This is a genomic window from Pseudomonas sp. 37 R 15 (assembly GCF_900004865.1).
Taxonomy (GTDB): domain Bacteria; phylum Pseudomonadota; class Gammaproteobacteria; order Pseudomonadales; family Pseudomonadaceae; genus Aquipseudomonas; species Aquipseudomonas fluorescens_AM.
The window spans coordinates 1-57,671 of record NZ_CVTV01000020.1; the positions used below are offsets into that span (position 1 = coordinate 1).

At 60.1% G+C, this 57,671-nt stretch carries 42 protein-coding genes; 35 read left to right on the top strand and 7 right to left on the bottom strand.

Annotated features, from left to right (window positions below):
- Positions 1 to 946: retention module-containing protein (locus tag BFQ04_RS05355; protein WP_065949907.1), on the bottom strand; the 946-nt coding region annotated here is incomplete at its 3' end.
- A gap of 338 nt (positions 947 to 1,284) precedes the next feature.
- Here BFQ04_RS05355 and BFQ04_RS05360 point away from each other — a divergent pair.
- The 8 genes from BFQ04_RS05360 to BFQ04_RS05395 all read left to right on the top strand — a co-directional run bounded on the left by BFQ04_RS05360 (position 1,285) and on the right by BFQ04_RS05395 (position 12,543).
- Positions 1,285 to 2,643 (top strand): TolC family outer membrane protein, encoded by a 1,359-nt coding sequence (locus BFQ04_RS05360; protein ID WP_065949908.1) that lies wholly within the window; start codon positions 1,285 to 1,287, stop codon positions 2,641 to 2,643.
- A gap of 40 nt (positions 2,644 to 2,683) precedes the next feature.
- Positions 2,684 to 4,840 (top strand): type I secretion system permease/ATPase, encoded by a 2,157-nt coding sequence (locus tag BFQ04_RS05365; protein ID WP_065949909.1) that lies wholly within the window; start codon positions 2,684 to 2,686, stop codon positions 4,838 to 4,840.
- Positions 4,830 to 6,194, top strand: a complete 1,365-nt coding sequence (locus BFQ04_RS05370) for an HlyD family type I secretion periplasmic adaptor subunit (RefSeq protein ID WP_065949910.1) — start codon at positions 4,830 to 4,832, stop codon at positions 6,192 to 6,194. The genes BFQ04_RS05365 and BFQ04_RS05370 overlap by 11 nt, the downstream gene beginning before the upstream one ends.
- Positions 6,195 to 6,408: 214 nt before the next feature.
- The gene (locus BFQ04_RS05375; RefSeq protein ID WP_065949911.1) at positions 6,409 to 7,275 is read left to right on the top strand and encodes a TauD/TfdA dioxygenase family protein; all 867 of its coding nucleotides are present in this window, start codon (positions 6,409 to 6,411) and stop codon (positions 7,273 to 7,275) included.
- A gap of 60 nt (positions 7,276 to 7,335) precedes the next feature.
- Complete coding sequence (locus BFQ04_RS05380; protein ID WP_065949912.1) at positions 7,336 to 8,256, top strand: LysR family transcriptional regulator; 921 nt, start codon at positions 7,336 to 7,338, stop codon at positions 8,254 to 8,256.
- 238 nt (positions 8,257 to 8,494) lie between these two features.
- Positions 8,495 to 10,030: an MFS transporter gene (locus BFQ04_RS05385; protein ID WP_065949913.1), complete on the top strand. Its 1,536-nt coding sequence runs from the start codon at positions 8,495 to 8,497 to the stop codon at positions 10,028 to 10,030.
- Positions 10,031 to 10,045: 15 nt separating this feature from the next.
- A complete protein-coding gene (locus BFQ04_RS05390) occupies positions 10,046 to 11,104 on the top strand; it encodes an HlyD family secretion protein (protein ID WP_065949914.1) in 1,059 nt (352 codons plus the stop codon).
- On the top strand, positions 11,101 to 12,543 hold the full coding sequence (locus BFQ04_RS05395) for an efflux transporter outer membrane subunit (RefSeq protein ID WP_065949915.1): 1,443 nt from the start codon (positions 11,101 to 11,103) through the stop codon (positions 12,541 to 12,543). Before BFQ04_RS05390 ends, BFQ04_RS05395 begins: the two co-directional genes overlap by 4 nt.
- 57 nt (positions 12,544 to 12,600) lie before the next feature.
- On the opposite strand, the gene BFQ04_RS05400 is transcribed toward BFQ04_RS05395, so the two are convergent.
- The 4 genes from BFQ04_RS05400 to BFQ04_RS05415 all read right to left on the bottom strand — a co-directional run bounded on the left by BFQ04_RS05400 (position 12,601) and on the right by BFQ04_RS05415 (position 17,153).
- Entirely contained in the window at positions 12,601 to 13,854 is a 1,254-nt protein-coding gene (locus BFQ04_RS05400) for a type II toxin-antitoxin system HipA family toxin (RefSeq protein WP_083217920.1), read from the bottom strand.
- Positions 13,832 to 14,191: a helix-turn-helix domain-containing protein gene (locus BFQ04_RS30300; RefSeq protein ID WP_065949916.1), complete on the bottom strand. Its 360-nt coding sequence runs from the start codon at positions 14,189 to 14,191 to the stop codon at positions 13,832 to 13,834. The genes BFQ04_RS05400 and BFQ04_RS30300 overlap by 23 nt, the downstream gene beginning before the upstream one ends.
- A 98-nt stretch (positions 14,192 to 14,289) precedes the next feature.
- Positions 14,290 to 14,994, bottom strand: a complete 705-nt coding sequence (locus BFQ04_RS05410; RefSeq protein WP_065949917.1) for a DUF3142 domain-containing protein — start codon at positions 14,992 to 14,994, stop codon at positions 14,290 to 14,292.
- Positions 14,991 to 17,153, bottom strand: coding sequence for an outer membrane assembly lipoprotein YfiO (locus BFQ04_RS05415; RefSeq protein ID WP_065949918.1), 2,163 nt, complete (start codon positions 17,151 to 17,153; stop codon positions 14,991 to 14,993). Before BFQ04_RS05415 ends, BFQ04_RS05410 begins: the two co-directional genes overlap by 4 nt.
- Positions 17,154 to 17,344: 191 nt before the next feature.
- Here BFQ04_RS05415 and BFQ04_RS05420 point away from each other — a divergent pair, with 191 nt between their 5' ends.
- From BFQ04_RS05420 to BFQ04_RS05430, 3 genes are all read left to right on the top strand, one after another.
- Positions 17,345 to 18,925, top strand: coding sequence for a glycosyltransferase family 39 protein (locus BFQ04_RS05420; protein WP_065949919.1), 1,581 nt, complete (start codon positions 17,345 to 17,347; stop codon positions 18,923 to 18,925).
- A gap of 31 nt (positions 18,926 to 18,956) precedes the next feature.
- Positions 18,957 to 19,202, top strand: a complete 246-nt coding sequence (locus BFQ04_RS05425; RefSeq protein WP_065949920.1) for a DUF2789 domain-containing protein — start codon at positions 18,957 to 18,959, stop codon at positions 19,200 to 19,202.
- Between the two features lie 97 nt (positions 19,203 to 19,299).
- On the top strand, positions 19,300 to 20,796 hold the full coding sequence (locus BFQ04_RS05430; protein ID WP_065949921.1) for a Fic family protein: 1,497 nt from the start codon (positions 19,300 to 19,302) through the stop codon (positions 20,794 to 20,796).
- 4 nt (positions 20,797 to 20,800) lie between these two features.
- Here the strand turns inward: BFQ04_RS05430 and BFQ04_RS28285 are convergent, their stop codons facing one another.
- Both BFQ04_RS28285 and BFQ04_RS05435 read right to left on the bottom strand, forming a co-directional pair.
- Positions 20,801 to 21,094 carry a type II toxin-antitoxin system RelE/ParE family toxin gene (locus tag BFQ04_RS28285; RefSeq protein WP_083217921.1) on the bottom strand — a complete coding sequence of 98 codons (294 nt, stop codon included), beginning with the start codon at positions 21,092 to 21,094 and terminating at the stop codon, positions 20,801 to 20,803.
- The gene (locus tag BFQ04_RS05435; RefSeq protein WP_032878500.1) at positions 21,091 to 21,369 is read right to left on the bottom strand and encodes an antitoxin; all 279 of its coding nucleotides are present in this window, start codon (positions 21,367 to 21,369) and stop codon (positions 21,091 to 21,093) included. The genes BFQ04_RS28285 and BFQ04_RS05435 overlap by 4 nt, the downstream gene beginning before the upstream one ends.
- Positions 21,370 to 21,748: 379 nt before the next feature.
- On the opposite strand from BFQ04_RS05435, the gene BFQ04_RS05440 reads away from it, so the two are divergent.
- The 24 genes from BFQ04_RS05440 to BFQ04_RS28300 all read left to right on the top strand — a co-directional run bounded on the left by BFQ04_RS05440 (position 21,749) and on the right by BFQ04_RS28300 (position 57,222).
- Entirely contained in the window at positions 21,749 to 22,009 is a 261-nt protein-coding gene (locus tag BFQ04_RS05440) for a hypothetical protein (RefSeq protein ID WP_065949922.1), read from the top strand.
- 260 nt (positions 22,010 to 22,269) lie between these two features.
- Entirely contained in the window at positions 22,270 to 22,689 is a 420-nt protein-coding gene (locus tag BFQ04_RS05445; RefSeq protein ID WP_065949923.1) for a MarR family winged helix-turn-helix transcriptional regulator, read from the top strand.
- Positions 22,686 to 24,764, top strand: coding sequence for an FUSC family protein (locus BFQ04_RS05450; protein ID WP_065949924.1), 2,079 nt, complete (start codon positions 22,686 to 22,688; stop codon positions 24,762 to 24,764). The genes BFQ04_RS05445 and BFQ04_RS05450 overlap by 4 nt, the downstream gene beginning before the upstream one ends.
- Entirely contained in the window at positions 24,761 to 24,970 is a 210-nt protein-coding gene (locus tag BFQ04_RS05455) for a DUF1656 domain-containing protein (protein WP_065876857.1), read from the top strand. The genes BFQ04_RS05450 and BFQ04_RS05455 overlap by 4 nt, the downstream gene beginning before the upstream one ends.
- Positions 24,967 to 25,857: an efflux RND transporter periplasmic adaptor subunit gene (locus BFQ04_RS05460; protein ID WP_065949925.1), complete on the top strand. Its 891-nt coding sequence runs from the start codon at positions 24,967 to 24,969 to the stop codon at positions 25,855 to 25,857. The genes BFQ04_RS05455 and BFQ04_RS05460 overlap by 4 nt, the downstream gene beginning before the upstream one ends.
- Positions 25,854 to 27,296 (top strand): efflux transporter outer membrane subunit, encoded by a 1,443-nt coding sequence (locus BFQ04_RS05465; protein ID WP_065949926.1) that lies wholly within the window; start codon positions 25,854 to 25,856, stop codon positions 27,294 to 27,296. The genes BFQ04_RS05460 and BFQ04_RS05465 overlap by 4 nt, the downstream gene beginning before the upstream one ends.
- 81 nt (positions 27,297 to 27,377) lie before the next feature.
- On the top strand, positions 27,378 to 28,010 hold the full coding sequence (locus tag BFQ04_RS05470; protein WP_065949927.1) for an NADH:ubiquinone oxidoreductase subunit N: 633 nt from the start codon (positions 27,378 to 27,380) through the stop codon (positions 28,008 to 28,010).
- Positions 28,011 to 28,263: 253 nt separating this feature from the next.
- Entirely contained in the window at positions 28,264 to 29,760 is a 1,497-nt protein-coding gene (locus BFQ04_RS05475) for a YdgA family protein (protein WP_065949928.1), read from the top strand.
- A gap of 506 nt (positions 29,761 to 30,266) precedes the next feature.
- Positions 30,267 to 32,747 carry a poly-beta-1,6 N-acetyl-D-glucosamine export porin PgaA gene (pgaA, locus tag BFQ04_RS05480; RefSeq protein WP_065949929.1) on the top strand — a complete coding sequence of 827 codons (2,481 nt, stop codon included), beginning with the start codon at positions 30,267 to 30,269 and terminating at the stop codon, positions 32,745 to 32,747.
- 12 nt (positions 32,748 to 32,759) lie between these two features.
- The gene (gene pgaB, locus BFQ04_RS05485) at positions 32,760 to 34,763 is read left to right on the top strand and encodes a poly-beta-1,6-N-acetyl-D-glucosamine N-deacetylase PgaB (protein WP_065949930.1); all 2,004 of its coding nucleotides are present in this window, start codon (positions 32,760 to 32,762) and stop codon (positions 34,761 to 34,763) included.
- A gap of 2 nt (positions 34,764 to 34,765) precedes the next feature.
- Positions 34,766 to 36,106, top strand: a complete 1,341-nt coding sequence (gene pgaC / locus BFQ04_RS05490) for a poly-beta-1,6-N-acetyl-D-glucosamine synthase (RefSeq protein ID WP_065949931.1) — start codon at positions 34,766 to 34,768, stop codon at positions 36,104 to 36,106.
- 2 nt (positions 36,107 to 36,108) lie between these two features.
- On the top strand, positions 36,109 to 36,591 hold the full coding sequence (pgaD, locus tag BFQ04_RS05495) for a poly-beta-1,6-N-acetyl-D-glucosamine biosynthesis protein PgaD (RefSeq protein ID WP_065949932.1): 483 nt from the start codon (positions 36,109 to 36,111) through the stop codon (positions 36,589 to 36,591).
- Positions 36,592 to 37,153: 562 nt separating this feature from the next.
- Complete coding sequence (locus tag BFQ04_RS05500; RefSeq protein WP_065949933.1) at positions 37,154 to 38,875, top strand: ShlB/FhaC/HecB family hemolysin secretion/activation protein; 1,722 nt, start codon at positions 37,154 to 37,156, stop codon at positions 38,873 to 38,875.
- Positions 38,876 to 38,906: 31 nt separating this feature from the next.
- Entirely contained in the window at positions 38,907 to 49,280 is a 10,374-nt protein-coding gene (locus BFQ04_RS05505; RefSeq protein WP_083217931.1) for a hemagglutinin repeat-containing protein, read from the top strand.
- An 18-nt stretch (positions 49,281 to 49,298) separates the two neighbouring features.
- Positions 49,299 to 50,165 (top strand): hypothetical protein, encoded by an 867-nt coding sequence (locus tag BFQ04_RS05510; protein ID WP_065949935.1) that lies wholly within the window; start codon positions 49,299 to 49,301, stop codon positions 50,163 to 50,165.
- 65 nt (positions 50,166 to 50,230) lie between these two features.
- On the top strand, positions 50,231 to 50,506 hold the full coding sequence (locus tag BFQ04_RS05515; protein WP_065949936.1) for a hypothetical protein: 276 nt from the start codon (positions 50,231 to 50,233) through the stop codon (positions 50,504 to 50,506).
- On the top strand, positions 50,503 to 50,658 hold the full coding sequence (locus tag BFQ04_RS29605) for a hypothetical protein (protein ID WP_175413251.1): 156 nt from the start codon (positions 50,503 to 50,505) through the stop codon (positions 50,656 to 50,658). The genes BFQ04_RS05515 and BFQ04_RS29605 overlap by 4 nt, the downstream gene beginning before the upstream one ends.
- Positions 50,659 to 50,899: 241 nt before the next feature.
- Entirely contained in the window at positions 50,900 to 51,457 is a 558-nt protein-coding gene (locus BFQ04_RS29610) for a hypothetical protein (protein WP_218187753.1), read from the top strand.
- Positions 51,457 to 51,981, top strand: coding sequence for a hypothetical protein (locus tag BFQ04_RS05525; RefSeq protein ID WP_024673397.1), 525 nt, complete (start codon positions 51,457 to 51,459; stop codon positions 51,979 to 51,981). Before BFQ04_RS29610 ends, BFQ04_RS05525 begins: the two co-directional genes overlap by 1 nt.
- A 956-nt stretch (positions 51,982 to 52,937) precedes the next feature.
- Positions 52,938 to 53,294, top strand: a complete 357-nt coding sequence (locus tag BFQ04_RS28290) for a hypothetical protein (protein WP_164420254.1) — start codon at positions 52,938 to 52,940, stop codon at positions 53,292 to 53,294.
- A 413-nt stretch (positions 53,295 to 53,707) separates the two neighbouring features.
- Complete coding sequence (locus BFQ04_RS05530) at positions 53,708 to 53,938, top strand: hypothetical protein (protein ID WP_055002011.1); 231 nt, start codon at positions 53,708 to 53,710, stop codon at positions 53,936 to 53,938.
- 562 nt (positions 53,939 to 54,500) lie between these two features.
- Entirely contained in the window at positions 54,501 to 55,214 is a 714-nt protein-coding gene (locus BFQ04_RS28295; RefSeq protein WP_083217923.1) for a transposase, read from the top strand.
- 497 nt (positions 55,215 to 55,711) lie between these two features.
- Positions 55,712 to 56,386 (top strand): hypothetical protein, encoded by a 675-nt coding sequence (locus BFQ04_RS05535; RefSeq protein WP_065949937.1) that lies wholly within the window; start codon positions 55,712 to 55,714, stop codon positions 56,384 to 56,386.
- A 161-nt stretch (positions 56,387 to 56,547) separates the two neighbouring features.
- Positions 56,548 to 57,222, top strand: a complete 675-nt coding sequence (locus BFQ04_RS28300; RefSeq protein ID WP_083217924.1) for a hypothetical protein — start codon at positions 56,548 to 56,550, stop codon at positions 57,220 to 57,222.
- Positions 57,223 to 57,671: the final 449 nt, after the last annotated feature.

A 57,671-nucleotide genomic window follows, 5' to 3' on the forward strand; every position in this document is an offset into this window, starting at 1 on the left:
TAATCACCGAGCCATTGCTCAAGGTGACGTTTACCGGGGTTTGCGCCGGGTTGGTCAGGGTCGCGGTGTAGGTGATCTGACCGCCTTCGGTCACACTCGAGCCGGCCGTCAAGGTGACGGTGGTGGTGTCGATGGTGTCGGTAATCTGCGTCACGGCCGGGTTAGGGTCGAGGGTCAGTACCAGGTTGTTGCCGCCGGTGGTGCCGGTGACGTTGACGCTGATCTGGCTGGCGTCGAGGTACGGGCTGTCGTTAGGCGCCAGGGGCACGTTGACGGTACCGGTCAGTTGGCCGGACGGGATGGTAATGACCGCGCCGTTGGACAAGGTGACGGTCAAGTCGCTGGTCGAGGCCTGGGTCACGGTGGCGGTGTAAGTCAGTACGCCCCCGGCTTCGGTGATGCTTGGGGTGGCGCTCAGGCTCAGGGTCGAAGGCTGCAGCGCCAGATTGCCGTTGCCTGTTGAACCTTGAGCACCGGTAAAGGTATTCAGCGTTGATGTGCCCTGGCCGATAGGGGCAGTGGGGAAGCCGATGGTCGGATCGACACGCCCGGCGGTCGCGTCCAGCACTACAAAGCTGTGGCCGCCGCCCGCCGCGCCATTACCGGCAGCGGTTGCGCCGGCGGCAGTGGCTTCCAGTTCGGTGGTCGGGTCGGCGCCGGCGGCGATGGCTTGCTGCAGCTCGGCCACCGACGGCGCGGCCTGTTCGGTGGCGGCGGCCAGGTCGGCAGTGGAGTCCGGCATGTCGGCGCTCCACTGGGTGTCGCGACCCAGGTCCAGCGTGCGCCCATCCGCCAGTTCCAGGCTCACTGCGCCCGACAGGCCTGTATCAATCTGGTCGCCCGCGAACAGGCGATCACCCTCAACCAGAACACGGCGTGTCCCTTCCGGAGAAATAACGAACACTTGACCAACAATGCTTTTGACGATGGCAACAACATTGCTCATTAAATATTTCTCCGGCGATCCGTTTCTGATGATTCCATGTGGCCGCTCAAGAGGGAGGGCCAAACAGGAGGGGGCGTAGTCTGAATACTTACTGGCGTCAAATTATTGGCTAGAATTTTTACCTATCTAGTTTATGCCAAACTATTGACCTTATGGTCGCCATCCTAAACAATCGCCCCCGTAATGTCACATTGATATTTATGCGGCGAACCGTCCTACATGTGTGAAGCAGTTCCGCTTTTTGAACTTTCCGACGTACGGTCATTACGCTAGCCATTATCCGACGCGGCGGCGCCAATCGCTGTGATTTGAGACAAGAAGTCCTGGGGAATTTTTTAATGCGTCTGCACCTGTTCAAGGCAATACCGTTCGTTCTCGCCGCCAGCTTTGTACAAGCCCAGACGCTGCCCCAAGCCATGCAGCAGGCACTGGATGTGCATCCTGAAATTCAGGCGGGTGTAAACAGTCGCATCGCCGCCGATTACCAATTGCGTGCGGCGCAGGGTGGGTATCTGCCGCGTGTCGATTTGAATGCCGGCTATGGCCGTGCAGGCACCGACAACGCGTCCACCCGCGCCACCAATGGCACGGGCGGCAACCACTGGGAAACCCTCAATCGCGGCGAGTCCAGCCTGCGCCTGCAGCAAATGATCTTTGACGGTTTCGCCACTTCCAGCGAAGTCGGGCGTCAACAGGCCAACGTCAACTCCCGCGCCTACTCGCTGCTCGGTACGTCCGAGCGCACCGCATTGACCGTTGCCCAGGTCTACCTGGAAGTGCTGACCCGTCGTGAGTTCGTGCGCCTGGCCGAAGACAACCTGCGCAACCACGAACGCATTTACGATCAGATCAAGTTGCGCACCCAGCGCGGCGTCGGTAACGGCGCCGACCAGGACCAGGCCGAAGCGCGTCTGGCCCAGGCCCGCAACAACCTGATCACCGAGCAGACCAACCTGGCGGATGCGCAAACCAACTACCTCAGCGCCGTTGGCCAGATGCCCGACCAGCTTGAGCGCCCAGCGCCGTTCATGGCCATGCTCCCGGCCGACCTGAATGAAGCGCGGCGCCAGATGCTCGACAACAGCCCGGTGCTGCGCTCGGCGGAGTCGGACATCTCCGCCGCCGAGCAGCAATACGCGGCCGCCAAATCCAGCTTCTATCCACGCTTTGACGCCGAGCTTGGCACCAATGCCGACAACAATGTCTCCGGCGACGCCAACCACAGCAACGGTTGGGAAGCCATGGTGCGCATGCGCTTCAACCTGTTCGCCGGTGGCAGCAACAAGGCCGACCTGCAATCGAAGTCGTACCAGGCCAACCAGGCCCTGGACATCCGCAACAACGCCTTGCGCCAGCTCAATGAAGAACTGGGCCTGGCCTGGAACGCCTTGAACAACGCCAACGCGCAACTGCCGGTGGCCCAGCAGTACGTGGACCACAGCACCCGCGTGCGCACGTCCTACCAGCAACAGTTCAGCCTGGGCCAACGTACCCTGCTGGACTTGCTCGACAGCGAGAACGAATTGTTCACCGCTTCGCGTCGCCTGGAAGAGATCAAGAACATTCAGTTATTTACTCAGTACCGAATCAAGGCGACCATGGGCGAATTGCTCAAAAGCCAAGGCGTCGTCGCTCCCATGGCCTCCATCGTGCAAAACGATGTGAAGCCCAAAGTCCAACTGCCTGGAATGAACTGAGTCACCCCATAGCCCCATCTGTTAGTCGAGAGTGCACCGCGTGGAATCCGAAGTCAGTCGAGTTCATCTCAGTCATGATCCACGCACGCTGCACGACGACCCGTTACTCGACGGGTTGTTGGCACTCTGCGCCCTGCATCAGAAACCGGCCAGCGCGGCCATGCTCACCACCGGCCTGCCGCTGCCTTCGCAGCGCCTGAGTGCCGAGTTGCTGCCACGTGCAGCGGCGCGCGCCGGGCTGCAGGGACGGCTGCTGCAACGCAGGCTCGAACAGATCCCGACCATCGCGTTACCGGCGCTGCTGCTGCTCAAGGACGGGCGCAGTACCGTGCTGGTCGGCTGGGAGGGCGACGATCAGGCGCGGGTGCTGCTCAGCGAAAGCGATGGCGGTGAAGTGCTGATCAAGCGCGAGTTGCTGGTCGACGACTACACCGGCAAGGTCTTCTTTGCCCAGCCGCAGCACAAGTTCGACGTCAATCACGGCACCTTGATTCCCCGAGCGCGATCCTGGTTTCGTGACACGCTCAAGCGTTCGCGCTGGCTGTATACCGATGCCATCGCCGCCAGTTTCCTGATCAACATCATCGCCATGGCCGCGCCGCTGTTCGTGATGAACGTGTACGACCGCGTGGTGCCGAACCAGGCCACTTCTACGCTGTGGGTGCTGGCCGTGGGCATCTGCGGTGCGTATCTGTTCGACCTGGTGCTCAAGAGCCTGCGCAGCCTGTGCCTGGACCTGGCCGGTAAAAAAACCGACCTGATCATCTCCGCCACCTTGTTCGAGCGCATCGTCGGCATGTCGATGAAGTACCGCCCGGCGCGCGTCGGCAGCTTTGCGCAGAACATCCATGAGTTCCAGAGCCTGCGCGACTTCCTTGCCTCCCTGACCCTCACCAGCCTGATCGACCTGCCGTTCACGCTGCTGATCTTCCTGGTGATCGCCCTGCTCGGTGGCCATCTGGTGTGGATTCCGGTGCTGGCGTTCCCGATTGCCCTGGGGATCGGCTACGCCTTGCAAAAACCTTTGGTCGCGACCATGGAACGCACCATGGCCCTCGCCGCTGAACGCCAGTCGAGCCTGATCGAAACCCTCGCCGGGCTGGATGCGGTCAAGGTCAACAATGCCGAGAGCGAACGCCAGTACGGCTGGGAACAGACCATCGGCACCTTGAGCCGGCTCGAGCTGCGGGTGAAGCTGCTGTCGGGCCTGTCGATGAACATGACCCTGCTGATCCAGCAACTGGCCGGCGTGATCATGATCGTGTTCGGCGTGTACCAGATCATCGACGGCAACCTGAGCATGGGCGGCCTGATCGCCTGCTACATGCTCAGCGGCCGTGCCTTGAGCCCGCTGGCCTCGCTGTCGGGCCTGCTCACGCGCTACCAGCAAGCCAAGGTCACCATGACCTCGGTCGACCAGATGATGGAACTGCCCCAGGAGCGCAATTTCGAAGAGCGCCCCATGAGCCGTCGCACCCTGCAAGGCGCCATCGAGTGCCGGGGCCTGAATTTCACCTACCCGAACCAACAGAATCCGGCGCTGAAAAACATCAACCTGGTGATCAAGCCAGGGGAAAAGATCGGCATCATCGGTCGCAGCGGCTCGGGCAAAAGCTCCCTGGCCAAATTGATCGTCGGCCTGTATCAACCCGACTCCGGCGCGTTGCTGGTGGACGGCGTGGACGTGCGCCAGATCGACGTCAGCGAACTGCGCCATAACATCGGCTACGTCGCCCAGGACATCCAACTGCTGGCCGGCACCCTGCGTGACAACCTGGTCAGCGGTGCGCGCTACGTCGAAGATGAGATGGTCCTGCAAGCCGCCGAACTGGCCGGTGTGCACGAATTCGCCCGCCTGCATCCGCAAGGCTATGAACTGCAGGTCGGCGAGCGTGGGCAGAACCTGTCCGGTGGCCAGCGACAGAACGTCGCCCTGGCCCGTGCGCTGCTGCTCAACCCGCCCATCCTGCTGCTGGACGAACCCACCAGCGCCATGGACAACACCGGTGAAGAACGCTTGAAACAACGCCTGCATGCCGTGGTGCAAAACAAGACCGTCGTCCTGGTGACGCACCGTGCCTCGCTGCTGTCCCTGGTGGACCGCCTGCTGGTGGTCGACCGTGGGCAGATCCTCGCGGACGGCCCGAAAGCCGTGGTCATGGAAGCGTTGAAGAAGGGGCAGATCAGTGTCGCTTAACGCCATCAAGAGCGCGGTCGGGCGCTACTTCAAAGGTTCCGACTCGCTGCAGGGCCAGCCGCTGCCCGAGGTCAACAAAGCGCTGATCGAAGATGCGCCGCGGGTCATCCGCCTGACCATCTGGGCCATCATCGCGTTCTTTGTATTCCTGGTGGTGTGGGCAGGTTTCTCCGAAATCGACGAAGTGACCCGAGGCGACGGCAAGGCGATTCCGTCGTCCAAGCTGCAGAAAATCCAGAACCTGGAAGGCGGTATCGTCGCCGAGTTGTACGTCAAGGAAGGTCAGATCGTCGAGGCCGGTGCGCCGTTGATTCGCCTGGACGATACGCGGTTCGTGTCCAACGCCGGGGAAACCGAAGCGCTGCGCCTGGCCATGCAACTGCGCGTCGAGCGTCTGAGTGCGCAGGTGGACGACCGCCCGCTGAACATTCCCGACGATGTACTCAAGGCCGCGCCCAGCCAGGCCGCCAACGAGCGCTCACTGTACGAAAGCCGCCGCCAGCAGTTGAAAGACGAAGTTGGCGGTTTGCAGGAGCAACTGGTGCAGCGCCAACAGGAGTTGCGTGAGTTCACCTCCAAACAAAGCCAGTACCGCAGCCAGTTGTCCCTGCAACGCCAGGAAATCAACATGTCCGAGCCGCTGGTGGCCCAGGGCGCGGTGTCGCCGGTGGAAGTGCTGCGCCTCAAGCGCGCCGAAATGGAAACCCGAGGCCAGCTGGACGCCACCACCCTGGCGATCCCCCGCGCCGAATCGGCGATCAAGGAAGTGCAGCGCAAGATCGACGAAACCCGCGGCAAGTTCCGCAGCGAAGCCCTGACCCAACTCAATGAAGCGCGCACCGAACTGAACAAGGCCGAATCCACCGGCCGCGCCCTGGAAGACCGCGTCAGCCGCACCCTGGTCACCTCGCCGGTGCGCGGCATCGTCAAGCAACTGCTGGTCAACACTGTCGGCGGCGTGATCCAGCCGGGCAGCGACATGGTCGAAATCGTGCCGCTGGACGACACCCTGCTGGTGGAGGCCAAGATCCGCCCGCAAGACATCGCCTTCCTGCACCCTGGGCAAGAAGCGGTGGTCAAATTCACCGCCTATGACTACACCATCTACGGTGGCCTGAAGGCCAAGCTCGAACGCATCGGCGCCGACACCATCACCGATGAAGACAAGAAAACCACTTACTACATGATCACCCTGCGCACCGATCGCAGCCACCTGGGCACCGATGAAAAGCCGCTGCTGATCATCCCCGGCATGGTCGCCTCGGTAGACATCATCACCGGCAAGAAAAGCATCCTCAGCTACCTGCTCAAGCCGATCATCAAGGCGCGGGCGGAGGCGTTGCACGAGCGTTGATCTTCATTGCCTGCTCCTGCCCTATCGGGGGCAAGTCGAATCGTCGCACCGCCCCTCCCACATTTGAATGTGTTCACAAATCAAGTGTGGGAGGGGACTTGCCCCCGATAGGGCCATCAGCATCACCCCATGCATATGGATATGCCCTAACAGTATTTAAACTTCCATTCCCAGGCCTATAAATTCACTCCCTTGTCCGCCGGAAGTGAACCCAATGTCCGCCACCCCCCAACCCTTCGACATCCGCCCCTTCCCCGGCAGTGTCGGCGCCGAAATCATCGGCCTGGATCTATCCCAACCTATCAACGACCAGGACTTCGCCCGCATCCACCGCGCGCACCTGGACCACCACGTCATCGTGTTTCGCGACCAGCGCATCACCCCTGAACAACAGATCACCTTCAGCCGGCGCTTCGGCGTGCTGCAAATCCACGTGCTCAAGCAGTTCCTGCTGGCCAACCACCCGGAAATCCTGATCGTCTCCAACATCATCGAAAACGGCCAGTCCATCGGCCTGGGCGATGCGGGCAAGTTCTGGCACTCGGACCTGTCGTACAAGGAACTGCCCAGCCTGGGCTCGATGCTGCATGCCCAGGAACTGCCGTCCGAAGGCGGCGACACCCTGTTTGCCGACATGCACAAAGCCTGGGAGCAACTGCCCGAGCACCTGCGCAACGCCGTCGAAGGGCGCCGCGCCGCGCATTCCTACACTGCGCGTTACAGCGAAACCAAATTCGAAGGCAACTGGCGCCCGACCCTGACCCCGGAACAACTCGCCCAGGTGGCCGAAGTGGTGCACCCCATCGTGCGCACCCACCCGGAAAACGGCCGCAAGGCGCTGTTCGTCAGCGAAGGCTTCACCACCCGCATCGTCGGCCTGCCGGATGACGAAAGCCGCGACCTGCTGGCCCAGCTCTACGCCCACAGCGTGCTGCCGGAAAACATCTACCGCCATCAGTGGCAGCCCCACGACCTGGTGTTCTGGGACAACCGCTCGCTGATTCACCTGGCCGCCGGTTGCCCGAGCCATCTGCGCCGCAAATTGTTGCGCACCACCATTCAGGGCGATGCGCCTTTCTGAAACGGTGAAGCCTGCTAGGATTGCGCCCAGTTCACTCCCCATCAATCACGAGTGCTTGGCATGCAACTACCGGACATGAACCTGCTGGTCGCCCTCGACGCCTTGCTCGATGAAGGCAGCGTGGTGGGCGCGGCGCGGCGGATGAACCTGAGCCCGGCGGCCATGAGCCGCACCCTCACGCGGATCCGCGATGCGGTCGGCGATCCGATCCTGGTCCGCGCCGGCCGCGGTCTGGTGCCGACGCCCAAGGCGCTTGAGCTGCAAGGCCAGGTGCGCAACGTGGTGGAGCAGGCGGCGTTGCTGTTTCGCTCGGCCGACCAGGTGGACTTGAGCACCTTGCGCCGCCGCTTCAGCGTGCGCGCCAATGACTTTTTCATCGGCGTGTATGGCGGGCGACTGTTCGACACCATGCAAAGAGTGGCGCCGCTCTGCGAGCTGCGCTTCGTGCCCGAAGGCGATACCGACGACGAAGCGCTGCGCGAAGGGCGGTTGGACTTGCGGGTGAGCAATACCCTGCCGGCGAGCCCCGAAGCGAAGGTGCAGAACCTGTTCTCCACCACCTTCGTCGGCCTGGCGCGGGAAGATCATCCGCTGTTCGACGCAGAGATCACCGCCGCGCGGTTTGCCAGCTATTCCCACATCAGTATCTCGCGGCGCGGCATCGCCCGTGGGCCCATCGATACCGCGTTGAATGCCCAGGGCCTGGAGCGCCGCGTGGCTATGATCGCCCCAGGCTTCCACGGTGCAATGTTCATGCTGCCCGACTCCGACCTGCTGCTGCCGGTGCCCAAGGAAGCGCTCCTCAGCGCCAGGCGCCTGAATCTGCCGCTGCGCGCATTCCCCCTGCCAATCTCATTGCCGACGCTGGTGTTGGCCCAATCCTGGCACCCACGTTTCGACAAAGACCCGGCGCACAAATGGCTGCGCGAAACCATGCGCGAGAGCTGCCACGCCACGTGGCTCGAAGCCCAGCCCAGCTGAAATCCCAAGCCATGCCGGGTCAAATGTGGGAGGGGGCTTGCCCCCGATTGCGGTATGACAGCTACCCCATATGAACCTGATACACCGCTATCGGGGGCAAGCCCCCTCCCACATTTTAAGCCCTGCGGTATTATGTGGATTGCGTCTGACGCACTTATAAGCTGACAACAAGTAACTTTTTGTCATGGTAGAGCCTGATTAAACTGCTCGGGTATTTCCCATTCCGAGTTACCTGTCCATGACATCCCTCGCTGCTCCCGCCCTCGAGGCCGCAGCCAAACCCACTGCGCCCAGCCCACCGGTGTTCGGTCCGCGCATTATTATCGGCCTGGTCGGCGTGTTGCTGGCGGTGCTGGTGTCCGGCCTCAACGAGATGGTCACCAAGGTCGCCCTCGCTGATATCCGTGGTGCGCTGTACATCGGTTTTGACGAAGGCACCTGGCTGGTCGCGGCCTACACCGCCACCTCCGTGGCCGCGATGGCGTTCGCACCGTGGTGTGCGGTGACGCTCTCGCTGCGCCGTTTTACCCTGTGTGCCATCGGCTTGTTTACCCTGCTCGGCATCCTCTGCCCGTTCGCACCGAACTACGAAAGCCTGCTGCTCCTGCGCACGGTGCAAGGCTTGGCCGGTGGCGCGTTGCCGCCGATGCTGATGACCGTGGCGCTGCGGTTCCTGCCAGCCAACGTCAAGTTATACGGCTTGGCCGGGTATGCCCTGACGGCCACCTTCGGCCCGAGCCTGGGTACGCCGCTGGCGGCGCTGTGGACCGAATACGTCGGCTGGCAATGGGCGTTCTGGCAGATCGTCGGGCCCTGCCTGTTGGCGATGGCCGCCGTGGCCTACGGCTTGCCGCAGGATCCGTTGCGCCTGGAGCGTTTCAAACAGTTCAATTGGCGCGGTCTGCTGTTGGGCTTCCCGGCAATCTGCATGCTGGTCATCGGCCTGTTGCAAGGCAACCGTCTGGACTGGTTCGAGTCGGGCCTGATCACCTTCCTGCTCAGTGGCGGCACGGTGCTCATGGTGTTGTTCATGCTCAATGAATGGTCGCAGCCGCTGCCATTCTTCAAGTTGCAGATGCTTGGCCTGCGCAACCTGTCGTTTGCGTTGATCGTGCTGGCCGGCGTGTTGATGGTGTTGACCTCGGTCATCATCATCCCGTCGAGTTTTCTCGCTCAGGTCCAGGGTTACCGCCCCCTGCAAACCGCGCCGGTGATGCTGCTGATGGCCGTGCCGCAGCTGATCGCGCTGCCGCTGGTGGCCGCGCTGTGCAACCTGCGCTGGGTCGATTGCCGCTGGGTGCTGGGCATCGGTCTCGGCATGTTGGTGCTGTGCTGTATCGGCAGTTCGCACCTCACCTCGGCGTGGATCCGCGATGATTTTTATGGCTGGTACCTGCTGCAGATTTTCGGCCAGCCGATGGCCGTGTTGCCGCTGCTGATGCTGTCCACCGGCAGTATCCAGCCCATCGAAGGGCCGTTCGCCTCGGCGTGGTTCAACACCGTCAAGGGCCTGTCCGCCGTGATCGCCACCGCTGTGCTGGATACGCTGACCACCCAGCGCGGGCATTTTCACTCGACCATGCTGGTGGACCGCCTGGGCAACTCGCCCCTGGCCGACGGCGACGCGCCGGGCCTGGCGCACCGCCTGCACGAGCAAGTTGTGGTGCTCACCTCTTCGGATCTGTATGCCGTCATGGCCGGTGTCGCGGTGGCGTTGATCCTGCTGATTTTCTGGATGCCCACGCGGATTTTTCCGCCTCGCGCACCGACCTGAACCCAAGGATTTCTCATGAAACGCAAAGACAAAATAGCCGTCTCCGTTATCGCTGTGTTTGCCGTCGGCGTGCTGGTGTACCTGGTTGCGCCAGGTATCCTGGGCCGCCAGCGCCAGACCACCAACGACGCCTTCGTCGCCGCCGATTTCACCCTGGTCGCCCCCCGCGTGGCCGGGTTCATCAAGGAAGTGTTGGTAGAAGACAACCAGCGCGTCAAAGCCGGCCAGCTGTTGGCGCTGATCGACGACCGGGATTTTCGCGCCGCCGCCCAGGCCGCCGACGCCGACACGTTGGTCGCCCAGGCCCAACTGAAAAACGCCACCGCGACCCTGGAGCGCCAAAGCTCGGTGATCGCCCAGGCCCAGGCCACCGTGGCGGCGGACCGTGCCGAAGTGGCGTTTGCCGAACACGAGCTGAACCGCTACAACCACCTCGCCGGCGTCGGCGCAGGCACCGTGCAGAACGCCCAGCAAGCCAAGACCCGCATCGACCAGGCCACCGCGCGCCTGGCCAAGTCCACAGCGGTGCTGGCCGCCGAACGCAAGCAAGTGGAAATCCTCACGGCCCAGCGCGATGCCGCCGACGGCGGGCTCAAGCGCGCCCAGGCCGCGCTGGAAATGGCCAGCTATCAGCTGTCCTACACGCGCATCGTCGCGCCGGTGGACGGCATGGTCGGTGAGCGGGCGGTACGGGTCGGCGCCTATGTGACACCGGGCAGCAAGATCCTCGCGGTCGTGCCGCTGGCCGAGGCCTATGTCGTGGCCAATTTCCAGGAGACGCAACTGTCGCACATGCATGCCGGCCAAGCCGTGCAAGTGCGTGTCGACAGCCTCGATGGCGAGTTGCTCAACGGTCACCTGGAGAGCCTGGCGCCGGCCACCGGGGTGACCTTCGCCTCGGTCAAGCCGGACAACGCCACCGGCAACTTCACCAAGGTGGTGCAGCGCATTCCGGTGAAGATTGTGCTGGAGCCCAATCAGCCGCTGACCGAGCGCCTGCGCGTCGGTATGTCGGTGGAGGCCAGCGTCGACACACAGGCGGTCGCGCCACACCATGAGGTGGCCCAGCAATGAAACATGTCGCCTGGCTCACCTTGAGCCTCATCAGCCTGAGTGCCTGCACCGTCGGCCCGGATTTCCAACGGCCGCAAGGCCCGCAAGTCGCCCAATGGAGTGAGCCCCAGGGGCGTCAGGCGGCCAGTCGTGCCAGCAGCGACCCGTTGCAGGAGCGCTGGTGGGACGTGTTCCACGACGAACAGTTGTCAGCGCTCACACGTCGTGCCCTCAGCGATAACCTCGACCTGAAACTGGCCAGCAGCCGCCTGCAACAAAGCCGCGCCGTGCGTCAGGTGACTACCGCCGAACGTTACCCCGGCGTCGATGCGGGCGGCGGTTACCAGCGCAAGCGCAACAGCGCCAAAGGTTTGAACGACCCCTCCGGCGAGAACGGCCGCTCGGCCTTCAGCCAATGGGACATGGGCTTTTCCGCTGCCTGGGAGTTGGACTTCTGGGGCCGGGTCAAGCGCGAGACCGAAGCCGCCGATGCCACCCTGGACGTCGCCGAAAACGACCGTCGCGCCGTGCTGCTGTCGGTACTGGCCGAGACCGCACAGGATTACATCCAACTGCGCGGCGTACAGAACACCCGCGCTGTCACCGAGCAAAACCTCGACGTCGCCCGCCACAGCCTCAAGCTCTCGCAACTGCGCCTGGCCGACGGCGTGGCGACCGACCTGGACGTGGCCGAAGCCGCCGCCCAGGTGGCCGCCATCGAAGCGCGCCTGCCTGATCTGCAGCAGCGCCAGGATCAATTGATCAACGCCCTGAGCCTGCTGATGGGCGAGCCGCCGCAAGCCCTGCACGCGCAACTGTCCAAGGACGCCGCCGTGCCGCAGACCCAGCGCCAGGTCGCCATCGGCCTGCCGTCGGAACTGGCCGAGCGCCGCCCGGACATCCGCCAGGCCGAAGCCCGTTTGCACGCCGCCACTGCCAGCATCGGCGTGGCCAAGGGTGATTTCTACCCGCGCATCACCCTGTCCGGCAGCCTAGGCTCCCAGGCCATGCAACTCTCGGACTTCGGCTCCTGGGGCTCGCGCGCCTTCGCCTTCGGCCCGCAATTGAGCCTGCCGCTGTTCAACGGCGGGCGCCTGCAAGGCATGGTGGATTTGCGTGAAGCCCAGCAACAGGAAGCGGCGATTTCCTACCAGCAAACCGTGCTGCGCGCCTGGCATGAAATCGACGACCAACTGACCCGCTACAACGCCAGCCAACTGCGCCGCGACAGCCTGGCCGAAGCCGTGCACCAGAACCAGATCGCGCTCGCCACCGCGCAACACCAATACGTCGAAGGCGTGGCCGATTTCGTCAATGTGCTCACCGTACAAAGCGCGCTGCTGGCGACCCAGGAACAATGGGTGGAAAGCTCTACGGGCGTTTCCTTGGCCATGGTCGGCTTGTACAAGGCGTTGGGAGGAGGGTGGGAGTCGGTGTATCCGTTGCAAGCGCTTCACTGATGACGGTGGGAAGTCGAGCGAGCCTTGAACGTGACGTCGTTTTCAGTTGCGCACCCGTCAAGGGTGCGCTCTGTTGCCGGCGGGTGGTGCTGCCATCAGTTGCGATTCAAACCGGGTGCATACATTGGACAGCATGCGCACATCGGCGCCGCTACAGCCCGCCGCTTCAAAAAACCCGGAAGCCTCCCGCACGACCGCATAGACGTCAGTGACGATGGATCTTGCTTCATCCATTCCCAACCCAAAACGCTCGGGCGTACTGAGCAAATTGCTGACCGACGATACCCTGCCCTCATTCCCGATGATGAGCGCCTGCAAGCCTAGCTGCGTGGGGTGAGGCAATATGTCGAATACCGGTGCGAGGGAATAGCCCGAAGCGCTGGTCAACAGCAGTCCGGTTTGTTTCAGGTGGTCGTCGCTATTGCCGATGAGCACATTGAACGCCATACGCCTGTAAAGCTCACGCATGTCCAACGTTGCATCGTCGCTGACCTTCTTCAAAACGTCGGCGATTCTGGAATAGGAAGCGGCACCGTCAACCGCGTCAACTCGCATTCTCGGCTTCTCGGTACTTACCAAAGAATTGCAGCTGACATAGTGTTCGCGACCAGCGCCTTCATGCCGGTCAAAACGCTCGACCATCAAAACCGGTTTGCCGGCGACCTCTACCAACTTGTGCCCGGCTGCGGGCAGCCCCGCCGCATCCGCCATTTGAAGGCTGGCAAATTCCGCACGTGGCTGATCGAAAACATCATCGCTACGGCCGAGTTTGGCAATCCATTCCTTGCCTTCATGAGTCACCGTGACCTTTGGCCTGGCGCCGCCCATGGAGCTGCCAAACTCAAATAGCCGTGCGATTTCCACGGGCAGGTCCACCTCACCCTTCTCGACTCGATCAAGGCCTACCATGATTTTCTCAAGGTCTTCGAATTGCGGTGGCTGGTGCAGGGTCGGCAACAGATTTCTTGAAGCACTGAACAGCAGGCAACCCACGCCCGCACCCCGCGAGGCAAGCAGCCATTCAACTTCGTTTTGTGGATGCTGTTTGTGGGTCGCCAGCAGAACACGCCGCCCCCAATTGTCCGGCGTTGCGTCGTCAAGCACCCCGAACATGCGCGTCGAGGAATACTGATTACGGGTCAGGGGCACGTTCAGCGGGTCAATCGCGAATGCGTCGGGCCGTGCGAGCCAACTATTGGCGTAGCGAAAAACGAACCCACTGGCGTGCATGGCCACTTCGCCCACAGGGACCGGATCACCGACTGAGTGAGCTGAAAAAACAAAGGCATTACCAATCGGCTTCCAGGACATCAGGGTCTCCTTCAGTGCGAATTCGCTCAGGCTCACGGGCCAGGCTCATGGTCATCCCAACTTGGTCGAGTTCCGGCGACGCGATGCTCGCCATACCTTCCTCCAGGTCCATCGCGCTAAGCACATTCATCAGCACACCGAGGGATACGCCTGCCTCGCCCTGTCTCAGCCGCTGATACGTCTGCCTTGTGATGCCCGCACGACTGCATATTGTGGAAATTTTCAGTCGACGACGAAGGCGGGCTATTTCGATACCGTTTCCGATACCTTTTATCAGCTCGTCGCTTCTTTCTGAGAGGTACCCTTTGTGAGGGTTGGGTCTGCCAGTGCTTTGCATGATATATCACCCATTAATGCCGTTAGAGTAACTTATATCATCTTCGGGTAGCTATGCCATCAATCCGGCTCAACACTGGTTTTATCGAGCCGGAACACTCAACGATTCTGCAAAAACACCACATACCCCCGAAACCACTCACTTTCCTGCAAATACCCCGGCGCCTCCCACTCTCCACCCTGAATCAAGCCGACCTTGAACGGCACGCCCATCCGGTTCATCCGTGGCAGATAGGCCGCGTAGTCGGGGATGCTGTGGCGTCCCTGATACGTCTGCACCACCACTTCATCCACCACGCCCTTGAGCTGGGCGATGGCGGCCGGGTCGGCGTTGCTGCTCCAGTCCATCAGGCCGGTGATGCTCAAGCGCAGGTCGGCCGGCAAACGCTGGCGCAGATCGCGCAGGAAGGCGGCGTATTCGTGCAGGTACTGGGTGCGGGCGTCGAAGTCGATCTGGATGCCGATCACCGGGTTGCCCGCGTCACGCCAGCGTTGCACCTGGCCGAGCAGTTGGGTGTAGACCGGCTCCGGCCAGTGCAAGGTGTGGGCGCGGTAGACCACCCAGATAGTGCCCTGGGTGATGCGCGGCACGCTCATGCCCTGGGCGATCAGTTGCACGCCACGTTGCGGTGCGCGGCGCGTGGAGTTGATCTGGCCCTGGAGGATGTACAGGGTTTTGGCCTGCTTGATCACCGGCTGGGGCGTGACGCCGCTCCACAACCAGAAGGCGTCGTAGTCACGGGCGTCGACGGCGCCGAAGGCCGGGCTCGCCAGCAACAGCACGCCCAGCCACAGCGACTTCACCAGTAGTACTGCAGCGATTTGCCCCACTGCGTGTCGGCGTAACCGCTCTTGAGCTGGCGGAACCAGCCTTTGCGCACGGCCGGCGCCACGTCTTCACCGCCGCAACTGTTGTAGCCGGCCGGCGCGTAGCAGTTGATGGCGCGAAACAGTGCGTAGGCCTTGTCGGTTTTCGGTGCCTTGGCGTTGGCGATCACCTGCTTGTAGCCGTCCAGGCGCGAGAAGGTCTCACCCTTGAAGTCCGAGGCGGTGCTGCCCAGGCTGCCGGCGGCGCGGGGGTGTTCCAGCGGCATGCCGTCCAGGCCGTTGCGCAGGATGAACTCACCGAAACAGTTCAGGGCGTGCGGGTTTTTGGCATCCTCCTGCAAGGTCGCGGCGGTTTGCGCGATACTTGGGCAGGCGTAGCCGGATTCGGCCTTGTCACCGTTCCACTGGAACAGCGTCAAGGTCTGGCCGCTGGTGTAGGTGTAGCCCAGGCTGGTGCCGAGCTTGTCTTCGGACAACGAGGCTTGCTTGAGGTCGTCGGCAAAGGTCGCGAACTGGTTGTGCAGCAGGTCTTTGTAGAGCAGCACGAATTGCGCGCTCTGGCGTTCCGTCGGGTCGCTGGCGTTGGCGATCTGCTGGCGCAACAGGTCGGGGCCGGCGACGTTGCGCAGCAGGATGTAGCGCACCTGTTTGGCGCTGATCGGCGAGTCGGCGGCGAATACCTTGGCCAGTTGGCCGCTGCGCTCGTAGTTCATCGCCAGGGCCAGCTCCAGCTGGTCGCGTTGCAGCGGTTGCGTGGCCAGCGGCAGCAATTGCAGCCACAGGGCTTGCGCACCTGCCCAGTCTGGTTTGGCTTCCAGGGCCAGGGCGCGCAGGGTTTGCTGGCTGAAGGCGAAATAGTCCAGGGTTGACGGCACGTCCGCCGGCAGATGCTTGAGGGCCGTGTCGGGTTGATGCTCGACATACAGCGCATACGCCGCTTGCAGGTAGTCGAACAACGCCGGCTCGTTGGCGAAGGTGCTCTTTTGCTTGTCGAGGTCTGCGCGGCTCAACAGGGGCGGGGTGTGGGCACGCATCGCCATCAGGTCGCTGACCACTTGCAGCATCGGGCTGTTCGTCGACGTGTTGTCGGCCATCAGTAACTTGAGGTCGGCTTCTTCGACCAATTCGTCCACGCTCACATTGCGCTGGGCGTCGGTGGCCTCGGTCAGTTGCCAGGTGAAGTCTTCGGCAAGCCGGGCATCGTCGTTTGCCAGCCAGTGCACACGGCGCAGCAGGCCACGGGCGGAAGCAACGTAATCGCCTTGTGGATAAGTTTTCAGGTAAGCGAGAAAGCCTTGTTCGGCGTCGTTCAACGCGGGCTTGTCCACATGCTCGCGCTGCGGCATGCCGTATTCGTCGAAGGCTTGGGCCTGGGCCTGGTTCAGCGAGGTGCGCGCGGTCATGTACAGCGCAGTTTCCTTCAGCCAGGGCGCATCGCTGGTCGCGGCGGCGGCGAAACCGCGCTCGGCGTCACCGAAGCGGCCACTGTAGAAGTCAGCGGCGGCCTGCAAATAAGTGCGAAACCGTTGGGCGTTGGCCGAGGGCGTCAACTGCGCGTCCACCACCTGGCCGTCCCAGTCACAGGTTGTCAGCAGCTGCAAACGTGCTTTGACCAATACGTCGCGCTCAGCCGGCGGCATATCGGCTTTGATCACCTGGCTGATAAACGCCGTGGCGCTGTCGTCATCGTTGCTGCGGCAACGGCTGCCTTCACCGTTGAGGAAGGCTTCGCCGGCGGTCTTGTATTCCTCGCGCTTGACGCCCAGCGGCTGGAGCAGGGTGTCGAGCTCGGCAGTGCGTGAATCGTCCGCCTGGTTATCCGGCTCATCGCTCGCGGCTGGAATCGGCACCAGGCGATACACCGGAAACGGCACCGGGCCGAAGCCTTGGGCCAAATCGTCCTCGCCCAAGGCATTGGGCGTCAGCGGCGCGGCTTTTTTGTCGGCCAGCAACAGGCGCAGGTTGACCCGGCTATCGTTGCCCGGGCTGAGAAAGGGTTGGTTGCTGCAGGGTTCGAGACTGTCACGCGAGACCCGCCAGTCGGGGTAGCACGAGTCGTCGGAACTGGCCTGGGCCGCCAGGGGAATACCGGCCAGCAGGGCCAGAGCCAGAGGTGACAGCAAACCGATGCGCATAACGTTTCCTTGATCCTGAGTCCGTGGAGGAGGGCAATCATAGCCTGATCCTACGAGTGCTTCGGTGAAGGCCTACGCAAATTGTTGATTTGTCTGATTCCAGCAACGGGCCCTAGGCTTTTGGCCTAAAGTGGCGGTGTTTGCGCATGCGCAGTGTTTGTCCTGTAGAGGGCAGTCGTAACGGAGTCGATATGCGTCGGTCTGCGGTAGAGCAAAATGAAAAAGTCCGGGCCTTGCCTGCGTTCAATCGCCTGACCCGGGAGGGCGCCGGCTGGCTCAGCCGCCTCTGGTGGGTGCCGATCCTGGCGCTGGCCATGGCCCTGCGGTTCTACCACCTGACGTCGGCGGCGATCTGGGGTGATGAAGGCTCGAGCCTCTTGCTCAGCGAATATGCGGTGACCGACCTGTGGTTTCACGCCGGCCACGATGTGCATCCGCCGCTGTATTTTGTGCTGCTGCGCGGCTGGATCGAAGTGTTTGGCGACAGCATCTGGTCGATCAGGAGCATGAGCGCCATCCCCGGTGCCGTCGTGGTGGGCCTGGGGATCTGGCTGACGCGGCAACTGTCCACCCGTCGCGCCGCACTGCTGGCCGGCATCCTGCTGGCGCTGCTGCCGACGGCGGTGCGCTACAGCCAGGAAGTGCGCATGTATTCGCTGCTCGGCGTATGGCTGTTGGGGGCTACGCTGGCGCTGGTCTACTGGATGCGCCAACCCGCGCGCACACGTTACCTGGCCGCTTATGTGCTGTTGATGAGCGCCGGTTTCTACACCCATTACTTCACCGCGTTGTGTGTGCTGGTGCACTGGGCGTACCTGGGGCTGCAGCCGCCAGGCCAGCGTCTGATCACGCGCCCGGCGTGGTGGGTGGCCAACGCCACGATTGTGGTGTTGTACCTGCCCTGGCTGCCGAACCTTCTGGACCTGGTGCAGCACGTCGAACAGCTCAAGGTAGGCGGGGACATTGGTTGGGAAGAGCCGGTCAACCTGCTGTCCCTGCCCTCGATGATCTGGCAGTTCGTGTTGCAGGATGAAGGCGTCGATTTCTGGGCACCGCTGTTCTGGATCTTTCCGCTGTTGTTGGTCGCGGTGGTCTTGGTGACAGCGTGGCGCAACCCCGGGGCCCATTTGCCTGCATTGTTTTTCTTGCTGCCATTGCTGTTGGTGTACGGCGTGTCGTTTATCTCGCCGGTCTTTATCGAGCGCTACCTCACGGTGTATGCCCTGGGTTTGCCAATCACCCTTGCGCTTGCCATCGACCGCTTGCCGTCACGCCTGTCATGGTTGGGCGCAGCGCTGTTAGTGCTGTTTGTCGGCATGGAATTGCTGGGCCTGAAGAACAACTTCGAGGTGGATGAGCAGGATCAATTCAATGTGCCGGTAGAGTTCGTCAATCGCAATTACCAGGAGGATGACCGTATCGTCCTCAGCGACATGATGTGGTACCTCAGCTACGTGTATTACGACCAGACCGACGCTCAACTTCAACTCTACACACCGCCCAAACCCGACGGCACCCCGACGCGACCGAATGCCTACGGTTTCGGTACGCTGGTGGATCAGGATGGCGGACGCATCTACCTCGAACGTCTATCCGCATTGCCGGCCACCACCCGTCGCGTGTGGCTGATCAGCAGCAACGAAGCACCCGACGACTTTGCCCCGTTGCCCGAAGGCTGGCGCGAACTCAGCCGTCAGGACGGCGGCGGTGCACGAGCGCGTCTGTTCGTGCTGTGCAATGTGCCGGCGCCACAACCCGAGGGTTGCCGCTAGACTGTCTTGAACACGCCTATGAGGAACCCACATGGAATCGCCAGTGCACAACCTGCCGGCCTTGTTCAAACAGCTTGGCCTGGCAGATGACCCGGTCAGCATCGAGAAATTCGTCGCCGTGCATTCACCGCTCAAGCCTGAGCTGAAACTGGCGGATGCGTTTTTCTGGAGCGAGGGTCAGAAGGCGTTTTTGCGTGAGGAGATACTGGAGGATGCGGATTGGGCGGTGGTGGTGGATGAATTGAATGTGATGTTGCGGGGTGGGCGAGGGGTGTAAAAAACTGAGCAGAAAGGCCAAAACTTGAAAAAAAGTGATGAGGCTTGAAAAAATCTAGGCTTTAATCGCGCAAGTGAACTTTTTATGAGGTTGCGCGATGTCTTTGGTCGGCTATGCCCATCTTCACCAACTCCTCGGGTTGAAAGCCATTGCGCCTGCTCGTTCAGCGATGGTCAAGCCCGTCACTCGCATCTCGTTGATTGGCGATTGCCTTGCTGTTCCCCAAACGGTAGCGCCTGCAGCCGATTCGGTGCTCGACCATATTCTTTTTGCCCTCAAGCACGAAGGTATAAATCTCGCAATTCTCGCTCAGGCACTTGACTCGGTCAGCGCAGATCAATTGCTGCAAGAGCTGGATAAAGCACCTAACGGCGTATTCATCCGCAAGGCCTGCTATTTGTGGGAAGGCCTGACGCTGCAACGGCTCGATTACAGTAAGCCTATCAACAGCCGAGTTTCTCCCCTGTTTGATCCGCAACGCTACGTAACGGGGCCGTCTACACGCAATTCCCGCTGGCGTATCGACTTCAACGGTTTGGGCTCATTGGCCTATTGCGCGACAGTCGAGCGTACGTCTGAAATTGACGCCTTATTGAGTCTCGACATACTGGGCCGCGCCAAATCCTTCATGGCCACCCTCCCACCCGAAATGATGGACCGCGCCATCCAGTGGGCGTACCTGCACGAAACCCGCGATTCATTTGCCATCGAAAAAGAACAACCCAGCGAAGAAAAATCCCGTCGCTTCGTTCAACTCCTGCGCCAGGCTCACGAAGGCCGTTTGCTCACCGAGGACTACTTGGTCGAGCTGCAAAACAGCACCGTCTCCAACCCCTTCGACAAAGCCGTCGCGTTTCGCCACGAACAGAACCACCTGCACAACGGGCTGCGCGGCGCAGCCGGTGTGAGCTACGTGCCGCCAGCCCCCGCGCTTTGCCAGGAATTGATGGAAGAGCTGATGGCCTTCGCCAACCAGCCCGTGCGAGACGTCGATCCTTTGGTTGCGGCGGCGGTCACCGCTTTCGGCTTCGTGTTCCTGCACCCGTTCATGGACGGTAATGGCCGCCTGTCTCGCTTCCTGATCCACCAGACGCTTTGCCACTATGGCGCACTGGGAAATGGCTTGTTGCTACCGGTCTCCGTCGCCATGAAGCACGAAGAGCAAGCCTATCTGGAGGCACTCAAGACCTTCTCCCAGCCGACGCGGGAATTCTGGAACGTTACTTGGTTGGACGCCGACCACATGGCGTTCGACTTCATCGGTCACCCCTCGATCTACCGCTACTGGGGCGCCACCCGCTGCGTCGAATTCACCCTGCAAATGGCCCGCCGCGCACTGGAAGTCGAACTGCGCGAAGAAACCGAATTCCTCGACCGCTACGACCGTGTGATCAAGGCAGTGAATCAACGCTACGACGTGCGTGGCAGTGATTTGTCGAAGCTGGTGATGATGTGCCTGGATAACGAGGGCAAGCTTTCCAAGCATCGGCGCAAGCAGTTTCAGTACAGCGTGGCGGAGGAGGTGTTTGGGTTTATTGAGGAGGAGGTGGGGCGGGTGATTGAGGAATGTGGCAATCAGCCCTCGCCCATCTGAGGCATCAATGTGGGATGTAGCTTTCTGGTGGCCAGTGGCGAGCTGTATGCACCAGAGCCACAATCCTCACTACGTCGGGCTCAACTTGATAAACAAGGCGGTAGCTCGGGTGCGGAATGATTTCGCGTGTTCCCGCAATCCGGCCTATTGGGCCAATTTCGGGGTTATGTGCTAATCCAAGTGCTGCCATGCTGAAGCGCCGGTCCATGTCGGCTGCGGCTTGTGGGTTTTTCTCAAACAGAAAATCCCAGATATCTCTACGATCCTGCCCTGCCTCGGGCGTCCACGCGACCCTCATCCCTGACTATCTACTTGAGCGCGCCTGGCTGCGAATTCAGCTTCCAAATCTTCATTGGAAACCTCTCGGCCTGCGCGAATGGATGCACGAGAAGCATCAACTTTGCGTTGCAAAAACTCATCGTACTCTCGCGAGTGCTGCTGGGCCTGAACGAATTCACGCATCATTTCGCGTACGATTTGCGATGCAGGACGATGAGAGGCTTCGCATTCAGCCATGAACTGGTCGCGAAGCTCTGGTTCAAGCTTCATTGTAAAAACGGCTAATTTGGACATCAGCGATTCCTCCGGAATGGTATGAACAAAGTATATACATCATCATTACCGAATGGCGTTTGGAAAAAGCTGAGACGACTGACGGTAGAGATCAATATGTTGGTTGCACAGCCTCAACCATCCCCCTATAGTTCGCCCCGTCGCCGCACATCGGCGATCGGATTTGGCGATCCGAAATTCTGTGACGCGTTACAGCGTTCCTACCCCGTGCGTTTTTCCTTGGATGAAGGCATTGGGTTCTATGGCGGCTGTGCGCGGGAGATCTTCGGATCTGCCGGGTTTCACAGATAACCGGTTCGCCAACCTGCGTACAGCTGCCACCCTTATTCGTTTGGCGACGGGAGAAGGTGGTTCAAATCCTTATCTGTGAGGTTTATCGATGGACCAATACAAGCCGCTTCAAACCAACCCCACCAGCGTTCCCGTCCTGGCTTTCAACACCTTTGCCCCCTCGCATTTGCTCCACGAAACAGCTCGCAGTCGCGTGCGTATCGGTACTGAGCTGTTGGCGACCCTCGCCTCATCAAGCGACAACCCAAACCTCCATCACTTGGTCACTGCCGCATTGGTCTCACTGCGCGATGGCCTGGACATGCTGGGCGAGATCCAGCGTCGCCTGGATGGTCAGGCTGAAAAATAGCCCGGGCATCCGACGCTGATCCAAATGTGGGAGGGGGCTTGCTCCCGATGAGGGTGTGTCAGTAAATGCATCAGTGGCTGACCCATCGCCATCGGGCAAGCCCCCTCCCACATTCGCCCTGCAGTGCCGCCGCTGAATCGCTCCACCCATCGAGAAATTGTTTCAAAACTTGACGACAACTCATCCCTCCACCATATTAATAGTTAGCAAACTAACTGTATGCGAACTATCCAGTGTCCCAATCCCTCGAACAACTCCAGATGAACCTCAGCAGCAGCATGGTGGTGGGCGCCCGTAACTGGCGCAAAATCTGCCAGGCCACGCTGGTGAGCTATGGCATCTCCGAAGCCTGCGCCGTGCCGCTGTTGATGATCGGCCGCCTGGGCGACGGTGTGCATCAGGTCAAAGTGGCCCAGGCTTCGGGTATGGAAAGCCCGTCGCTGGTGCGCCTGCTCGACCGTCTCTGCAATGACGGCTATGTGTGCCGCACCGAAGACATCCATGACCGTCGTGCCAAGGCCTTGAGCCTCACCGCACGTGGCCGTGAGCTGGTGCAGGCGGTGGAAGCGCAACTGGTGCGCCTGCGCAAGGAAGTCCTGGTGGACATCGCCGCCACCGATCTGGAAGCCGCGCTGCGCGTGCTGCGCGCCTTCGAGGCGGCCGAGGCGGTAGCGCCTTGAACGGATTCTTTACCGGTTTTCCGCCCGCTCGCGACTGGTTCTACGGGGTGCGTACCTTCGCCGCGTCGATGATCGCGCTGTACATCGCCATGCTCATGCAAATGCCGCGTCCGTATTGGGCCATGGCCACGGTGTATATCGTCTCCAGCCCGTTTGTCGGCCCCACCAGTTCCAAAGCGTTGTACCGCGCTATCGGCACCTTGATGGGCGCGGCGGCGGCGGTGTTCTTTGTGCCGATGTTCGTGCAGTCACCCTACATTCTGGTGGTGGTGATCGCCCTGTGGACGGGCACCTTGCTGTTCCTTTCCCTGCATCTGCGCACCGCCAACAGCTACGCCCTGATGCTGGCCGGCTACACCTTGCCGCTGATTGCCCTGCCAGTGGTGGACAACCCGCTGGCGGTGTGGGATGTGGCCGAGGCGCGTACCGAGGAAATCTTCCTCGGCATTGCCGTGGCTGCCGTGGTGGGTGCCATGTTCTGGCCGCGTCGCCTGATGCCGGTGTTCGATGGCTCGGTGGCCAAGTGGTTTACCGACGCCCAGGTCTACAGCCAGCGCTTTCTCACCCGCGATGTGGAGCCTGAAGCCATCAGCGGCCTGCGCGGTGGCATGGTCGCCACCTTCAACACCCTCGAGTTGATGATCGGCCAATTGCCCCACGAAGGCGCGCGGCCGCAGACGGTGCGCAACACCAAGGAATTGCGCGGGCGCATGATTCACCTGCTGCCGGTGATCGATGCCCTGGACGATGCGGTGTACGCCATCGAACATCGCGCGCCGCAATTTCTCGATCAGCTCACGCCGTTGCTGGAGGAGGCCAACGCCTGGCTGCAAAGCACCACCGAAGCCGCCCCCCTGGAACGCTGGCGCGTGCTGCGTGACAAGATCGACGCCGCGCAACCCCAGGGCGAAGCGCTGGACGAGCGCCACACGCTGCTGTTCTCCAACGCCCTGTACCGCCTGGGCGAGTGGGTCGATCTGTGGCAGGACTGCCGCAGCCTGCAAGCCGCCATTGAATGCGAAAGCCAGGACACCTGGCGCGCCGTCTACCGCCACTGGCGCCTGGGCCGGCTCACGCCATTTCTTGATCGTGGCCTGATGTTCTACTCGGCGTTTTCTACCGTCACCGCGATCATCGTCGCCTCGGTGTTGTGGATTTTGCTGGGCTGGACCGACGGCGGCAGTGCGGTGATCCTGGCGGCGGTGGCGTGCAGCTTTTTCGCCTCGATGGACGACCCCGCGCCGCAGATCTACCGGTTCTTTTTCTGGACCGCCATGTCGGTGCTGTTCGCCAGCCTGTACTTGTTCCTGGTGCTGCCCAACCTGCACGATTTCCCGATGCTGGTGCTGGCGTTCGCCGTGCCGTTCATCTGCATCGGCACCCTGACCGTGCAGCCACGGTTCTACCTGGGCATGTTGCTGACGCTGGTCAACACCTCGTCGTTCATCAGCATCCAGGGCGCCTACGACGCGGATTTTCTCAACTTCGCCAACGTCAATCTGGCCGGGCCCGTGGGCCTGCTGTTTGCCTTTGTATGGACCCTGATCGCCCGGCCCTTCGGTGCCGAACTGGCGGCCAAGCGCCTGACCCGTTTCAGCTGGCGCGACATCGTCAGCCTCACCGAGCCGGCCACCCTGGCCGAACACCGGCACATGGCCGCACAGATGCTTGATCGCCTCATGCAGCACCTGCCGCGCCTGGCCCTCACGGGCCAGGACACTGGCACCGCCCTGCGCGACCTGCGCGTGGCGCTGAACCTGCTCGATCTGCTCGCGTATTCGCCGCGTATCCTTGGCGTGCCGCGCGTGTTGCTCAACCAGGTGGTGGAAGGCGTGGGCGGTTATTTCAAGGCCTGCCTCAAGGCCGGTGAACGCTTGCCCGCGCCCAGCGGTCTGCTGATGACCCTGGACCGCACGCGCCGCGCCCTCAACGGCCAGGGCCTGCAAGACGCCGATGACACGCGCCTGCACCTGCTGCATGCCCTGGCCGGCCTGCGCCTGGCGCTGTTGCCCGGCGTGGAGTTCATCGGCGGCACGGAAATCGAAGCGCCGTTACCTGATGGAGCGCCTTTATGATCGGTGACCTGGATATCAGCGGCGTCTTCCTGCCCACGCTGCTGGTGCTGATGGGCATTACCTATCTGTTGTTTCTGGTGGTGCACGGGCTGTTGACGCGCATGCACTTCTATCGCCTGGTCTGGCACCGGGCATTGTTCAATGTGGGGCTGTACGCGCTGTTGCTGGGCGCGGTGGACTCACTCAGTCGATATTTGATGACATGAAAAAACCTTTTTTGACTATCGGCCGTGTCGTCCTGACGCTGTTGATCGTGAGCTTTGCGGTCGTCGTGGTGTGGCGCATGGTCATGTACTACATGTTTGCGCCCTGGACCCGTGACGGCCACATCCGCGCCGACATCGTGCAGATCGCCCCGGACGTGTCCGGGCTGATCCAGCGCGTCGATGTGCACGACAACCAGCTGGTGACCAAAGGCCAGGTGCTGTTTGCTGTCGACCAGGATCGTTTCAAGCTGGCCCTGCGCCAGGCCCAGGCCGCCGTGGCCGACCGCCAGGAAACCCTGGCCCAGGCCCAGCGCGAGTACAAGCGTAACCGTGGCCTGGGCAACCTGGTGCCCAGCGAGCAACTGGAAGAAAGCCAGTCCCGCGTGGCCCGTGCCCAATCGGCCCTGGCCGAGGCACAAGTGACGGTGGATTCCGCCCAGCTCAATCTCGACCGCTCGGTGATCCGCAGCCCGGTGGACGGCTACGTCAACGACCGCGCGCCGCGTGCCCAGGAATTCGTCACCGCCGGGCGGCCGGTGCTGTCGGTGGTGGACAGCAACTCCTTCCATATCGACGGCTATTTCGAAGAAACCAAACTGGACGGCATTCGCGTCGGCATGGGCGTGGATATCCGCGTGATCGGCGACAACGCCCGCCTGCATGGGCATGTGCAGAGCATCGTCGCCGGTATCGAGGACCGCGACCGCAGCAGCGGTTCCAACCTGCTGCCCAACGTCAACCCGGCGTTCAGCTGGGTGCGCCTGGCCCAGCGGATTCCGGTACGCATTGCCTTCGATGACGTGCCGGCGGACTTCCGCATGATCGCCGGGCGTACGGCGACCGTGTCGATCATCGATGACAAGGCCAACGCCGGAGACCCGCCATGAAGCAACTGCTGGCCACCGCTGCCCTGGGGGTGTTGCTGTCGGCCTGCCAGGCGGTAGGCCCGGACTACCAAGTGCCGGACACGGCTGCCGTCAACCGTGACGACCTGCAAGGGGTCATCGCGGGGGAGGGCAATAACGTGGTGTCGGCGCCCGTGCCGACCGACTGGTGGAAGCTGTACAAAGACCCGCGCCTGGATGAACTGGTGCGCCAGGCCATGGCCTCCAACACCGACCTGCGCGTGGCCGCCGCCAACTTGCAACGCGCGCGCTACCAGACCCAGCAGGCCGAATCCGCCGGCGGCTGGAGTGCCGGGGCCAAGGCCGAAGCGCAGCGGTTGCAGGAGTCCGGCGAAGCCTTCCTGCTGGCAGACAAAGTCCCGGTGGGCAACATCGGCAGCGTGGGCATCACCACCTCGTACCAATTCGATCTGTTCGGCACCTTGCAACGCGGCATCGAAAGCGCCCAGGCCAGCGCGGATGCGGCCCAGGCGGCCGCCGATATCGCGCGCATTACCCTGGTGGCCGATGTGGTGCGCTCCTATACCCAGGTCTGCGCCGCCAACGAAGAACTGGCCATCGCCAACGAGTCCCTCGACCTGCAAGCCCAAAGCACCCAGCTGACCCAACGCCTGCGCGACGCCGGCCGTGGCGATGAAACCCAGGTGACGCGCTCGCAAACCCAATACAAATCCCTGCGCGCCGACATGCCGCGCTACGAAGCGGCGCGTCAGGCCGGGTTGTTCCGTCTGTCGATGCTGCTGGCCAAGCCCCTCGATCAATTGCCGGCCGGCACCGGCAGTTGCGCCGAGTTGCCGCACATCGCTCAACTGTTGCCGGTGGGCGACGGTGCGGCGTTGCTCAAGCGTCGCCCGGATGTGCGCCAGGCCGAACGCCAGCTGGCCGCTGCGACCGCGCGCATCGGCGTGGCCACCGGCGCCTTGTACCCGGACATCGCCATTGGTGCCACGGTAGGCACGGTGGGCCTGCTCGACAACCTCGGCCAGCCTGCGACCAATCGCTGGGGCTTTGGCCCGATGATCAGCTGGACGGTGCCGACCAACGGTGCCCGCGCGCGCATTCACGAAGCCGAAGCCGCGACCCAGGGCGCCCTGGCGCATTTCGACGGGGTGGTACTCAACGCTATCCGCGAAACCCAGACCGGCCTGGCGCAGTACACCGCCATGCTGCAGCGCCGTGAAGCGCTGGCCGATGCCGAGCGCTCGGCCCACGAGGCGGCGGACCAGACCCACCGATTCTTCCAGGCCGGGCGCGAGTCGTTTCTTGCCGACCTGCAAGCCACGCGCACCTACACCGCCATGCGCGCGCAATTGGCGGCGGCCAACACCCAGGTTGCGATGAGCCAGATCGACCTGTTCCTGGCCCTGGGCGGCGGTTGGGAAAGCGGACGAACGCAAGGGGTAAAACCCGGCAAACCGTGAGGTGATAGCTATGCTTTGTCAGGTGAGGCGTCGTGAAGCCTCACTCGACACTGCTCGCGTTTGCTCATGGGGATTCCAATAATGAAAAACCCTTATGCTCCCGCTTTCTGGTGCGTGCTCTTCGCACTGGTGCTGTTATCGGCCGCGTATTTCTACGGGGTCATGCTCGCCCACCAACTCGACAAGGCCATGGTCTTTCTCGACAGTGCCTGCCTGGTGATCGGCACCCTGTCCATCGGCATGGTGGCCTGGGCCTCCTATCAAAACCAACGCGTGAAGCGCAAGTTGCTGGAGCAAGGCAAGACCCGCGTCGCAATCTGGGACACGAAGGTGGCCCTGCGCCGTGTCGAAACCGTGTTCGACCGCTATTTCTGGGGCAGCTACTGGCAACCCGGTCGCACGTTCCAGGAAGTCATGGGCGACCTCACCGGCACGCCCCTGGAAAAAAGCCTCGACGTGCTGAAGACGCAATGTGTCGCGCTGGATCGGCAGGTCGCTGACGGCAGGCACTGGCTGAATAACGCGCGGGAATTGTCCGATGTCGCCACGCAAATGGCCCGTGAGCGCTACCAGCTGGACTTCTGCGACCCCAAGACCGACACCCCCGGCAACGCGGTGATACACCGTGAGTTTGAGGTGTTGGTCTACACCTGGACGGCGCGCCTGAGGAGTTTCGACCACCAGTTGGATGAAATAGAGCTGGAGTACTCCTGAACTCCTGATGAACTGATCCCTCTGAAAGGCTGGGCCGTTTGCGCCCGCCAGTGCTAATCTTCCCCAGCCTTTCGGCCACACGGGCCACTACTGTAGGAGCGAGCTTGCTCGCGAAAAACGTCAACGATAACGCGTGCACTCTGAATAAACGCGGTGCCTATGAGTTCTTCGCGAGCAAGCTCGCTCCTACAAGGACCCCTCCGGGGTTCAAGGAAGACAGCCCACTTCTCACAGGATTTGATCAGGTCACTTCATGAATAAGCCAGCAGTCGTTCTTTTGGGTTTCGTTGTCGCCGTTGGCGTCGTCAGTGCAGGCGGCGCCTGGTACACCGGTAAACAACTGGAGCCGGTTCTGCAAACCGCGATCCAGAACGCCAACAAGGAACTGCAGACCTCCATGGCCGGCGTGGACGGTACCGTGTCCCTGGAGCTGGTCTCCCTGGACCGTGGCGTGTTCAGCAGTACCGCCCATTACCGCCTCAAAGGCCAGGGCAGTGTGTTCGGTGAGCAAAACCCGAACCCCGAGCTGCTGTTCGTCGACCATATCGAACACGGCCCGCTGCCGTTCTCGCGTCTGGTCACCCTGAAATGGTTGCCGGTAATGGCCACCAGTCACTACGAACTGGAAAAGAACGCCACCACCGAACAATGGTTCGCTGCCGCCAAAGATGTGTCGCCGCTCAAAGGCGTGGCCAATATCGGTTACAGCCGTTCGGTCAACGGCAACGTCGAACTGCTGCCCCTGGAATTCAAGGACGACAAGTCCTCGGTGAGCTTCTCCGGCGCCAACCTGGACTTCGACAGCAGCGCCGAAGGCCAGAAGGTCAAGGCCGACGGCTACATGAACAGCCTCAAGGTCGCGGCCGTCGATGCCAATGGCGACGCGTTCGAAGCCGAACTGGCCGGCCTCACCGTTGCCAGCAACCTGGCCAAATCCACGTTCGGTTTCTACACCGGCCAGAACACCATCGAACTGACCGACACCAAGGTCACCTTCGGCCCGCAGAAGTCTGTGCTGACCCTCAAGGGCTTCGAGCAGAAAGATTCCAGCGAGACCAAGGACAACAACCTGGCCGGCCGCGTCGACTACAAGGTCGACGAGATCGGTTACCAGGGTAAGCCTGTGGGCTCGGCCGCCATGGCCGTCAGCATGAAAAACGTCGACATCCCCGCAATGCTGGTGCTGACCAAGCTCTACCAGGACAAGATGCAGCCGGTGCAAGCCGCCGCCGCTGCCGGCCAACCTGCGCCCGAGCTGCAATTGACCGAAGCCGAACAGACCCTGGCCGAAGCCAACGTCAATCAGGTGCTGGCCGCCAAGCCGCAACTGGCCGTGGAAAACCTGTCGCTGAAAACCACCCATGGCGAGAGCAAGTTCAACCTTGTACTGGACCTGGCCAAGCCGGCCTCCATGGAACTGCCACCGGTTGAGCTGGGCAAGCAGATGATTTCGCTGCTGGACACCAACCTCACCCTGTCCAAGCCGATGATCAGCGACGTGGCCGCGCTGCAAGCCCAGGTTGGCGGCGTAACCGACCCGAAAGCCATCGAACAGCAATCGCAAATGGCGGCCGAGATGGTCAGCGGTGTGGCCGTGGGCACTCAACTGGCAACCCTGGTGGGCACCGACGTGGTGTCCAAGCTGCACTACGCCAACAACGAAGTGACCTTCAATGGCCAGAAGATGACCGTCGAGCAGTTCATCAGCTTCGTAATGTCCAAAGCCGGCGCAATGGGCGGCGCGCAATAACCCTGAAATACAGTTGAAAATGTGGGAGGGGGCTTGCTCCCGATAGCGGTGGGTCAGTCACTTATCTGTGGCTGGCCCACCGTAATCGGGGGCAAGCCCCCTCCCACATTTTGTTTTGTGCCTGGCAAAGTCCCTGTCAGCCGGACAGCGGTGTGGCCTCAGCTTCGTGATGTCCAAAGCCGGTGCCATGAGCGGCGCGCAGTAACCCTGAAATGCAGTTGAAAATGTGGGAGGGGGCTTGCCCCCGATGGCGGTGGGTCGGTTAAGAATGTACTGACTGACACTCTGCCATCGAGGGCAAGCCCCCTCCCACAGTTGTTTTGTGCCTGGCAAAGAGTCTGTGTCAGCCAATTCTGAACAATTGTTCCGAATTGCCCTTGCCTCTGCCTGGCTAAGGGATAGTTCCCCCCAGGAAAGCTAGGTCGGGTCCCGAGACGCCGACACCCTGATGCACATCGCTCAGGATCACCCATCGTTGCAGCTTTCCTTGTAAGGAAGCCGACGACATGTTGCCAATCCCTCCACTCAGCGCTTCAGGCCGGTTGCGGCTGCTCATCGCAGCAGCCCTGTGCAGCCAATTGCTGATGCCCGCCTATGCCGTGGCCGATCCCGCCTATGACGCCCTGATCATCCAGGCCCGCAACGGTCACTTCACGCCGGCACTGACCCAGCTGCGCCAGCTGTCCGCCGAGCGCCAGACCCCAGGCCAGGTCAGCGATCACCTGGTGATTGCCGGCTGGGCCGGGCAAGACGCCGAAGTGTTGAAGGTGTACGAGGCACAGGGCAAGCATCGCAACCTGACCACCCAGGCACTGGCCACGGTGGCGCGCACCTATCGCAATCAAAAGCAGTGGGCCCAGGCCGAAGCGGTCTATCGCCAGGCGTTGCTGCGCGAACCGAATAATACCGACCTGCAACTGGGCCTGGCGCTCACCCAGGCCGATGGCGGCAAGGCCAATGAGGCGGTGCAACGCTTGCGCGCGCTAGTGGCGGCGCAACCGAATGACCCCAACCGCCGCATGGCCCTGGGCTACGCGCTGACCCGCGCCGGCCAGAACTATGACGCGCTGTTCGAGTTCGACCAGGCCTTTATCCGTGCCGGCGACAAGCCCGACGTGGCGCGTGAATACATCGTCGCGCTGCAAAAAGCCCGCCTGCCGGAAGCCGCGCTGCGCCTGTCGGCCAGGCGTCCGGGCCTGGTGGACGCGGTGACCCAGCGCCGCCTGGAAGGCGACCTGGCCGCCGAGCGCGTGCGCATGGCCGAATTCGCCACGCGCACCGAAAAAGAGCGCTACGTCATCGCCGATCGGGCCCTGCAGGATTACGACAAACTGATCAGCCGCTGGACCCCCGACGCCACTGCCCACGATGACGTAGTGCGCTGGCGCATTGACCGCCTGGGTGCGCTCAAGGCCCGTGCGCGCACCGCAGAAGTGATCCGCGAATACGAAGCCCTCACGGCCCAACGTGTACAGTTGCCGACCTACGCCGTGCGCTGGGTGGCAGCGTCTTATCTGGACCTGCGCCAACCGGAAAAGGCCGCGCCGCTGTACCGCCAGGCACTTGACGCGGCGGACGCCGACGTCGGCGATCATGTAAAAGACAGCACCGCCTTGTTCTACGCCTTGTTGGAAAACGACCAGGTGGAGGAGGCGCGCGCCGTTGCCACTCAACTGGCCAACACCGAGAAACCTCGGGTGGAACTCAAGGGCTTGCCCATCGGCAACCCCAACGATGAATGGATGGACGCCCAGCAACTGGCGGCCCAGGCCGGTACTTATGGCGCCGACCTGAACGCCAGCGAAGCCACCTTGGAAGCCCTGGGCAGCAAAGCACCTGGGAGTATCGGCGTGCGTTTGGCGCAGGCCGAGATGTACCGCGCCCGGGACTGGCCAAGACGCGCTGAAGAGTCCCTCAAGGAGACTGAAAACCAGAGCCCCCGTGACATCGGTGTGGAAATGTCCCAGGGCTTTACCGCGCTGGACCTGCAGGAATGGCGGCAACTTGACCTGCTCACCGATGACGTCGTCGCGCGTGCCCCGGACAACCGCCAGGTGCAGCGCCTCAAACGCCTGCGCGACGTGCACGACATGGCCGAAGTCCGCGTGGAAGCCTACACCGGTAAAAGCTTCGGCGGCGGCGATAACCAGGAGGCCGGTGCGGTTTCGGGCAGCCGTGACTGGGGCTTGGAAACCGTGGTCTACACCCCGCCCATCGACGAAGACTGGCGCCTGTTCGCCGGGGTTGGCTACGGCACTGCCGATTTTGCCGAAGGCACCGGCCATCACCGCTGGCAGCGCGTGGGCGTGGAGCGGCGTACCCGCGACATGACCATCGAAGCCGAAGTGTCCAACCATTCTTATGGCGATGGCGCAAAACAAGGCGCAAGCGTGTCGATTGCCCGTGATATCAACGATCATTGGCAGTACGGCGCCAGCCTTGGCTATCTCCTGAGCACCACGCCGCTGCGGGCGTTGAATGAAGGCGTCACCGCCAACGGCGGCAGCGGCTTTATCCGCTGGCGCGCCAACGAAAGCCGCGAGTGGAAACTGGCCGTCAGCCCCTCCCACTTCAGCGACGGTAACGACCGCGTCGAGGCCATGCTCACGGGCCGCGAAGGCATCTACAGCTCGCCGAAAGTACAAGTGGAGCTGGGCCTGGAAGTCGGCGCCAGCCGCAACAGCAAGGAAGACACGATCTACTTCAACCCCAAGTCCGACTTCAGCGTGTTGCCCACCGTTACCGTCAACCATGTGCTCTATCACCGCTACGAAACCCAGTGGAGTCAGCAGTTCCAGCTGGGTGCGGGTACCTACAGCCAGAAGGATTACTCCACTGGCGGTGTCGGTTTGATCGGCTATGGCCAGCGCTTTCGCTGGAATGACGTACTGGAAGCCGGCGCCAACCTGAGTCTGGTCAGCCGACCTTATGACGCAGAGCGCGAGCGCGACCTGCGCCTGCTCCTCGACCTCACTTACCGTTTCTAAAAGAGCCTGACCATGACCTTCCTCAGCCGTTGTTTTTTGGTTCTGGGTGTAATGCTGGCTGCCGCCTGTGCCCAGCAACCCGCGCCATTCGTCCCACCTGCCGAGCGGCCGACCCTGGCCAGCGAAGCGCCGTGGCCGAAGAACCACTTCCTGGGCATTGCCTACCACGATGTCTCGGACAACGATCCCGACCAGGCGGTGGTGGCAGTGCGTACCGAACGTTTGGTCGAGCAGTTGGCGTGGCTGCGCGAGAACGGTTACCAGGCGGTCAGCGTGAACCAGGTCCTCGCCGCACGCCGAGGTGGGCCGACACTGCCACCCAAAGCCGTGATGCTCAGCTTCGACGACGGCTACGCAAGCTTCTACACCCGCGTGATGCCGATTCTGCGGGCTTACAATTGGCCGGCTGTGCTGGCGCCGGTCGGCAGTTGGATCGACACCCCGCTGAACCAGCCGGTGGACTTTGCCGGTACGCCGCGTCCGCGGGGAGACTTCCTGACCTGGCAGCAGATTCGTGAAGTGTCCCAGTCGGGACTGGTGGAAATCGCCGCCCATACCGACGCCAATCACAAAGGCATACTCGCCAACCCTCAAGGCAATCTCGAGCCGGCCGCCACCACGCGTCGCTTTGACCCGGCGACCCAACGCTATGAAACCGAAGCCCAGTTCAAGGCACGGATGCGCGCTGATGTGGTGGGGATCTCCAACAAGATCAAAACCGTCACCGGCAAGGCACCTCGTGTGTGGGTATGGCCATATGGTGCGGCCGACGGCACTACCCTGGCCGTGGTGGGAGAGCACGGCTATGAGATGGCGCTGACCCTGGACGACGGTCTGGATGACTCGAACAAGCTGATGAACAGCCCGCGCTTTCTGGTAGCTTCGGATCCGGACGGCGAACACTTCGCCAGCAGCATGGTTTCGGTGCAGGCCAAGGCGCCGTTGCGCGTACTGCATGTGGACCTGGATCACGTCTACGATCCCGACCCGGCCCAACAGGCGCGCAATCTGGATGTATTGGTTCAGCGCGTGGTGGACATGGGAGCTGTCACGGTATTCCTGCAAGCCTACGCCGACCCCAAAGGCGACGGCCTGGTGCATTCGCTGTACTTCCCCAACCGCCACTTGCCGATGCGTGCCGACCTGTTCAACCGCGTCTCCTGGCAGCTGCATACCCGTGCCCATGCCAGTGTGTTTGCGTGGATGCCGGTGCTCAGTTTCGCCCTCGACTCCAAGTTGCCGCGCGTTACCCGCTGGGACCCGCAGACCGGCAAGGTGGCGCCCGATCCCGATCAATATCAGCGCCTGTCGCCCTTTGACCCGAAAGTGCGGCAGGTCATCGGCGAAATTTACGAAGACCTCGCACGCACCAGCAACAGCGGCATCGATGGCGTGCTGTATCACGATGACGCGGTGCTCAGCGACTTTGAAGACGCCAGCCCCGCAGCCCTCAAGGCGTACGCCGCCCAGGGCCTGCCGGACAACATCGCCGCGCTGCGCGCCGACCCCGCCGTGATGCAGCGTTGGACCCGCTTCAAGAGCCGCTACCTGATCGACTTCACCCACGAGTTGACCGGTAAGTTCCGCGCCATACGCGGCCCGCAGATCTTGACCGCGCGCAATATCTTCGCCGAACCGATGCTCAACCCGGCCAGCGAAGCCTGGTTCGCGCAGAACCTCGATGACTTCCTGCAGGCCTACGACTGGACCGCGCCGATGGCCATGCCGCTGATGGAAGGCCAATCGCTGAAAGACTCCAACGCCTGGCTGGAAAAACTGGTGGCCACGGTCAAGGCACGCCCCGGCGCTATGGAAAAAACCGTTTTCGAGCTGCAAGCCAAAGATTGGCGCACCAAAGCCGCACCGGATATCAGCGCAGAGCAACTGGCGCAATGGATGGGCGTGCTCAAACGCCAGGGGGTCAAGAGCTTTGGCTATTACCCGGACAACTTCCTGGAAAACTCCCCGGACTTGAAGACGATACGTCCGGCCCTTTCCAACCAGTGGAACCCTTGATCATGTTCGACAGAATCCTGGCTATATTCGTGCTGGCACTGGTATTGGGTGTGCCCCTGGGCCTGATCTTCCTGGTCACCGGGCAGTTCCTGATGGACTTCGTGTTTTTCTACCCGCTGTTCATGTCCGCGCTGTGGATCGCCGGCGGCCTGTACTTCTGGCTGCACTGGGAACGCCACTGGCCATGGCAGGAAGACACGCCGGCGCCGACCCTGGCCGGCAACCCGCTGATCTCGATCATCATCCCTTGCTACAACGAAGGCGATAACGTCGCCGACACCATGGCGGCCGCCCTGGCCCAGGTGTACACGAACATCGAAGTGATCGCGGTCAACGACGGCTCCAGCGACAACACTGCCGCAGTACTCGACGCGCTGGCGCTGCAACACCCACGCCTGCGCGTGCTGCACCTGGCGCAGAACCAGGGCAAGGCCGTGGCCCTGCGCATGGGCGCGGTGGCGGCGCGCAGCGAATACCTGGTGTGCATCGACGGCGATGCGTTGCTCGACAAAAACGCGGCGGCCTATATGGTCGCGCCGATGCTCGACAACCCGCGCCTGGGCGCCGTCACCGGCAACCCGCGTGTGCGCACACGCTCGACCCTGATCGGCCGGGTACAAGTGGGCGAGTTCTCCTCGATCATCGGCCTGATCAAGCGTACCCAGCGCGTGTTCGGGCGCATCTTCACGGTGTCGGGTGTGGTGGTGGCGTTCCGTAAGAAGGCGCTGGACCGCATCGACTACTGGAGCACCGACATGATCACCGAAGACATCGATGTCAGCTGGAAGCTGCAACTCGATCACTGGGCGATCTTCTACGAGCCGCGTGCGCTGTGCTGGATTCTCATGCCCGAAACCGTCGGCGGCCTGTGGAAACAGCGCCTGCGCTGGGCCCAGGGCGGCGCTGAAGTGCTGTTCAAGAATATCCGTGGCATCTGGCAATGGCGCCATCGCTACCTGTGGCCGCTGCTGTTCGAATACTGCCTGTCCACCGGCTGGGCCTTCACCTTCCTGCTCTCGGTGGTGTTCTGGGGCCTGGGCAAATTCATGGTGTTACCGCAGGCGATTACCGTCGACTCCCTGGTGCCGCCGGCGTTTACCGGACTGGTGCTGGCGATGGTGTGCCTGCTGCAGTTCGCGGTGAGCATCCTGATTGACCGGCGCTACGAAAAAGACCTGTGGAAAACCCTGTTCTGGACCGTGTGGTACCCGATGGTGTTCTGGCTGGTGAGCCTGTTCACCACCCTGGTCAGCTTTCCCAAGGTGTTGTTCAACCAGCACCAGAAACGCGCCCGCTGGGTCAGCCCGGACCGTGGTATCAAACCTGCCCAAGAGGAGGCGTGACGATGAAACTGGTCAGAACCCGCCAGAACCTGGTGATGTGGATTATCGATGTGGTGCTTACCCTGCTGGCCTGGGCCGGCCTGGTCTGGCTGCTGGCCCGGGGCATGAACGCCATGCTCGAAACCCACGGCGGCCCGCGCCTGGAAGCGCCGATCTTCGCCGCGCTCAACACCTTGCAAACCTACCTGTGGATCGCGCTGTTCAACGCCGTGATCCTGATTGCCTGGGCGCGCTACCAGCAACGCAAAGGGCGCAAATTCGCCCAGCGTCGCGCCGAGGCGAATGCCCTGAGCGACCAGCACTTGAGTGAAAGCTTCAAGCTGGGCGAGGGCGACCTGGAACAACTGCGCCGCCCCGGCGTGCTGGTGATTCACAACGACGAAGAGGGCGGCGTGGGGGAAGTGAAATCCCACGTGTCCCGCGATGTCGAACGCCCTGGCCTGGCCCTGGTGCCCGGCCCGGAAAAAGACAAAGGCCTTGGCTGATATCTTCAGTGCTGCACTACCCAATGTGGGAGGGGGCTTGAATTAATGCCGCCCTCTGTAGGAGCGAGCTTGCTCGCGAAAAACGTCAACGATAACGCGTGCTTCCTGAATGAACGCGGTGCCTGTAGTTTTTCGCGAGCAAGCTCGCTCCTACAAAAAACCTAACTGACTGGCATTAGGGCAAGCCCCCTCCCACATTGATACCTCCAGTGCTGTGAATGCGCACGGGTTCAAAAAAACTGATTGGATTTCCGATAAATGGGATCCAAATCACAAAACCGCCGCGAACTTTCCTCCCCTCCCCGGTACTAACCCTAACTCGATAACACCTGATGGCTAAATAATGGCGATCGCGGCTTGTTAGTCGAATCACGCTCGAAACAGTTGCCGCCGGTCGGATTAAACGTATCAGTGGTCAGGCCGGAAACTGTTCGATAATTATTTTTTGTTACTAATCATTAGGTTGACCGCAAACACGCTCGAACACCCGACAGCCCCCGCGTCTTGGTCTGCTGAACGTTCGATGTTAGCTTGCCGGCCTTTGATTTTCGACGGATCGAACATGCCTCTGCCAATGCCACGGACTCGGTTTCTTCTATGCACTTTCCTGCTCGCTTGCCTGAGCCTGAACACTGCATTCGCTGCCCCCACGCCCGGGGACCAGGACCTGATCCGCGATCGGCAGAACCGCCTGCTCGAAGAGCAACAGCGGCGCCTTGAAGAACTCAAGGATCTGCCCGGCAAAGCGGCCAAACCCGAGGCGCCCACCGCGCCCGCCGACACCCGTTGCTTCCCGATCAAGGACATCGAACTCAAAGGCGCCGACAGCCTGCCGGCCTCCGAGCGCGAGCGCCTGCTCAAGCCCTACGTCGGCCAATGCCTGGGCGTGTCCCAGCTCAACGACCTGCTCAAGGCCATCACCGATTACTACCTCGGCAAAGGCCGCGTCACCAGCCGCGCCTACCTGCCGCAGCAAGACCTCTCCACCGGCCACCTGCAAGTGCTGGTGGTGGAAGGCAAGCTCGAAGCCTTGCGCAGCGCCGAAGGCAGCACCGTGACCGAACGCGAACTGGCCATGGCGTTTCCTGGCAAGGTCGGCGAAGCGCTGAACCTGCGTGAAATCGAGCAACTGGTGGACCAGCTCAACCGCCTGCCGTCCAAACAAGCGCAGATGGAACTGACCCCCGGCAGCCAGGTAGGCGGCAGCGACGTGGTGGTCAAGAACACCGCGCAAAAGCCCTGGCGCGCCAGCCTGTCGCGCAATAACGACGGCCAGAAAAGCACCGGTGAACAGCAATGGGGCGCCGGCCTTGAATGGGACAGCCCGCTGGGCCTGGGCGACCAGTTGATTCTGCGCGGCGGCCATGACGCCATCAGCGACCACCAGAAAACCTCGAAAAACACCATGCTCTATTACAACGTGCCGTGGGGTTGGTGGAACTTCAGCTACACCTACAGCGAGAGCGACTACCGCACCTTCGGCGTGACCGACGACTTCAAATACAAGCAGGACGGCGACAACCAGAACCACCAACTGCGCGCCGAGCGAGTGATCCACCGTGATGACGTGAGCAAGACCTCGGTCAACGTCGGCCTGGCGCACCTGCGCACCAACAACTACATCCTCGACGTGCGCACCGCGCCCAGCAGCAACCGCCTCAGCGAACTGCAACTGGGCGTCAACCACGGGCGGCGTATCGGCACGGCCTTCGTCAACCTGGACCTGGGCATGCAAAGCGGTATCGGCCTGCTCGACGCCCAGTCGCAGGACGAGCGCGACGCCTTCGGCCGCCGCCAGCCGAACTCGCGCTACCGCAAATACACCGCCACCGTCAGCTACCTGCAACCGTTCAGCCTGTGGGGCGAGTCGTTCAGCTTCAGCAGCCTGGCCACCGGCCAGCGCAGTGAAGACCCGCTGTTCTCGCCCCAGCGCATGAGCCTCGGCGGCTCGGCTTCGGTGCGCGGTTTCAAGGATCAGTTGCTGACCGGCGACAGCGGCGGCTACTGGCGCAACGAAGTGCGCTGGGCACGCCCGGTGACCCTCGACTGGATGCGCCCGGCCTTCTTCGAGTACGGCGCCAGCGTCGGCTACGACCAGGGCGTGATCCGCAACGACCGCTACAACGACAACGTTCATGGCCGCGTGTCCAGCAACTCCCTGGAGCTGTTCGCCCGTGGCAAGAACGTCAGCACCAGCGTGACCTTTGCCCACTCGCTGGAAAGACCCGGCGTCGTCACCGAGCGCGAAGCGCCGATCTACTTCCGCCTGGATTTGTTCCTGTAATTCAACGTTGCGCCGCAGCGAGAAACTGAAAATGGACGTTCGACAATTTGCCTTCCTGGCCCGCCAACCTTCCGCCACCCTGAAGCCGCGAAACGCCTTCTTCGGCCTGCCCAAGCGCGGGCTGGCGCTGATCCTCGCCAACGCGCTGTTCTGGCAGCCACTGCTGGCCCAGGCCGAGGGCATTGTGGTCAGCGCGCCGGGCACTACCGTGGGCGCGGCGGGCAATGGCGTGCCGGTGGTGAACATCGCCACGCCCAACGGCGCAGGCTTGTCCCATAACCAGTTCCAGCAGTACAACGTCGGCCCCAACGGCGTGATCCTCAACAACGCCAACGGCGCGCTGCAAAACACCCAACTGGGCGGGATCATCGTCGGCAACCCCAACCTCAAGGGCGGCGCGGCCAGCGTCATCCTCAACGAAGTCAACGGCGGCAGCGCCAGCCAGTTGCGCGGCTATACCGAAGTGGCGGGGCAGTCGGCCAAAGTTATCGTCGCCAACCCGTACGGCGTGACCTGCGCCGGTTGCGGTTTCATCAACACCCCCAACGTCACCCTCACCACCGGCAAACCCATCATCGACCCGACCGGCCAGCTGAAAAGCTACCAGGTCGATGGCGGCGCGGTGACCATCGATGGCGAAGGCCTGAACGCCAGCAACGTCGACCGCTTCGACATCATCACCCGCTCGGCCAAGATCAACGCACAAATCAACGCCCGCGAACTCAACGTGATCGCCGGGCGCAACGACGTCGATGCACAAAGCCTGAAAACCACCGCTCGCGCCGACGACGGCAGCGCCAAGCCCGAATTGGCGATTGACTCATCGGCGCTGGGCGGCATGTACGCCGGCGCGATCAAACTGGTGGGCACCGAAGCCGGCGTGGGCGTGAAGCTCGACGGCACCCTGGCCGCCAGCGGTGGCGATATCCAGCTCGATGCCAATGGGCGCCTGAGCATGGCGCAGACCGCTGCCAGCGGCGCGATCAATGTCAAAGCCGCCAGCCTTGACGCCCAGGGACCGATGTATGCCGGTAACGCCCTGGAGGTGCAAACCCAGGGCGATCTCAACAGTCGCAAAAGCCTGGCCGCACGCGACCGCATTGCACTGTCCAGCGGCGGCACGCTGACCAACGCAGACATCATCGAAGCCGGCGTCAACGCCGATAACACCCGCAACTCCACAGGTGATGTCAGCCTGCGCGGCCAGGCCGTCAACAACAATGGCGCCAGCGTGATCGCCAGCCGCAGCTTGAGCGTCGATTCCCAGGCCTTGAACAACCAGGGCGGCACCCTCAGCGCCCGGCAAGGCACTCGCGTCACGGCGGCTGCCCTCGATAACCGCAACAACGGACGAGTCCTCAGCAACACCGCGCTGGCTATCGACGCCGGCGCGCTGCAGAACGGCCAGGGCGGATTGATCGCCAGTAACGGGCCGCTGACTGCCACGCTGGGCACGGTGCAAAATACCGGCGGCGAAATCTCCAGCCTGGACACTGCCAACCTGACGGTGACCACCCTGGACAACGTCGCGGGCCTGGTCACGGCGGGCAAGGCGTTGAGCCTCAGCGCCGGCACGCTCGACAACCAGAACGGGCGCGTCACCAGCCAGGGCGTTCTTCACCTCACCGGTAATCGCCTCGACAACCGTCAGAAAGGCCTGGTCGCCAGCACCGGCGGCGTGCAGGTCGACGTCGCCAACATCGACAACCGCAACGGCGAGCTGTCCAGCCGTGCGGGCGTGGCGGTGAACGGCACGCAATTGGATAACAGCGATGGCGGCCTGGTAGTGGCTGGCACTGGCCTGAACCTGAACGTCGATCAATTGCTCAACCGCAACCAAGGCCTGATCAGCAGCGAAGGGCTGCTCACCGTGACCACGGGCACCCTGGTCAACCGTGGTGGCGCGCTCTCCAGCGCCGGCCCGCTGAGCATCGCCGCCCGTGACGCGGTGGACAACCAGGGCGGCCGCCTGGTGACGGACGGCACCCTGACCCTGACCAGCGCAAGTGTCGACAACAGCCAACAGGGCACCCTGAGCGCGCGTAATGCGCTGCGCATCGACACTCGCGACCTGAACAATCAGCAAGGCGGTCAGGTGACCAGCGCCACCGGCCTGACCCTTGAACTCAATCGCGGCCAATTCAACAACCAGGGCGGGCTGATCAACGGCCCGCTCTTGATGCTCAACAACCTCAAGGACGTTAATAACCAGGGCGGCGAGATTTCCAGCAGCCAGGCCTTCACACTCACCGCCGACAACCTCGATAACAGCAGCGGCAAACTGCTGAGCAACGCCGCCCTGACCCTGCGCATCGGCCAGGCCCTGGCCAACGTCAAGGGCATGATTGCCGCCGCTGCGGTTGACGCAAGCGCTGCCAGCCTGGACAACAGCGGCGGCACCCTCACCAGCCGTGGCGACACCCTGCTCAACGTGAGCGGCCCATTGACCAACCAGGCCCAGGGCCTGATCAACGCGGCCAACCTTCTGAGCATCAATACCGCGAGCCTGGATAACCAGGGCGGCTCCTTGCTGGGCAGCGCGATTGCCGTGGACTTCGGCAGTGCCACCGGCGACCTGAACAACACCGGTGGCCTGATCACCACCGCCGGCAACCTGAGCATCAATCACCTGCGTGACCTCAGCAACCAGGGCGGCGAACTCTCCAGCGCGCAGACCCTGACCCTCAGTGGTCGCACCCTCGATAACAGCGCGGGCAAGCTGATCAGCAATAACCTGCTGGTGCTCAACGCCGAGACGCTGATCAACCAGAACGGGCTGATGTCCGGCTGGCAAGGCCTGAACGCCACTGCCGCAAGCCTGGACAACCGCAACGGCGGCACCCTGTCGAGCCGCTACGGCGACCTCAATGCCACGCTCACCGGTCGCCTGCTCAACAGCGGCGCGGGTGCGCTGGTCAGCCAGAAAGCGCTGACGGTCAGCGCCGCCGAGCTGGATAACAGCGACAAAGGCGCGCTTTCCAGCGCTGCCGAGCAAACCCTCAACGTCACCGGGCTGCTGAACAATGCCAACGGCGGCGCCATCGACAGCGGCACGGCCTTGAACCTGACCGCGCAGAACCTGGACAACACTGCCGGCACCATCAGCGGCGGCGCTGCCACTCGCCTGGACCTGCTGGCGACCCTGACCAACACCAACGGCAAGTTGGCCAGCGCTGGCCCGTTGCTGATCAGCCGTGCCGCGCAGATCGACAACCAGGGTGGGCAACTCGCCAGCCAAGGCCTGTTGACGCTGCTGACCGGCGGCCTGGATAACCGCAATCGCGGCACGCTGGCGGCCAACGAGCGCTTGAGCATCACCGCCAGCGGTCTGGTACAGAACGGCAACGACGGCTTGATCTACAGCCAGAACGCTGACCTCACGCTCAGCGCCAACCGTCTCGACAACGCCAGAGGCGCGGTGCAAAGCCAGGGCGGCCTGACCCTCGATGTGGTCGATGCGGTCGACAACCAGAGCGGCAAACTGATCGCTCAGGCCGGCAACCTCAAGGCCGGCGCGGCCAGCCTCGACAACCGGGGCGGCACCCTCGCCAGCCTCCAGGCCTTGCTGCAGACCCGAGTGGTCGGTGTGCTGCGCAACGGCTATGACCTCACCAACAATCGCCAGGGCGGCGTGATGCAGGGCCAGACCCTGGACCTGCAGGCCGGTGGCGTAGACAACTACGGCGGACGTATTTCCGCCCAGGCCGGCGACGGCCTGGTCACCACCGGCAACTTCGACAACCGCAACGGCGGGCTCTATGCCAAAGGCCTGATGCGCGTGGTCGGCCACGATTTCGATAACAGCGGCGACAACGATGGCCAGATTGCCGCCCGCCAGATCGACCTGGACCTCAGCGGCGCGTTGAATAACCGCCTGGGCATCATCGAAAGCGAATCCACCCTCAAGGTCCGCGCCGCCAGCCTGGACAACCAGACCGGCCGCCTGCGCGCACTGGGTAACAGCGGCACCACCGAGTTCGCCATTGGCGGGCTGTTCGACAACCGCGACGGCGTGCTGGAAACAGCCAACACCAACCTGAGCCTGGACGCCGACCGCCTGCAGAACCTCGGCGGCAATGTGCTGCATGTGGGCACCGGCACCTTCGGCATCGCGCCGCGCAATCTCAATGATGTAGGCGGCAGCCTGGTCACCCGTGGCGACCTGACCATCGCCCAGGACACCTGGACCAACAGCAGCGTGATCCAGGCCGGGCAACTGACCGTCAACGTCAACAGCCTCGAACAGACCGCGACCGGTCAATTGCTCGGCGCCCGGCGCTTTATCGGCAGCGGTGGCAACTGGTCCACCAACGGCCTGATCGCCAGCGACGGCGACCTTGACCTGAGCCTGAGCGGCGCGCTGAACAGCAGCGGGCGCATCAGCAGCCTGGGCAAACTGAACCTGACCGCCGCCCAGGCCAACTTGAGTGACACCGCCAGCATCGCCGGCGGTGGCGTGACCCGCGCCACCCTCAGCGGCACCCTGAACAACCGCGGCCGCCTGACCTCGGCCACCGACCTGCTGATCAACGCGGGCACGCTCAACAACTACGCCACGCTCGGCAGCGGGCAAACGCTCACGGTCAACACCGGCGCATTGCTCAACGACCACGGCCTGATCTTCAGCGGCGCCGACATGAGCCTGCGCGTGGCGTCGCTGAACAACAGCTACGGCGACCTCTACAGCATGGGCAACCTGAGTGTCGATCGCGACGGCAAGGGCGGCCTGGCCGACAGCATTATCAACAGCTCATCGAGCATGCAGAGTGATGGTGACCTGACCCTCACCGCCGCCACGATCAAAAACGAACGTGCGGTACTGACCGTCAACGACGCGGGTGTCTACACCGCCTCGGCCACCGAGGGCGCGTGCATCAAGTACGTCAACGCCGGTGACTGCAAAGCAGGCGGCACCCCGCGCAACTACGTGTGGGAGTTGCTGACCCGCGACAAACTGGAAGTGACCGCCGCCAGTGCCGGTTCGAGTATCACCGCCGGCGGCAACATGACCCTGGCGGGCGGCGACCTGCTCAACAGCAGCAGCTCGATCGCGGCCGGCGGTAACTTCACGGCGCGCCTGAACAACCTGGTCAACACCGGCATCGAAACCGGCGAGACCGAGACCTATCGTCTGTTCACGTCAGAGCGCACCAAGCACCCTGGACGCTGGTTCGATGCAGCCGCCGCACTTACCAACAAATACTGGTACAAAAGCGCCGGTTACAACCCCAATGACCTCGGCGGCCTTGAGGCCACGGTGGCCAACTTCATCGGCATGATGGAGATCGAGCGCACGCAGTTCGGCAAGGTCACCAAAATCGCCAGCGATGATCAGCGTTATGCTGCCGTGATTCAGGCTGGCGGCGCGGTGGACGTCAAGGCGCAGGCCGGTATCGACAACAGCGTGGTGCGCCCGGGTTACACCTACATCGGGGCGGGTGCAAAAACCACCACCGGCGCGACCGGCGCCAGTGCCGCCAACGGTTACTCGACCCGCGTCACCCTCAACGCGCAATTGCCTCCGGACCTGGCCCAGCAGCAGATCAACCCGCTGAGCTTGCCCGGCTTTACCTTGCCCAGCGGCCAGGGCGGCCTGTTCCGCCTCAGCGGCCAAAGCGCCAGTGCGCCGGCCAGTACCGGCCCGCAAGGCTGGAGCCTGGGCGGCGGCAGCGTAGACCGAGCCCCGGCTTCCGGGCCGGTCGTACCCGCCGCAGGCACCTCGGCCGACGGTGTCACCATCAACCGCGTGCAAGGCCTGCCGGACAGCCAGTTCGTCTCCAACCCACAGAAATACCTGATCGAAACCAACCCGCAGCTGACCAATCTCGGCCAGTTCCTCAGTTCCGATTACATGCTGTCCAAGCTCGGCTACGACCCCGACCAGGCGCAAAAACGCCTGGGTGATGGCCTCTATGAACAGCGCCTGATTCAGCAAGCGGTCATTGCCCGCACCGGCCAGCGCTTCATCGACGGCCAAACCAGCGACACGGCGATGTTCAAGTACCTGATGGACAACGCCATCGGCAGCCGTCAGGCGCTCAATTTGTCGGTCGGTGTAAGCCTCACCGCCGAACAAGTCGCGGCCCTGACCCACGACATCGTGTGGATGGAAAACGCCACCGTCGCCGGCCAGCAAGTGCTGGTGCCGGTGCTCTACCTGGCCCAGGCCAACAACCGCCTGGCGCCCAATGGCGCGTTGATCACCGGCAGCGACCTGAGCCTGGTCAGCGGCACAGACCTGACCAACGTCGGCACCCTGCGCGCCACCAATAACCTGGCCGCCAGCGCCGGGCGCAACATGGTCAACAGCGGCCTCATCGCAGCGGGCAACCGTCTCGACCTGCTGGCCGGCAACAGCCTCACCAACCGCGCCGGCGGCATCATCAGCGGGCGCGACGTCAGCGCCGCTGCGGTAAATGGCGATGTGCTCAACGAACGCACCGTCACCAGCCACCAGAGCAGCAGCGGCTATCGCACCGAACGCACCGACTTCGTCGACAACGCCGCGCGCATCGAAGCCGCCAACAGCCTGACCCTGCAAGCCGGTCGCGACATCAACAGCACCGGCGGTGTACTCAAGAGCGGTACCGACACCCGTATCCAGGCCGGGCGTGACGTGAACCTCGTCACTGCCGAACAACGTAACGCCAATAGCGTCAGCACCTACTCACGCAGCAGCAACGTGACCCAGTACGGCACCGTGGTAGAAGCCGGGCGGGACTTCCAGATTGTGGCGGCACGGGACATCAGCGCCATCGGCAGCCAGTTGAATGCCACGCGTGATCTGGCGTTGGTGGCCAAGGGCAATGTGAACCTGGCTTCGGCGGCGAATGAACAGCATTCGGCGTTCAATTCCAAGAAGGTCACCAGCAAAGAGGATCACGTTCAGCAGGTAGGCACCTCATTGGTGGCCGGCGAAAACCTCTCCCTGAGTGCAGGCAACGACCTCGCCGTCAGCGCCAGTCGCGCGAGCGCGGGCAAGGAAGCCTACCTCTATGCGGGCAATGATCTGACGCTGAAGGCCGCCCAAGACAGCGACTACAGCTATTACCGCAAGACCAAAACCAGCAAAGGGTTGCTGTCCAGCAGCCAGAAAACGCGCATCGACAGCAGTAACCAGATTACCCAACAGGGTTCCTCCATCAGCGCCGACACGGTGGTCGTGCGTGCCGGTCGCGACATCGGCACGAGCGCCAGTGACGTGGTGTCCACGAACGCCACCAGCCTGATTGCCGGGCGTAATGTGGTGATTGATGGGGCAACGGAAACCTTTGAACAAAGCCATTCGTCCTCGACCAAAAAATCGGGCTTGATGAGCAGCGGCGGCATCGGCGTTACGTTGGGCTCAAGCAGCAATAAAAACACCCTCAACAGCAGCACCGAAACCACCCGGGCCAGCAACATCGGCAGCGTGCTGGGCAGCGTGGATATCCGGGCGGGCAAAGAGCTCACCATCAAAGGCTCTGACGTGGTTGCCGGTAAAGACATCAGCCTGGTTGGGCAAAATGTCAGCATCCTGGCGTCCGAAAACAACAACCGCAGCGAACAGACGGCCAAAAGCAAAACCAGTGGTTTGACCCTGGCACTCTCCGGCACCGTGGGTAGCGCGGTGGACTCCGCTTACCGAACTGCCAAGCAAGCCAAAAGCGAGGACGACGGCCGCCTCTCGGCGCTGCAAGGTGTGAAGGCGGGTTTGACGGGGGTGCAGGCGTGGCAAGCGGCGCAGCAGGATGGCGGCATGACCGGCGCCAACGCTGGGCAGTTTGTAGGTATCAGCATCTCCCTGGGGTCGCAGAAGTCCGACTCCAGACAGACGCAGGAACAAACCCTCAGCCAGGGCAGCAACCTGACGGCGGGCAATAACCTCACCATCGTGGCGCAGGGGAATGGCACGCCGGGAGACGCCGGTGATATCCGCGTTCAAGGCAGCAAGCTCCAGGCCAGCAATGAAATGACGCTGGCTGCGGAGCGTGATATTCGCCTGGAGGCTGCGGCCAACAATCAAAAGCTCGATGGCAAAAACAGCAGCAGCGGTGGAGCGATTGGCATCAGTCTGGGCGTGGGTTCCGGAGAAAGTGGCCTGAGTATCTTCGCCAATGCGAACAAGGGCACCGGCAACGAGAAGGGCACCGGCACCACCTGGACGGAGACAACGCTGGACGCGGGCAAACAGGTCAGCCTGATCAGCGGACGAGACACCGCCCTCAAAGGCGCGCAAGTCAGCGCAGACAAAATCACCGCTACCGTGGGTCGCGACTTCACGCTGCAAAGCCTGCAGGACACCGATAACTACAAGTCCAAGCAAACGGATGTCAGTGGGGGCGTCAGTTTTGCCATCATCGGCAGCGGCGCCAGCGCCAACCTGAGCATCAGCAAAAGCAAGATCGACTCCAAATACCAGAGTGTGCAGGAGCAGACCGGCCTGTTCGGCGGCAAGGGCGGCTACCAGATCGATGTGGGCAACCATACCCAACTCGATGGCAGCGTGATCGCCAGCACGGCCACGCCGGACAAAAACCGCCTGAACACCGGCACCCTGGGCTGGAGCGTTTTAAAGAACAAGGCTGACTACACAAGCCAGTTGCAGAGCGCCAGCGTCAGCAGTGGCAGCGATGGCACCAACGCGTTCATCAGCAACATGCCCAGCGGCAGTTTGATCGCGTTCAATCATGGCGACAGTGACAGCGGCACCACGTCCTCGGCCATTTCCAACGGCACCCTCAACATCCGCGACCCTGCCAAACAGCAGCAGGACGTGGCAACGCTGAGCCACGATGTTGAACACGCCAACGGCGCCATCAGCCCCATCTTCGATAAGGAGAAAGAGCAGAAACGGCTGCGGCAGGTGCAGTTGATTGCGGATATCGGTACTCAAGCGGCGGATATCACACGCACTCAAGGTGCCATTAACGCGGCCAATGCTCAAAAAGATCCCGAAGCGATAGCGGCTGCGCGAGACAAACTTATCCGTGAGGGCAATACCCAGCCGACGGATAAAGAGATCGCCGCACAGGTGACCCGTACGGTGATGCAGCCGTACGGAACGGGGGGCGATTATCAACGTGCCGCTCAAGCGGTGACGGCAGCTTTGCAAGGACTGGCAGGCGGGGACATCGGCTCCGCCCTCGCAGGCGCGTCGGCGCCCTATCTGGCGAACATCATCAAGCAGTCAGCGCGGGACAACGATACCGCCCGAATCATGGCCCACGTGGTATTGGGTGCTGTAGTTGCACAGGCCCAAGGGAACTCGGCGGTTGCCGGTGCCGCTGGAGCTGGCACGGGGGAGTTGATTGCGGCGCAGTTGTATCCTGGTATTAAAACCGAGAATTTGAGCGAGAAGCAGAAACAGACCGTATCGGCGCTTTCGACATTGGCATCGGGTTTGGCAGGCGGGCTTGCAGGAGGCGACCTGAGCGGTGCACTTGCCGGTGCAAAGGCTGGCAACAATGCTGTTGAGAACAACTCAATGGGTGATATTGCCAGTGCATTAGCTGAGGGTAAGACGCTCGAACAAAAGGCTGAAGAGCGCATCAAGGCTGAAAATGAGCGCTACAAGGAGCAAAACTGTGCGGGACTGAGCGCAGAGGCGTGCTCGGCGCAAATGTATGCCGAGCGCCGTGAAAGCCTTGCTTATACGTTGGTGGGTGGTGTTGTTGTAATCGGAACAGTGACAGGAGGCATGTTGCTTGGTCCAGCCCTGTTAAATGCATGTGGGATGAACCCGGTAGCTTGTACCGAACTGACCATAGCAGCAGCAGAGGTGCCTTTTGGTGCCGCGATGGCTGGCGGTGGGGCGTTAGGTGTGGGAGGCTTTGGCAGTCTTGGGGTGAAGGAGGTAGCTGCTACTGCGGATGCTGCTGCGGCGGCGCGGAATGTTGAGGCTGTAAAAGGTGGCGCTCTTGATGCAAAAGGGCTAGGTCAGACAGGTGGAGCCGTTACTTCGGGTACGACACTTGATCTGTTTTCAGCCACCCGAGGTAAAGATCTTTCGAAGCTAACCAATCAGCAGGTTGGTGACCTAGGTGAAGATATCTCCAAGGTCTTCTTGCGTGACAACAACCACACTGACATCTTCGCTGTGCAGAACCGCAGTGGTAACGGTATCGACATTGTCAGCCGTACACCGGATGGCCGCCTCGCGTTCACTGAAGTAAAAACTTCGCGAACGGGGAATGTGGGAGATCTTTCTGTACGACAGCAGAACATGACAACGTTCATCGAGGATGTTCTGGGTCAGGCAGCTAGTCGACAAGGTCGTTACAAGAGCATCAGCGTGGCAGAGCAGCAGCAGGCTAGGCAGATGCTTCGGGAGTTCAGGCGTGCCCCTGAAAATGTGAGTGGTAATTTGATCGGCGTTGACCTACAGGGTGAAGTATTGCGGGTCTCACCTTGGGCGCGTAATTGACTGATGGGGCGTACCAGAATGAAAAAAATAGAAGAAATCCTAGAGCAGCATCGGCACTGGCTGTCTCAGTCGGATGGGATGCTGGCTCAAGAGCTTGAGTACCTTGAAGAGGATCTTGCCTGTGACTCCTTGGAGGGGTTGGGCAATGTATCTGATTCATTGGGGATACTTGCAGTTTGTCACGGTATACAGGGAGAGGTTTCTATTTGTGCCGGTGATATTTCTGGCTGGGAGGAAGTATCCCGCGCGATGATTTACCGCTATTGGGTGCTAATGCTCAGAGCTAAGACCTTTTCTAATACGAGCTTTCTTCAAGGCATTAGAAACGCCCCGAATCTGACCAATCAGTTGAGCAATGCAGGTTGCTTACTTGCAGGTTTCATTGCTGCGGATAGGCATGATCTAGCGGAGTCGGTCGCCGATGTGCTTGTTGGGATGTTAACTGTTGATGGAGCTGTTGATCCCGGCTATCTCAAAGAGCGTCGATTCGAACCTTTCATGCTGTGGCTCTATTCTGTCTATTCGGGTGGGAATACACCTGCCCTGATTGAGTCTATGGATCTCGGCATTTACAAGAAAGTGATAGACAGTTGGGCAGATGAGCAAAGGCTTGCCGGTGTACTGGACGAGGTATGCCAATATCACTTAGCTAACTCCGAAGATAAGGGCGGGGCTTGGGACCCGGAGTTCAAAAACCCACCTTTTGATTTGCTGCCTTTGGAGGTTTTCGCAATTTTTAAGGTTCGCCAACAGTGCGGGTTGAAGTCACTTGCAGTTGCGAATCCCTTGTTATCTATTGAAGTGGCTGCATTGGAGAATCTGGCTTTCAAGCCTGATGACATTTCTGTAAGGGTTGAGACAGCCTATAGAAATTTCTTCAGCTAAAGTACAGATAGAACAATCGGGAGCGACCCTGATAAGCGATAGGGGACAGACCACGTTTTTCGTAGATGTTGATGTGGCTGGATAGCAGTTCACTTGATGCAAAAGGTGCGCTCTTGATGCAAAAGCTACTGGCGGTGCTGCTGGAAAGGCAGATGATCTCGCCTCTACCGGGACAGCTGTTCGTCCTACACCCCAAAAATCTGAGATTGATGTTGGCGCTGATCTTGGTGCGGGAGCTCGCCCACAAGTCAGTTATAAAAATGGGCAAGAAGTCCCTTATGGCACTTCAGGTAGTGTCCGTCCAGACTGGTGTGTGGGTAACGTATGCAGCGTTGAAGTGAAAAACTACAACATTGTAAAAAATCAAAGCGGATTGATTAGTAATGTTTCCAACCAAGCCCTCCAGCGAGCTGAAAATTTACCGCAAGGAATGCAGCAGCAAGTCGTTATTGATATTCGAGGGCAAGCTGTCACGCTTGTGCAGGAGAAATAGGGGTCAGACCACGGTTTGAAAAACAGTGGTCTGACCCCTATTTCCCCAGCTGGGGCCCACTGCAGGCAGCCTCAAGGAGACCTATGCGGCGCTCAAAGCTGTAGTGGAGAGCGGTGGTGTTTGGGACGCGGTCAAGCAGCCGTATATTGATCGCATAGACCGACTGCAAGCGCAGTATGAAGAAGCCGGGCCCAGTGGCTCCTTTAACGCCGGGGTTGAAACTGGAAGGCTGATCAGCGATATGGCTGCGGTCCTTTCAGCTGGCGGTGGGCTGGTGAAGGGTGGCGCCTTGCTGGCGGAGAAGGTTACGGCTAAGGTCGCTGCTCGAATAGAGTTGGGGGGCGCGAAAGCAACTCCTTCAGGGCTGGTTTCTGGAGAAACTGGCTTTGTAGATGCTGGTAAGGCTGCTGCTAACGATGCGGATTTCGCGGGTGCAAAAGCAACTACTGGCGCTCCCAATACACCCAGGTTCATTACGGACTCTGCCGGTAATACTATTGATTTAGATTATACCAAGGGACTCAGGGAAACGAATGTGACGGTCACGGGAACGCGTGGTGGTGTTCAGTATCCGTTGCAAGGGCAAACTCCCGATTCTTATGCAAATCTTGGAAATGGGCATGTTGTTGTCTACGGTCCTGAGGGGCGTGCGCTATATGATGTGTCTAGCTCTCGGATTAAGGTGGTCGAATGGAACCAAGCTCCGAATGGAACATATTTCCCCAAGAAGGGAAGTGATACAAAAGCTTTTGAGGGAAATGTTCCTCAGTCGGTTCTTGATAGCTTAGGGTTGAAATGATGAAAGTTTATCAGGGTAATATTTCTAAAGAGTCGTTGAATCTGTTTGTTTCAGATATTGGCTCCGGGGAGTTTTTTTCATATGTAGGGCACTTGGTTTCATTAGAACAGGCAATTTCTGTTCTAGGTTTGCTCTCTCCTGATTTTATTGAGGTCAGTGGTCACATTTTCTGGCTGCCTAACGCTCAGCAATACGATCCGCAAAAATTTCATTTGAACGGGCTGGTTGAGACCGAATCTAGTATGTTGGAACAAAGTACATCGCGTAGAGACGTTGAACGATACAGAAATATTTTTTCAATAAATCAGTTCTTTTCAAAGTGGGAGGATGCACCGGGCCGACCCGTATTTAAAGTGGGCCTGTCGGAAGAAGATTATCGTCTTTGTCATTTATTTGCTGAACAGATCACTAGATATTGGAAGCGCGCGTTATCCGATGCCTTTCCAGAGAAGGTATTTCAGTTTGAAATTGCTGACGATCTTCTCGATGAATATGGCGTCTGTCTGACATTCTGGCAGTCGTAGTTTTAAGAGCGCACAGGATGTGTCCGCGCCATTAAAACCACTGCCAGAGACTAAACAATAATTATGCGTTTAGAAATGGTGGAGAAATAGGGGTCAGACCACGGTTTGGAAAATAGTGGTCTGACCCCTATTTCCGCAGGCACACATTATGTCCCGCGGTAGAGTACTTTGGTGATGATGGGTTTTATAAAGACGGACCCTATGAATCGGGTGCTAAGGGCGAGGTGTGGCTGTTCGGCTGGGATAGCACCGGGACTGCTTTCGGTTTCGACAGTGGAGACAACTGGCGATTGTTGGAAATCGACAATATGCGTTGGATAACGCGACTTGACTTGTCGTTTCGTCAGTTCGTCGAAGGGGTGTTGGTATGTTATCCACAGCGGCCGATAAGCTTTGCGAATGGAGTTTGGCGCGACTCGGGAGATGTTTCTTACACCCTATCGGATTAGGCATAAAAGCGTGCTGAGCCTAAAAAAGTGGAAAAGGCGCGCATTTATCTGAGGGAAATAGGGGTCAGACCACGTTTTGCGTTTTTTAGAGTTCAGTGAGGTTGCTCTTTAAAAATATGGTTTATTTTTGGAGAAATAGGGTAGACCACGGTTTTGCGTTTTTAGAGTTTAGTAGAGTTGCTCTTTTAAATAGAAGAATAGTGGTCTGACCCCTATTTCCCCGAGCCTGATGACTTCTGAAGGCGTTCCTGCAAGTGCCTTTGGGAACAGAAATATTGCTGATTTGGCTAGGTACACCGGTGATGGAGCTCCGGTGGTTGTCCGCATTGTTGACAACACGAAAGGTACGGACTTTTCCCATTTTGTTGTGGTGGATGGGGTTACAACTAGAAATGGAATCTCCGTTGTAGCTATTCGCGATCCGCACGGGGCCCAATATTTCAGTCCCATCAGTACCTTTCAAAGAAACTTTTCAGGTGAGGTTGTTGTTCCTCGGAGTGCACTTAAGTGAAATTAATTATCGACTTCCCTGAGAACATGATCACGAATGAATTACTCAGGCAGGAACGAATACCCTGCTTTTGCAAGGTCTCAAAAGAATTTGAAATTTCGTTTTCGGATACGGTTCCTGAGTCATCTGGGGTGGTATCAGAATGGGATCGTAGAGAGCTGGAGTTAAGAGCCGTTGCGGGGGCGGGCGGTCGATATACGCATTTCGCTAATGGTTTGATTACATTGCATAAAATTAATGAAGGCGTTTACAAGATCCTTGATCTTGAGATGTTTTATAGAAGTTATGGCTGGTGCGCTGTCTTACGGGGTGGGGAGTATGCGCCTCCCGGAGATTTTTGGGATGAAGAGTAAAGACTTTCTGATGAGTGCTAGGCTGGGAGAAATAGGGGGCAGACCCTGAGCAATCCCCACAAATTTACCCTAAGCTCAGCGCTTGATGGCGCACCTCATCACGCAGTGGAGAAATAGGGGTCAGACCACGGTTTGAAAAATAGTGGTATGACCCCTATTTCCGCTAGAACACTGCCTGATGGCCGTATTCGTTACTACACACAAGAGGTTCCTGCAAGGACAGAAGGACCTACTCGGGGTGCTTCTTTCGCCACGGAGTTTGATCCTAAAACGGGCAGTACGAGGCAATGGATGGAAAGCTATGACCATGCAGGAGAAGTAATCCGTGTCCACCCGAAAAGTATTAATGGGCAGCCGGTTGATGCTCAGCACTACCCTCCGACCGGAGCAGAGCTAAAGAGTTGGGGGCAGCAATGAGCATGGAAGACATAGTGGCTGACAGACTTGGAAGAGTGGTTGCTGATGGATTTGATATTTTTAAAATATCAAAAGAGGCACTTGATATTTACCAAGATCCAAACCTTTCTCTCACAAAAGATTTAGACATTGCGTTGTTGTCACTAATGGCAATGGTCGAAGGGCCAGAGTTTGAGATGACAGAAAAAGAATTTTATGATTTTTTATCTGATATTCGACAGATGTAGTTTCCAATATACCCAACTTGATCAGGCACTATCGACACCGGCCTTGCGCCGGTGTTTTGCACCCTATGTGCACCCTTTTTGCCGCCTTCCTGCACTCATCCTGTAGTCTTCTTGTACTCAAGCTGTACCCTTTTTGTAGTCCTTTTGTCTCCTTTTTGTCTACCAACCTGACGACCTACGGTCTACCTGCTCAATACGCCCTTTTTCAGCATGAATTTTCGCTCCTTAACAGGAGCAAAATCTCAATACACAACACGCACCTCTCGCGAGGTGGGTATTTTCTATATGTATCAATTAGTTATCCGGTTTCGGTCTTCTAGGTGCTGCTATACACTTGGGACTAGGGGTCAGACCACGTTTTGCGTTTTTTAGAGTTCAGTGAAGTTGCTCTTTAAAAATATAGTTTATTTTTTGGGGAAATAGGGTAAACCACGGTTTTGCGTTTTTAGAGTTTGGTAGAGTTGCTCTTTTAAAGCATGATTTGTTTTTTTGTAATTATTTTATTTTGTCGGCCTAGTGATCGACGGCTAAACTGTAAGCTCTTATCCAATTAGGGGTTTATATGGCTCGCCGTCCCAGGGTTTTACTGCCGGATATCCCGTTGCATATTATTCAGCGGGGAAACAATCGGGCTGCGTGTTTTTATTCAGATAAAGACTATATTTTTTACATTGATACATTAGCCGTGCTTGCTGAGCTGTACGGTTGTAAAGTTCACGCATTGTGCTTGATGACAAATCATGTTCATTTATTGTTGACTCCCACCTGCTGCGCGGGGGCTGGCCTACTTATGAAGGGGCTGGGGCAGCGCTACGTTCAATATGTCAATCGAACATATCAGCGAACGGGCACGTTGTGGGAAGGTCGTTTCCGCTCCTGTTTGGTTCAACAAGAAAACTATGTTTTAGCTTGCTATCGATATATCGAAATGAACCCGGTCAGAGCGGGTATGGTTGCTCATCCGGGCGACTATCGCTGGACCAGCTATACGGCAAACGCACAGGGCAAGTTATCAGGCTTTATAAGCCCGCATGCAGTCTATAGCGAGTTAGGTAGCGGCGCCGCGCAACGAGCCGAAGCTTACCGGTCTATATTCATGGATCGGCTTTCACCTGAATTGATAGAACAAATTCGATCTTCTACGAACGGTAATTACGTTTTGGGGGATCAGAAGTTCGCATCAGAGATTGCGCAGGTATTAGGTAAAAGAGTTTCACCGGGTGTGTCAGGACGCCCGAAAAAGTTTGAGTTAAAAAATAGAAGAATAGTGGTCTGACCCCTATTTCCCTATTTCCCGGGTAATAAATCAATTGCCGACTCCGATCCTGCTTTACGCGATGCTTTGCAAGCGGCTTTGGATTCAGGAAAAGCCAAGGTTCAAGGTGTAACAGTCAAAGTCGGTGTCCCCGCCCCCAGTAAAACAGGTGTAGCAGAATTTAAGGTGGAACCATGGACCAAGAAGTAATTCAGTTCGAGCGCTCGGGCGTAAACCCGAAATGGCCCTCCTACAAAAGTGTGCTGGGGCGCATAGCCAAGGGGCCACACGTCTCAGATGAATACGAGTTGAATGGCATCCGTGAATATGTTGAGCGCGGCGATGCATTTGCGAAGCCATCAATGCCTGTACCGAATAGTGACAACGTTACGCGTAGTACCTCCGAATGGATGGCCGTCACACGAGCCCATAAGGTATTGGCAACCGCACCAGATAATCCGCAATGGCTTCTGGAATTGGCCCATTGGCTGCGCTATTACCAAGTAGGAATTTGGCAGTTGTTCTTCTGGGCGGGTCAGTTCGACATTATTGCCAAAGCGGCAGGCAATGATCGACGCCGCCAAAACTACAGCATCCAAACCGCCAGCAATATGATGGCCGCCATGGCGATCCTAGGCTGGAAGGATGCCGTCATCCATCAGGGCTATCTCACCCATGCGGCTCTCAACCGTGGGCATCAATTAGTGATTGAGTACGAAGAGCAACACCGCCGCGCCCAAGCTTTTATGCTGCGTGTGTTTGCCGATTGGGTGGGCGATGTCTCGCATCAATGGCCTGCTTATGCTTACGACGAACCCATCTACGAAGCCTTGTTGGCCAAGTGGCGCACTCCCAGCCCCGACGACCTGATGCCCTGCCTATTGGCCGCGTGTGACCGCCACACCTGGCAAACCGGCAAAGAGAGCCAGAAGAATTCCTACGACTTCAATCAGGACTGGCACTTGGAACGCGTGCCGGTGGAAATTCTCTATATCCTGCGCCTGCGCCAGTGGGAGGGTTTAGCCAATCCGCAGAAGATTGATCATCCGCTGCTGGCCGCGCCCTTTGACCAATTGCCGCCCGAGCAACCGGTGCCTGAGTTGGACGAGTTGATGCAAGGTGTGCTCAAACGCGCGAGGGAAGACTGGCCACAGTACGATGAAGTGTTGTCGTTGCCAGCATTGAGGAGTTGAATGGTGCAAAGGGGGGAGGCAGTGCCACACTTCATGCGGCTGATGATATTCGGTCCTCGCAGAATAGCGTTTGGAAAGGGGAAATAGGGGTCAGACCACGTTGTTGCGTTTTTTAGAGTCCAGCAAATCTGTCCCTTTTCACTGGTGAGGGTTGCACCCTAATGACTACGTATAAGCTTGAGTTTCGTCATAGGCCAAAACTTTCAGAGCCTATTGAAAAGCGGCACGAAAATTTTCTCGAAAAATTGTCAGGCTTAGGTAAGCCATGGGATTTGGCCGGTGCTGTAGAAGTTCCCGATATTGAAGGCGAGCTTGTTGTTTCTGTTTCTTTAGATAAGTTTCTCCCAAAGGGGATAAAAGGCCGAATTGCATATTCTCTTAGAAGTGAGAAATATCTAGAAGATGATGCTCAATTTGATGACTCTCTATTCATTGAGTTTTCGAATGCTGAAATTGATTATTTAGACTTATTGAAAAAAATTTTCCCTGCGTATGTAGAGGCTTTTGGTGCCTATAGAGCTTCACTGCATGATTGGTCTGTCACTAGAAGCGACTGGCCGGCAGTATTAGCTGCATGCGATGCTACAAAAAGAGACATTAACGGGAGAGATGGCGTTTTTCGTATAAATGCGGCTAATTATTTTGATGAGAAATTATGCCTTCGCGCATTTGGGAAAAGCCCTCAACAGATTATTAAGTGTCTCAAGGGGCACGTTGAGAATGCTTCGGAATTGGCTGGAGGTGTGTTGATTGTTGTTAGCTATACGTTGCTGTCAACTAGCGAGATAACTACTACTGGAGAGCGATTAAAAGAACTTTTGGTTGGGGCGAGATAGGGGGCGTACCACGCTTTTGCATTTTTTAGAGTTCAGAAAATTTGCTCTTGGGAATAGGGGTCAGACCCTGAGGGATCCCGACAAATTCACCCTTAGCTCTGCGCTTGATGTCGCACCTCATCACGCAGAGCCCGCTCCAATATTTCCAAGTATCCTCGTCCTCCAAAATCTGTGCAGAATCGCCAGTATTCCAGGCCTGGTCGCCACAATGAGAGCACTCCAGTTTAGAGACGCCCGGCCCTGTCGCAGAAGTCCCATCGACTAGTTGCGCAAAACAATAGATATCCTCCCTGAGTTTCGGCGGCTTCTCCCGAGCTCAGGTAGGCCTCCACTGACGTGGCAGCAGCTGAGTCAATCCCACTCGCCCGCTGCGCCAACGCTATTAAAACCAACCCCACCCCTAAATTCCGATAAGTGGGATCCAATTCACACATTCCCTCGCGAACTTT

Excerpts from the sequence above, each read along its gene's own strand:
- BFQ04_RS05360 (WP_065949908.1), top strand. The coding sequence starts at position 1,285 with ATGCGTCTGCACCTGTTCAAGGCAATACCGTTCGTTCTCGCCGCCAGC.
- BFQ04_RS05375 (WP_065949911.1), top strand. The coding sequence starts at position 6,409 with ATGTCCGCCACCCCCCAACCCTTCGACATCCGCCCCTTCCCCGGCAGT.
- BFQ04_RS05380 (WP_065949912.1), top strand. The coding sequence starts at position 7,336 with ATGCAACTACCGGACATGAACCTGCTGGTCGCCCTCGACGCCTTGCTC.
- BFQ04_RS05385 (WP_065949913.1), top strand. The coding sequence starts at position 8,495 with ATGACATCCCTCGCTGCTCCCGCCCTCGAGGCCGCAGCCAAACCCACT.
- BFQ04_RS05390 (WP_065949914.1), top strand. The coding sequence starts at position 10,046 with ATGAAACGCAAAGACAAAATAGCCGTCTCCGTTATCGCTGTGTTTGCC.
- BFQ04_RS05395 (WP_065949915.1), top strand. The coding sequence starts at position 11,101 with ATGAAACATGTCGCCTGGCTCACCTTGAGCCTCATCAGCCTGAGTGCC.
- BFQ04_RS05400 (WP_083217920.1), bottom strand. The coding sequence starts at position 13,854 with ATGTCCTGGAAGCCGATTGGTAATGCCTTTGTTTTTTCAGCTCACTCA.
- BFQ04_RS30300 (WP_065949916.1), bottom strand. The coding sequence starts at position 14,191 with ATGCAAAGCACTGGCAGACCCAACCCTCACAAAGGGTACCTCTCAGAA.
- BFQ04_RS05415 (WP_065949918.1), bottom strand. The coding sequence starts at position 17,153 with ATGCGCATCGGTTTGCTGTCACCTCTGGCTCTGGCCCTGCTGGCCGGT.
- BFQ04_RS05420 (WP_065949919.1), top strand. The coding sequence starts at position 17,345 with ATGCGTCGGTCTGCGGTAGAGCAAAATGAAAAAGTCCGGGCCTTGCCT.
- BFQ04_RS05425 (WP_065949920.1), top strand. The coding sequence starts at position 18,957 with ATGGAATCGCCAGTGCACAACCTGCCGGCCTTGTTCAAACAGCTTGGC.
- BFQ04_RS05430 (WP_065949921.1), top strand. The coding sequence starts at position 19,300 with ATGTCTTTGGTCGGCTATGCCCATCTTCACCAACTCCTCGGGTTGAAA.
- BFQ04_RS28285 (WP_083217921.1), bottom strand. The coding sequence starts at position 21,094 with ATGAGGGTCGCGTGGACGCCCGAGGCAGGGCAGGATCGTAGAGATATC.
- BFQ04_RS05435 (WP_032878500.1), bottom strand. The coding sequence starts at position 21,369 with ATGTCCAAATTAGCCGTTTTTACAATGAAGCTTGAACCAGAGCTTCGC.
- BFQ04_RS05440 (WP_065949922.1), top strand. The coding sequence starts at position 21,749 with ATGGACCAATACAAGCCGCTTCAAACCAACCCCACCAGCGTTCCCGTC.
- BFQ04_RS05445 (WP_065949923.1), top strand. The coding sequence starts at position 22,270 with ATGAACCTCAGCAGCAGCATGGTGGTGGGCGCCCGTAACTGGCGCAAA.
- BFQ04_RS05455 (WP_065876857.1), top strand. The coding sequence starts at position 24,761 with ATGATCGGTGACCTGGATATCAGCGGCGTCTTCCTGCCCACGCTGCTG.
- BFQ04_RS05460 (WP_065949925.1), top strand. The coding sequence starts at position 24,967 with ATGAAAAAACCTTTTTTGACTATCGGCCGTGTCGTCCTGACGCTGTTG.
- BFQ04_RS05465 (WP_065949926.1), top strand. The coding sequence starts at position 25,854 with ATGAAGCAACTGCTGGCCACCGCTGCCCTGGGGGTGTTGCTGTCGGCC.
- BFQ04_RS05470 (WP_065949927.1), top strand. The coding sequence starts at position 27,378 with ATGAAAAACCCTTATGCTCCCGCTTTCTGGTGCGTGCTCTTCGCACTG.
- BFQ04_RS05475 (WP_065949928.1), top strand. The coding sequence starts at position 28,264 with ATGAATAAGCCAGCAGTCGTTCTTTTGGGTTTCGTTGTCGCCGTTGGC.
- pgaA (WP_065949929.1), top strand. The coding sequence starts at position 30,267 with ATGTTGCCAATCCCTCCACTCAGCGCTTCAGGCCGGTTGCGGCTGCTC.
- pgaB (WP_065949930.1), top strand. The coding sequence starts at position 32,760 with ATGACCTTCCTCAGCCGTTGTTTTTTGGTTCTGGGTGTAATGCTGGCT.
- pgaC (WP_065949931.1), top strand. The coding sequence starts at position 34,766 with ATGTTCGACAGAATCCTGGCTATATTCGTGCTGGCACTGGTATTGGGT.
- pgaD (WP_065949932.1), top strand. The coding sequence starts at position 36,109 with ATGAAACTGGTCAGAACCCGCCAGAACCTGGTGATGTGGATTATCGAT.
- BFQ04_RS05500 (WP_065949933.1), top strand. The coding sequence starts at position 37,154 with ATGCCTCTGCCAATGCCACGGACTCGGTTTCTTCTATGCACTTTCCTG.
- BFQ04_RS05505 (WP_083217931.1), top strand. The coding sequence starts at position 38,907 with ATGGACGTTCGACAATTTGCCTTCCTGGCCCGCCAACCTTCCGCCACC.
- BFQ04_RS05510 (WP_065949935.1), top strand. The coding sequence starts at position 49,299 with ATGAAAAAAATAGAAGAAATCCTAGAGCAGCATCGGCACTGGCTGTCT.
- BFQ04_RS05515 (WP_065949936.1), top strand. The coding sequence starts at position 50,231 with ATGTTGATGTGGCTGGATAGCAGTTCACTTGATGCAAAAGGTGCGCTC.
- BFQ04_RS29610 (WP_218187753.1), top strand. The coding sequence starts at position 50,900 with ATGGCTGCGGTCCTTTCAGCTGGCGGTGGGCTGGTGAAGGGTGGCGCC.
- BFQ04_RS05525 (WP_024673397.1), top strand. The coding sequence starts at position 51,457 with ATGAAAGTTTATCAGGGTAATATTTCTAAAGAGTCGTTGAATCTGTTT.
- BFQ04_RS05530 (WP_055002011.1), top strand. The coding sequence starts at position 53,708 with ATGAGCATGGAAGACATAGTGGCTGACAGACTTGGAAGAGTGGTTGCT.
- BFQ04_RS28295 (WP_083217923.1), top strand. The coding sequence starts at position 54,501 with ATGGCTCGCCGTCCCAGGGTTTTACTGCCGGATATCCCGTTGCATATT.
- BFQ04_RS28300 (WP_083217924.1), top strand. The coding sequence starts at position 56,548 with ATGACTACGTATAAGCTTGAGTTTCGTCATAGGCCAAAACTTTCAGAG.